The sequence below is a fragment of the Mediterranea sp. ET5 genome, from assembly GCF_023337025.1.
Taxonomy (GTDB): domain Bacteria; phylum Bacteroidota; class Bacteroidia; order Bacteroidales; family Bacteroidaceae; genus Phocaeicola_A.
Map to the genome: position 1 here is coordinate 1 of NZ_JAMBLN010000004.1, position 57671 is coordinate 57671.

41 protein-coding genes (1 of these 41 running past the window's edge) are annotated in these 57671 nt (G+C 56.9%); 15 read left to right on the forward strand and 26 right to left on the reverse strand.

Annotated elements, in window-relative coordinates:
* The 5 genes from M3087_RS03810 to M3087_RS03830 all read right to left on the reverse strand — a co-directional run.
* Positions 1–2291 (reverse strand): Eco57I restriction-modification methylase domain-containing protein (locus tag M3087_RS03810; RefSeq protein ID WP_249093860.1); only part of this gene is annotated, 2291 nt, incomplete at its 3' end.
* Between the two features lie 1564 nt (positions 2292–3855).
* Positions 3856–4650: a DNA-processing protein DprA gene (locus tag M3087_RS03815; RefSeq protein WP_249093861.1), complete on the reverse strand. Its 795-nt coding sequence runs from the start codon at positions 4648–4650 to the stop codon at positions 3856–3858.
* A 78-nt stretch (positions 4651–4728) separates the two neighbouring features.
* Positions 4729–6462, reverse strand: coding sequence for a GNAT family N-acetyltransferase (locus tag M3087_RS03820; protein WP_249093863.1), 1734 nt, complete (start codon positions 6460–6462; stop codon positions 4729–4731).
* Between the two features lie 158 nt (positions 6463–6620).
* Complete coding sequence (locus M3087_RS03825) at positions 6621–8372, reverse strand: YqiA/YcfP family alpha/beta fold hydrolase (RefSeq protein ID WP_249093865.1); 1752 nt, start codon at positions 8370–8372, stop codon at positions 6621–6623.
* A 152-nt stretch (positions 8373–8524) separates the two neighbouring features.
* Positions 8525–9346, reverse strand: a complete 822-nt coding sequence (locus M3087_RS03830) for an MBL fold metallo-hydrolase (RefSeq protein ID WP_249093867.1) — start codon at positions 9344–9346, stop codon at positions 8525–8527.
* Positions 9347–9639: 293 nt separating this feature from the next.
* Between M3087_RS03830 and M3087_RS03835 the strand changes: the two genes are divergently transcribed.
* Together M3087_RS03835 and M3087_RS03840 are read left to right on the forward strand one after the other, a co-directional pair.
* Positions 9640–11079: a pectinesterase family protein gene (locus M3087_RS03835; protein WP_317236689.1), complete on the forward strand. Its 1440-nt coding sequence runs from the start codon at positions 9640–9642 to the stop codon at positions 11077–11079.
* A 134-nt stretch (positions 11080–11213) separates the two neighbouring features.
* The gene (locus M3087_RS03840) at positions 11214–12521 is read left to right on the forward strand and encodes a glycoside hydrolase family 3 C-terminal domain-containing protein (protein ID WP_249093870.1); all 1308 of its coding nucleotides are present in this window, start codon (positions 11214–11216) and stop codon (positions 12519–12521) included.
* A gap of 80 nt (positions 12522–12601) precedes the next feature.
* Here M3087_RS03840 and M3087_RS03845 read toward each other — a convergent pair whose 3' ends face one another.
* The 3 genes from M3087_RS03845 to pelA form a co-directional block, all read right to left on the reverse strand.
* Complete coding sequence (locus tag M3087_RS03845) at positions 12602–13561, reverse strand: Ppx/GppA family phosphatase (RefSeq protein ID WP_249093873.1); 960 nt, start codon at positions 13559–13561, stop codon at positions 12602–12604.
* Positions 13558–15630 (reverse strand): RNA degradosome polyphosphate kinase, encoded by a 2073-nt coding sequence (locus tag M3087_RS03850; RefSeq protein ID WP_249093874.1) that lies wholly within the window; start codon positions 15628–15630, stop codon positions 13558–13560. The genes M3087_RS03845 and M3087_RS03850 overlap by 4 nt, the downstream gene beginning before the upstream one ends.
* Before the next feature lie 101 nt (positions 15631–15731).
* On the reverse strand, positions 15732–17870 hold the full coding sequence (pelA, locus tag M3087_RS03855) for a pectate lyase (RefSeq protein WP_249093877.1): 2139 nt from the start codon (positions 17868–17870) through the stop codon (positions 15732–15734).
* 460 nt (positions 17871–18330) lie between these two features.
* Here pelA and M3087_RS03860 point away from each other — a divergent pair, with 460 nt between their 5' ends.
* Positions 18331–18840, forward strand: a complete 510-nt coding sequence (locus M3087_RS03860; protein ID WP_106483841.1) for an RNA polymerase sigma factor — start codon at positions 18331–18333, stop codon at positions 18838–18840.
* Between the two features lie 87 nt (positions 18841–18927).
* Here the strand turns inward: M3087_RS03860 and M3087_RS03865 are convergent, their stop codons facing one another.
* From M3087_RS03865 to M3087_RS03890, 6 genes are all read right to left on the reverse strand, one after another.
* Complete coding sequence (locus M3087_RS03865; RefSeq protein WP_249093879.1) at positions 18928–20400, reverse strand: thioredoxin family protein; 1473 nt, start codon at positions 20398–20400, stop codon at positions 18928–18930.
* Positions 20401–20476: 76 nt separating this feature from the next.
* Positions 20477–21457: an FISUMP domain-containing protein gene (locus M3087_RS03870; RefSeq protein WP_022383466.1), complete on the reverse strand. Its 981-nt coding sequence runs from the start codon at positions 21455–21457 to the stop codon at positions 20477–20479.
* Between the two features lie 38 nt (positions 21458–21495).
* The gene (locus tag M3087_RS03875) at positions 21496–22539 is read right to left on the reverse strand and encodes a hypothetical protein (RefSeq protein WP_022383465.1); all 1044 of its coding nucleotides are present in this window, start codon (positions 22537–22539) and stop codon (positions 21496–21498) included.
* A 27-nt stretch (positions 22540–22566) separates the two neighbouring features.
* Positions 22567–24144, reverse strand: a complete 1578-nt coding sequence (locus tag M3087_RS03880; RefSeq protein ID WP_249093881.1) for a RagB/SusD family nutrient uptake outer membrane protein — start codon at positions 24142–24144, stop codon at positions 22567–22569.
* Between the two features lie 11 nt (positions 24145–24155).
* Positions 24156–27785, reverse strand: coding sequence for a SusC/RagA family TonB-linked outer membrane protein (locus M3087_RS03885; protein WP_249093883.1), 3630 nt, complete (start codon positions 27783–27785; stop codon positions 24156–24158).
* Positions 27786–27826: 41 nt separating this feature from the next.
* Complete coding sequence (locus M3087_RS03890; protein WP_249093885.1) at positions 27827–28996, reverse strand: FecR family protein; 1170 nt, start codon at positions 28994–28996, stop codon at positions 27827–27829.
* 248 nt (positions 28997–29244) lie between these two features.
* On the opposite strand from M3087_RS03890, the gene M3087_RS03895 reads away from it, so the two are divergent.
* Both M3087_RS03895 and M3087_RS03900 read left to right on the forward strand, forming a co-directional pair.
* Positions 29245–30651 carry a glycoside hydrolase family 28 protein gene (locus tag M3087_RS03895; protein ID WP_249093886.1) on the forward strand — a complete coding sequence of 469 codons (1407 nt, stop codon included), beginning with the start codon at positions 29245–29247 and terminating at the stop codon, positions 30649–30651.
* A 424-nt stretch (positions 30652–31075) separates the two neighbouring features.
* On the forward strand, positions 31076–31576 hold the full coding sequence (locus tag M3087_RS03900) for an HU family DNA-binding protein (protein ID WP_106483848.1): 501 nt from the start codon (positions 31076–31078) through the stop codon (positions 31574–31576).
* Between the two features lie 188 nt (positions 31577–31764).
* Here M3087_RS03900 and M3087_RS03905 read toward each other — a convergent pair whose 3' ends face one another.
* From M3087_RS03905 to nadB, 3 genes are all read right to left on the reverse strand, one after another.
* Complete coding sequence (locus tag M3087_RS03905) at positions 31765–33465, reverse strand: RagB/SusD family nutrient uptake outer membrane protein (RefSeq protein ID WP_249093887.1); 1701 nt, start codon at positions 33463–33465, stop codon at positions 31765–31767.
* Between the two features lie 20 nt (positions 33466–33485).
* Positions 33486–36728 (reverse strand): SusC/RagA family TonB-linked outer membrane protein, encoded by a 3243-nt coding sequence (locus tag M3087_RS03910; RefSeq protein WP_249093889.1) that lies wholly within the window; start codon positions 36726–36728, stop codon positions 33486–33488.
* Between the two features lie 439 nt (positions 36729–37167).
* On the reverse strand, positions 37168–38751 hold the full coding sequence (nadB, locus tag M3087_RS03915) for an L-aspartate oxidase (RefSeq protein WP_249093891.1): 1584 nt from the start codon (positions 38749–38751) through the stop codon (positions 37168–37170).
* Between the two features lie 119 nt (positions 38752–38870).
* On the opposite strand from nadB, the gene M3087_RS03920 reads away from it, so the two are divergent.
* Complete coding sequence (locus M3087_RS03920) at positions 38871–39269, forward strand: PH domain-containing protein (protein WP_249093893.1); 399 nt, start codon at positions 38871–38873, stop codon at positions 39267–39269.
* On the opposite strand, the gene M3087_RS03925 is transcribed toward M3087_RS03920, so the two are convergent.
* The 8 genes from M3087_RS03925 to M3087_RS03960 form a co-directional block, all read right to left on the reverse strand.
* Positions 39263–40219 carry a PCMD domain-containing protein gene (locus M3087_RS03925; protein ID WP_022383357.1) on the reverse strand — a complete coding sequence of 319 codons (957 nt, stop codon included), beginning with the start codon at positions 40217–40219 and terminating at the stop codon, positions 39263–39265. The genes M3087_RS03920 and M3087_RS03925 overlap by 7 nt on opposite strands.
* A 121-nt stretch (positions 40220–40340) precedes the next feature.
* The gene (locus M3087_RS03930) at positions 40341–41447 is read right to left on the reverse strand and encodes a sulfotransferase family protein (protein ID WP_022383358.1); all 1107 of its coding nucleotides are present in this window, start codon (positions 41445–41447) and stop codon (positions 40341–40343) included.
* A gap of 33 nt (positions 41448–41480) precedes the next feature.
* Positions 41481–42956 carry a sulfate adenylyltransferase subunit CysN gene (gene cysN, locus M3087_RS03935; protein ID WP_106483853.1) on the reverse strand — a complete coding sequence of 492 codons (1476 nt, stop codon included), beginning with the start codon at positions 42954–42956 and terminating at the stop codon, positions 41481–41483.
* A 68-nt stretch (positions 42957–43024) separates the two neighbouring features.
* Positions 43025–43939, reverse strand: coding sequence for a sulfate adenylyltransferase subunit CysD (cysD, locus tag M3087_RS03940; protein ID WP_022383360.1), 915 nt, complete (start codon positions 43937–43939; stop codon positions 43025–43027).
* A gap of 150 nt (positions 43940–44089) precedes the next feature.
* On the reverse strand, positions 44090–44668 hold the full coding sequence (gene cysC / locus M3087_RS03945; protein WP_249093895.1) for an adenylyl-sulfate kinase: 579 nt from the start codon (positions 44666–44668) through the stop codon (positions 44090–44092).
* 60 nt (positions 44669–44728) lie between these two features.
* Positions 44729–46288, reverse strand: coding sequence for an SLC13 family permease (locus tag M3087_RS03950; protein WP_106483854.1), 1560 nt, complete (start codon positions 46286–46288; stop codon positions 44729–44731).
* A gap of 34 nt (positions 46289–46322) precedes the next feature.
* Positions 46323–47150 (reverse strand): 3'(2'),5'-bisphosphate nucleotidase CysQ, encoded by an 828-nt coding sequence (gene cysQ / locus M3087_RS03955; RefSeq protein WP_249094016.1) that lies wholly within the window; start codon positions 47148–47150, stop codon positions 46323–46325.
* Between the two features lie 51 nt (positions 47151–47201).
* Complete coding sequence (locus tag M3087_RS03960; protein ID WP_249093897.1) at positions 47202–48416, reverse strand: BamA/TamA family outer membrane protein; 1215 nt, start codon at positions 48414–48416, stop codon at positions 47202–47204.
* A gap of 241 nt (positions 48417–48657) precedes the next feature.
* Between M3087_RS03960 and M3087_RS03965 the strand changes: the two genes are divergently transcribed.
* Both M3087_RS03965 and M3087_RS03970 read left to right on the forward strand, forming a co-directional pair.
* Entirely contained in the window at positions 48658–48903 is a 246-nt protein-coding gene (locus M3087_RS03965) for a hypothetical protein (protein ID WP_249093899.1), read from the forward strand.
* Between the two features lie 110 nt (positions 48904–49013).
* Positions 49014–49958 carry a carbohydrate kinase family protein gene (locus tag M3087_RS03970; RefSeq protein WP_249093901.1) on the forward strand — a complete coding sequence of 315 codons (945 nt, stop codon included), beginning with the start codon at positions 49014–49016 and terminating at the stop codon, positions 49956–49958.
* A gap of 149 nt (positions 49959–50107) precedes the next feature.
* Here M3087_RS03970 and M3087_RS03975 read toward each other — a convergent pair whose 3' ends face one another.
* Positions 50108–50635, reverse strand: coding sequence for an outer membrane beta-barrel protein (locus M3087_RS03975; RefSeq protein WP_022383366.1), 528 nt, complete (start codon positions 50633–50635; stop codon positions 50108–50110).
* A gap of 634 nt (positions 50636–51269) precedes the next feature.
* Here M3087_RS03975 and M3087_RS03980 point away from each other — a divergent pair.
* From M3087_RS03980 to deoC, 7 genes are all read left to right on the forward strand, one after another.
* On the forward strand, positions 51270–51734 hold the full coding sequence (locus M3087_RS03980; RefSeq protein ID WP_249093903.1) for a hypothetical protein: 465 nt from the start codon (positions 51270–51272) through the stop codon (positions 51732–51734).
* Between the two features lie 286 nt (positions 51735–52020).
* Positions 52021–53892: a tRNA uridine-5-carboxymethylaminomethyl(34) synthesis enzyme MnmG gene (gene mnmG / locus M3087_RS03985; protein WP_022383368.1), complete on the forward strand. Its 1872-nt coding sequence runs from the start codon at positions 52021–52023 to the stop codon at positions 53890–53892.
* Positions 53893–53950: 58 nt separating this feature from the next.
* Positions 53951–54475: an adenine phosphoribosyltransferase gene (locus M3087_RS03990; RefSeq protein ID WP_249093905.1), complete on the forward strand. Its 525-nt coding sequence runs from the start codon at positions 53951–53953 to the stop codon at positions 54473–54475.
* 121 nt (positions 54476–54596) lie between these two features.
* On the forward strand, positions 54597–56444 hold the full coding sequence (gene uvrC, locus M3087_RS03995) for an excinuclease ABC subunit UvrC (RefSeq protein ID WP_249093907.1): 1848 nt from the start codon (positions 54597–54599) through the stop codon (positions 56442–56444).
* A gap of 80 nt (positions 56445–56524) precedes the next feature.
* A complete protein-coding gene (dtd, locus tag M3087_RS04000; RefSeq protein WP_106483863.1) occupies positions 56525–56977 on the forward strand; it encodes a D-aminoacyl-tRNA deacylase in 453 nt (150 codons plus the stop codon).
* Positions 56978–57006: 29 nt separating this feature from the next.
* Complete coding sequence (locus M3087_RS04005; protein WP_022384924.1) at positions 57007–57327, forward strand: nucleotide pyrophosphohydrolase; 321 nt, start codon at positions 57007–57009, stop codon at positions 57325–57327.
* Between the two features lie 7 nt (positions 57328–57334).
* On the forward strand, positions 57335–57671 hold the 5' portion of the coding sequence (deoC, locus tag M3087_RS04010) for a deoxyribose-phosphate aldolase (protein ID WP_249094019.1). 716 nt of this gene lie beyond the right edge of the window; the window shows 337 of its 1053 coding nt (coding positions 1–337); the start codon lies at positions 57335–57337; its stop codon lies off the right edge, out of view.

Sequence of the window (57671 nt, forward strand, 5' to 3'; positions counted from 1 at the left end):
TAACCTTTTATAATTTCCTCAACTTCTGATGAATTTAAAATTCCACACAAATAAAACGCTTCATCTTCATTATCAAAAGCTACAAAAAGCACCTTTGAATCTGTAACAACGGTTTTATTTCCTATATATTCATTGTTCAAAGATGAGACAACGCAACAATGCATTGCAATAGATTGTTCTTTCCATAAAACCTTATAAGGTTTGAAAGTGTACTCTCCTACATTATCTAAGCGATACCATGGAAATTCATTTTCATCAAAGAGTTTTCCACTTTTAATTCTAGTACTCAATAATATGTCATGGAAATAATATAACCAATCATACGTACTAGCGTATTCAGATTTCAGTTTAGACTCGTCATAACCTCTATAAATACCATTTCCTTTATTCTCATGTGGAACAATCATAAACAACGAAGAATTTAATCCCCATTTATCAATATTCCTACCACCAACCATAGGATAAATGAACTCTTTGTCTACTAAGCCTCTATGAACTCCTTTTTCTTTTACGGCTTGCAATCTTGACCTTTCAACTATATTTTCAATATATACCTTATCACCACGCTTTCCAAGAACGTTTATAAGATAAATACCTTTAGCACCGCACGGCTCTATTCCTTTCCTACCACGATAGTTAGAAGGTCCTAAATATGAATTGAGATTATGCATTATATCAGAATCCATAGTCAGCCATGGACTTCTAATATCTTCATTAATAGGTTTAGCTGACAACTTCTTTAAATAAAGGTTCTTTTTAACAAACTCATAACCATCTGTATTCTGTATTGGATTCAGTAATTCACATTCATAGTAGGAATCCATTGGATAAGTCATAGCAATAGATTTCCTAAAATTGTATACAGATGTTTTATTGGTAGCTATACCTTTAAATGGGTTTACTTGAAGCATATCGTAAACAGATTCAATACAGAACGGTTCATTATATCCATCTCTAGTTATACAGAATTTTCTAAAGCCCTCTCCACCCTTTAAACTTTTTACAAAAGTCTGCGGTAAGACAAAACTTGCAATTCCATTATTTTTTAAATAGTGGTCAATGCACACATAGACAACAGCCATTGCAAAATCATCATGGCTTGTTATCTTGTCATATGCATTTTTCTCAAAAATTCCATATGACAACCATATATCTAAAGTCAATTTTCTATAGCTTTCAGACATAGCCTTCCATGCAATCCATGGTGGATTCCCCATTATATAATCAAAATGTCTTTTACTGAATAATGGTGCAAAAGAGTTTTTTAGTATAATAGGCCAGAATCCATCCTTAGAACAATTATGAAGAACTTGTAATTGGCAAAACAAGTTTCTAGCTATCTGCCTATTATCATTGCTGAAAACTATTCCTTCTTCATTTTTAAGCCTTGATTCAAATTCCTCAAAAGTAGAATAATCATTCAATATACAAGTTGATAAGGTTTTAAGGAATTTATCACTTTCAATTCTATTATCAAGAATAGGTAGTATAAACTTACCAATAGATGTTTCTATGCTTATTATGTTATCATTTTCTTTTTGCTTCGCATGAACAGTTGGTACCAGAATACTATCACACATATAAACAGGGATTGAAATTGGCGTTTCTAGTTGCGTAATATCCCCCAACGATAAAATATAATTTCCTTTGCTTTGAATTACTGCAATAGGATTAATGTCAAATCCGACAAAATTATCAACAATCCTACTGACAAGTTCATTATATGATAAATCTTTCGAATATTTATCTATATACTTCTTTATCAGATGAGTAAGAAAGATACAAGAGCCACATGTCGGGTCTAGAACAGATTCACTTATTCCACCCTTATAACCACTTTTTTCTATTGTAAAATCAACTAGCCATCCAACTGTGTAATATTCTCCCATCAAATGCCTTAATGCTTTTGGCATTAAGCTTTCATAGGTCTGTTTTAGAACATCTTCTACTATTTCAGGTTTAATTACACTAGCCGTTGTCTCAAAATCATCTAATTCTGTTATAATAGTATTAATCTGGTTTATATCAAAATCTTCTGTTAGTGTAAACCATTCAAAGAAATGTATTTCAAAAAAATTGTCTATATAATTACAAAAATCATTATTTCTTCCATGAAATAAAGCAAACAAGTCAGAGCAATCCTTTATGACATCAGTCTTATTTGTTGGAAGTTTAAGACTTGTAAATAGATTCTGAATTAATAATTTTATAATGATACTATAATATGTCTGGATTACAAATAATGCTTTTTTAACATCAATTTCGCCATGACTATCTTCTACGTTATACATATTTCTTATGGCTGAAACATGTTTTACGAAATCACTTTCTTGCTTCTCATAAATTATACCAAAAATTCTATCCCATTCATTGTATAATGTTTTAACTCTTATATTTTTCTCTAAAGATTGAATTAGTAGTTTATATAAATTAGGAATTATTTGTTGCGTTATCTTTGATTTGTAGTTGAAAGATGCGTACAGTTGCTGCGAACTCAATACCTTTCTATCTGTGGAACGAATATAAAGAAGTATTCTTTTAATTCCATTAGCAAAATCAAAAGGCTGGCTAACCTCAAATTCAGCATTTATCTGAGTAGGAAAGCCTTTAGGTCTGTTCTTGGTTTTTTTATCTTCAAAAATATTTATCGGTGTAGAACCTTCTCTAAAACGACAAAAAACAAAATTTTTCCCATCAAAGCCTACACCAACCTTTTTAAATAAAACACTTTTAAACTGTGAAAAATTTCCATTAGATTCCTCTAGAGAAAAATTTATAAGATAATGAAACAGTCCATGGTCCCTATCATTTCTTCCATAAACTGCCTCATTTAACCCTTCCTTGTTTTTCGCAAAAAGATTTAACTTCTTTAATTCAAAAATAATGTTGTTATAAATACTATCGGCACGACCTCCATATATTGAGGTTTTCTCATTGTTTACTTTAATATTAATGCTATAAAGTTTAGCTATTTTATCAAAAATATATTACAACCTCTTTTTATATCATCTTCCACACGAGCCGTAGAACATGTATTTTCAAACTCTATTATTAAATCTTTTAACTCCATATAGATATATTTGATGCAAAGGTAAAGATTTTGCTGAATATAATTCTATGATATTTATAATATTATCCAATACATTAAAATTCCAATAAGTCATAGCAATGCAATATTTATACTGGCAGCAAATTCTTTACGCCCGGCATGAGGATGAGCATCTATCATTCGGCATTTCACACCTCGACACATTGCTATAAAAATCCCCAATCTGCTGACACAATTTCTCAAAACAGTATTTTCAGCTAACGCGTACTTTTGAGAAATGGATCCTTCCAGCGAGTAAATGCTAAACCCGATTAACACAAATCGTCTATTTCACCCGCATATTTTGCATTTATAAACACAAAACAGCTGTTTTTCGTGCGCAAAACAATATTGTTTCGCATGTCAAACACTTGTGTTTGGCTCGTCAAACAATATTGTTTGACGGGTGAAACAATATTGTTTCATCATTCGATGTAAAGAAAAGAGATACTCAAGGAATAAATACTGACATCTGCTCTCTAAAAGAAGCGGAAGGGCAACCATTTTACAACTATCACAAGACGCACCATCTTCACCAGTACACATTCATTCCGTCAGTCATCAGACAGACAATAGCGCAATCCGAAACCACATCCATTCAAACAGCAACAAAGTGTATTTTACGAATCGCCCGAGAAGCCCCGTTTTACTCACCGTCCCGTATTTTGGTGCAAGCAAGGGCACTGTGGAGCGATTCGTTTGACACTTTGACAAAATGACAAAAGGGAATTTTCCCTATTCCACCGCAATCACCTCCAGGCATAATCTCATAACGGTATTGCAACGCCATCGTTTATCAGCTGCTCATTGCCTGAACTTTTCTGCATATCATACTGTCCAAACCGGACTGCATAAATTTGCTTCCCATATTTTTGTGCAAATCGTACTGTATGCATCGTTCCACTTTGTATGGGAAATTGTGCAACGACAATCTCCCGAGACAATGCTGCCTGTAAACGATTGCGAGCAACCAGACGTGACGAATTAGCCTTTACTCCTATGATTTGCTCAGAAACAAGAAGTCCGTCATTTTGAAGAATAAGCTCCTGAAGCGATTTGTTCTCCTTAGGATATGTCAAATCCAATCCGGTAGCAACAATAGCAACTGTATTGCCGCCAGCATCCAAACAACCTCGATGAGCCGCAGCGTCACATCCAAGTGCCAATCCGCTGACGACCGTTTTACCTTGTCTGGCATACGTCATACCCCACTTATAGGCAGCTCCGCAACCTCTTTTGTCAGCCTGTCTGGCACCAATAATGGCGACCGCCTCCCTTGTCAATAAATTCTTATTCCCAAATAAATGAATAAGCGGAGGACAATCAGCTTCTATCATTCTCAGATTTTCCGGAAAATCCGGATGATAAAAAGGTAAAGTCAATATGCCGAGCCTTTCTTGTCTTTCCAGTATACATCGGGCTGTTGTAAAGGACGCTTTAATATTCTCGTGTGTAGAATATATCCGATGAAAGGAAGCCTGAGACATTCCAAAAATCTCAACGGCTGAGTAACCTGACAACTGCAAACACAAGATTTGTTCAATACGTAAGTTCTTATCCATCTTCATTTATCTGTTAATTCAATTCATTACAAAATATCTAACCTACCTGTTAATCATAATTCCAATGACCTGTTTGGATTAAAAAAGAAGTCCTTTATACAAAGACGGCCTCTCTCCATTATTCACCAAGCAACACAATTCCGTTTCATCCCAAGTAGTATCCAAGGTAAAGAAACCAAGTCTGTCCGGTTCCCGACTGACAGTTCCATACCGAAGTTGTTGCCCCATATAAAGAAATGGGGTCATGGAGGCTTGCCATCGGATATCTATGCTACAATTGAATTGCTCCTCTATCAAAGCTATATGCTTTCTTCGATTTTCCTCATTGAGACCGTCAGTCTTTTGCAACCAGCCTATAACTGTTTCATTGGGGGACAGACTGTTTTTTATGAAGTCTTTCAGTTCCTGAAACTTGCTGACGTCAAGGCTTTCAAACGTAACAATCTGTATTCTATATTTGGCTCTGGGTATATTCAACATGGAGTCGGACGGGACCTCACCTGCGATGTTACACTCTTCAATGATAGACTTCAGTATGTCAATGGTCGAGATTTCCAGACTGTCTACCAACTGCAATACACCAGCTTTCAAGGATGTATCTTCCAAATTGTCATCAATGATACCGTTAATGGCATTTGCAGACAGATTGGCAAACTCCTTGATGTAACGAATGCGTCCGGGACGTCCCAACAGATTTTCGTCAACACTCAGTTTATTAGTAGTCAGTATATAGAGTTTACGTGTACTGTTATACACGCCATCTATCATCTTCAACAGGACCTCCTGTTCCTCATCAAAGGTCTTTTCTGCTTCATCAATGAGGATTATGCTTTCAAAACACAGCGACTGTATGAATTCCAACATTCCTTCCATCGGTTTTGAAATCACAATGACCGGCAATCCCAGGCGGTTGCAAAGCAACTTGGCGGCAATCGTTTTTCCCGTCCCTTTCAGTCCATTGAATATCACACCAAGATTCTTGCCACTCCTGGTATATAGTTCCGAAGTCCATGTCCTGATGACCCTGGCTATAATGTCTTCGCAGTCCAAATCATAGATTTTGAAGTTGAAAGTAAATGCTTCATCGATCTTCTCCAGACCAAGTCTTTTCAAACGCATGTCTTCATAGATACGGAACACCCCTCTACCGGGACAAGGGAGTAAAGTCGCGTAACCGGGAATAGGATACAGGATACCTCCTTCATTGATCCATTTCTGCCTTTCCACCTTGCGGATGTTTTCCTTGTCAATTTTCTGATCCGGATTCAGATATTCTTCCCGAGTCAGTGTGTAATATTCCAAATCCACCAGTTCGTCTTGATACGTGAGACCACACTCCTTTTCCAAACCTGCATAAGTGAATCCGTTTTTCAACGCAACCCTTCGTGAAGCATCATTACGGGGGAGGACAGCGATAGTCAGAGAGTCTGCCATCCGTTCGATAAACAGATAGCGTTTCATGACATCCACAATTTCTGTCATATAACCCTTCTGACGTGAATCACCATGAAGGAAATAACAAATCTCGTAATTACATTTTTCCCCTGACACCGTGTTTTCCTTGTGCGGTGTAACTTCAAAGACTCCGACAATGCATGTGGGGTGTTCCTTTTCCGCGATGACAAACATTTGCTGGTCTGATATCCCTCGGCGTATCTTACCCTCCGCCTCGCTAGGGGTAACCATGGGACGGAATCCTGTATTGGCAGCAATCTCCGGATCGTTCATCAGACGAAAGAGGTCCTGTACGTCATTCTCCGCTGGTGTACGGAGAATCAGTCTGTCTGTAGTAAGTTCAATCATTTGCTTCATAGTCATTCTGTTATTACAAGTATGAATTTACCGTATGCTGGAATACAGCACACTCTCATAAAAATAATTCGGGCGTCAGAGATTTATCGACCAACCTCTAACGCCCGATACTGAAATGGAGAAAAAAAATAGGATTGAGCAAGTCTGAATGCTTTACCCTAACTTGACTGAAGGACCACGCTCTTGCAAGCCTCAACGATGCCTTCCAATTCAGTCTTGATAGCATCCAGTACCTCGGCTACAGACACTTCTTCCCTTATCTTTTTCGCCTGGTAAAGGAATGCATTTTGATATTTATTGTACATACGTTCCTTCCCGCTATCACGTCTTTTTCTTGCCCGGATGCAAGCCTTCACACATATCTCCGGAAAGGTATCAGGTATTCCTTCTTCAAAATTGAAATAGTGAAGTGCTTGAATACATGCTTCCTGACGAGTCTCCTCCCAAAGGACTTCATGCCTCTTTTTTGCACTTTCACCGATCCATTCTATTCCTCGGCAATATCTGTTGCCTTGCAGTTGTACAAGCAAGACATACCGGTCGTTGATTTTTATTTTAGCCTCCAGAAGACCTAAACCGTGCGTAAATCCCCAATTGGTAAAGACGGCATCCAGGCAGCGTCCGTCCTTTGCTATGCTGTCAATGTCCATACCCGGCAAGACCTCTTTCCATGATTCCGATTTTCGCAGATGTTCGTTCAAGGACTGGCAGAGGTACGAGTACCGGAATTTATCCTGCAAGTCCCTTATCCGCAATCTTTCGCCTGTCTCCCTGGCTTCCGCCGACAATAAGAAACGGCTTTCTCCACTCGGAATCCAACAGCGGGACAAGTCATGCAGGTTCTTGACAAACGAACCATAGTCCTCAACCAATGCCCGGTCATAAGGCCGGCAGACAGACTGCTCCTTCAGTTGGAACAGGACATCATGCAGCTCCTGATAACTCTTTATCCGCCAAGTTCCTTCGACTTCGACAGCTTTTCTGTCCGGAAAGACGGTCGCCAAAGACAACAGGATGAAGTCCCGGCAGGCATCCCCGGCCTTTGCACGGTATTCGTCCAACTGCTTTTTCACCGGTAAGCTTTTGACTTTGTTCTCCAGGACAAGCACCACCTGTCCACCCGTTTCAACACAAAGGTCAAAGTGCTTGTACTCCCTCCGGATATGCCATCCGATATCCTCCCAATCAGTGCTACACCCCCAGGCTTTGCAGATTGCAACAAACAGACGAGGATACTGTTTTCCCAACCAATACAGGAAATTGCTGTGGAACAGTTCTTTTGATGACAGCGATAGTTGAAACAAGGGCGATGCCATCAACGCTTCTTCTACAGACTCCTTCCGCAATAACCTTCTGACGAGTGGAACGACTACCGTTTCAATCACTTTATAATCCAGCCGATGCTCTCCCTCAAACCATTCAGCGTGCTTGTAATGCACGCTGTATTCTTCATAACCGCAGACCAATGTATCGTTTCTGCCAAACAGTGCATAGGTATTCTCTCTATCGGAGTCCGAGATTGCGGCAAACTGATGCTCCTCCAACCGTCGATAGGCATCACAAAGTTCCGGGGTAATTTCGTAGTGTGTCTCTCCGTCCTGACGAGGATTCAGGAACTCATGTGTCCCGATTTGCCTGCGCATAAACTCGGAAACATGGAATGCCGGATTGACCAATATCTTCCGATACCCTCTCAACTGCTGGGCGAACATACCGCCCATAGAGGTCCCGATAATAAGCTCAGGGCATTCTTTCGCACATAGGTCTTTCAACAGGCCGTAAGCCTCATCCGGATTGACAGGCAAATCTGGAGCAATGACGTCACATTCCGGAAGTAGCAGACGCAGGTTCTTCGCCGTCGCAGACAAACCGGAAGAGGATAATCCGTGTACATACAGTAGCTTTGTCATATTCAGTATATAGATTGATTCATTCCTTTGTGGTGTTTTGTACCATTATACTCGTCCCTCCAGGGAAAATTGCACAAAAGACAGATTTTAACATCTTCTGTATGCAACCCGGCAACTGTGGCGACACCATCCTGCATGCAGAGGCAACCGTGTCATTCCACCGCAATCACCTCCAGGTCATCAGGGACGACGATGCGTCCGTGGAAGTTGCGTGCGGCCTCTCCGGTGTAGTCCTCACGGCGGGTAGAGAGGTGGCGGTCCTCGGTATGATAGAGCAACAAATTGCGGACGTGCAGGGAGGCGGCAAGCTCACCGGCTTCAAGTGCCGTACTGTGATGCTTCTCGTAGGGCTTGAAGATTTCACGGTCGCGGTAGAGGCAGAAGGCTTCGCACAGCAGCCAGTCGGCTCCCTCCACATAGGGACGGTTGGCAGCATTGAACGGCTCGTCACCCAGACAGGCCAGACGGATGCTGCCGGGAAGCCAGGCACAGAAACCGAACTGTTTCTCCTTGGCTGACCGGATGTCAAAACACTGCAGGTCGATGCCTGCTGCACGGAAACGGTCCCGGTCCTCCAGTTCATGGAAAAGGATGGCAGACCCGATGAATGCCTGGAGCTTGGCAGGGAGTGTCAGCCGGCAAATCTGTTCCAGCACTCCGAGTGCACGGGCGTGACTGTAGAGGGTGAACGTACCGGCATACGTGCCGCTCTTCATGCGCTGTGCCACCATGCGGACCATCCAGACGGCACCCAGGATGTGGTCCGTATGGGCATGGGTGATGAACATGTCGTGAATGTCGGACAAGGCGAGTCCGGCTTTTTCCAGCTGCGAAAGGATACCGTTGCCTCCTCCCCCGTCCACCAGCAAAAGCCCTTCGGCTGTCCGCAACACAAAACAGGTGTTATAACAACGGGTGGCTGTGGCATAGCCTGTCCCCAGCATGATGAGTTGATTGTCGGTCGGTGTACACATAGTCTGTCTGCTTTTTTGGGTACAAAGGTACACTTCCGGGCAGAACGACCCAAAAAAGTCGCCGACGGAAGCGAAATTCTTCCGCACGCGTGCCACAATCTGCCGCAAAAACGTTTCCTTTGTAGGAGCGTTACGTCCGCCTTTTATCTGGAAATTTTCTATCGTATGCTCGCCCCGTCTGCAGCACGTGGCGAAAAACAACAAACATAATAGCTATGAAAACACCTTGCATGCTGACGCTGGCGGGAGCCTTGATCCTGGGTTCCTGCAGCACGGACAAAGAGACCGGCGGGATGCTGTTCCCCGCCGACGGTGCGACCGGAGTCAACCCCGACACGCACCTGGTACTGACCTTCCACGACACTCCCGCAGTGGGCGACTCGGGAATGATACGTGTCTTCAACGCCCGTACGGGAGAACCGGTCGACAGCCTGGACCTGAGCATCCCTGCCGGACCGACGGAACCGCGCACCTACGGACCGGAGTGTGACTACACGAAGGTGCCCTACGACTACACGCGCACCACCATGCCCACCAACCGCGACACACGTCCCGGCACTCCGTCGGGGACAGCCGAACCGACGCCGCCCGACTATCAGCTGAACATCATCGGCGGATTTACCGACGCATTCCACTTCTACCCCATCATCGTACGCGACTCGGTGGCAACCATCTACCTGCACAACAACATGCTGGAGTACGGACAGACCTACCGCGTGGAGATTGACCCGGGCGTGCTGACACTCGCCGACGGCAGCTTCCAGGGCATCGACGGATGGACCTTCACCACCAAGGCGGAAGCGCCGGCACGGACCGATACGCTTGTGGTCGATGCCACGGGACGGGGAGACTTCAACACCGTGCAGGGCGCACTCGACTACCTGCCCGACTTTGCCGAACGGACGACAGTCATCCTCGTGCGTCCGGGTGACTACGAGGAACTGGTATACGTGCGCAACAAGTCGCACGTCAAAATCAAAGGGTCGGGCATGGACTGCACCCGCGTGCATTATGCCAACAACGAGGTGTTCAATCCTCACCCGCTCACCGTGAAGACCAACGAATGGCCGGGCACCTTCCCCTCACGGCGTGCAGCCTTCGCACTGGACAACTGCCGCGACATCGAGGTGGAGGACATCACCATCGCCACTGACCTGCGCGGACAGGCGGAAGGACTGCTCATCAACGGTGAGCGCATCGCCTTGCGTCGCGTGCACATCATCGGCTCGGGCGACGCCTTGCAGGCGAACGGGACCATCTATATGGAAGAATGTGAACTGGACGGCGGAGGCGACACCATCCTCGGACGGGGCAGCCTCTTCGCCTACCGCAGCAACTTCCGCAACGACGGCGGGCCCTTCACCTGGGTGCGCAACACCAAGGGACATCACGGCGACATCTTCGTGGAGTGCACGTTCTCGACGAACAACGGACGTCTGGCGGACTATGGCCGCACCAAGTCCAACCACGGCACTGCCTACCCGGATGCCGAGGTAGTACTCATCGACTGCCGGGTGAAGAACATCCGTCCGGAGGGCTGGTCGTCCATCGGTGAACCGACGGCACGCATGCTGGAGTACAACACACGCGACCTGGAGACCGGACGTCCGGTGGATACCTCACGCCGCCACCGCTACTCGCGTCAGCTGGATGCCGTGAAGGATGCCGAGCTCATCAAGAACTACCGCACACCCGCCTACGTGCTGGACGGATGGACGCCGACAGGGAATTGACCGGGGCAGGAACACTGCCACATCGCCGGGTAATTGCCGGTTGCCCGTTGGCAATTGTCAATTTATTTACGTACTTTGCAGCACCGTTTAACCGGAGGCGGCGTGACGCCGTCTCCACTTTTCCTTTTTAGTCTATGAAACACAAACTGATCACCCTCGGCTTCCTGTCGTTGCTGGCAGGACTCGCCCCCGTGCAGGCACAGGAGTCTGCACCCTTCCGTTCACCCTTCCCTTCCGCCCTCAACGTGGCACATACCTGGAACCGGAGCCTGACCAAGAAGGCGGGACTGGTCGTCGGCAAGCAACTGGCTGCCGAAGGGGTCCGCGAAGTGGCACTGCCCGACCTGACCCTCGTGGGACCCTCGTCGGACACACCCCTGCTCAACACCTACGGCGAAAGTCCCTATCTCACTGCCGAAACAGGCGTGGAGATGACCAAGGGGCTACAGACCGACGGACAACTGAAGGCGTTCATCCGCATCGAAGAGAAAGAGAAGAAAGCATCCTACGTGCGCCCCTGGCAACGGGTGCTCGACGAAGCACATGCCGCCGGCATCGCCACACCGGCACAGATAGCGGCTTCGGACACGGACGGCAAAGACCTGGGACCCTGCTCCGACGAATTCCGCAAGACCGCCTTGCAGGTGGCGCATGAATCGCTCACGCTGCTGAAAAATGCAGGAAGCATCCTGCCGCTCGACACGGCATGGGTGAAGTGTGTGGGGGTCACGGGCGACGACGGACTGGTGGCGGACATGATGCCCGTCCTGCAACAGGGACTGCCCTGTGCCGTCAGTACGGACACGCGGACGGCAGACCTGATTATTGTCTTTGAGGACGACGACATCGACAGCGGGCGCATGGGCAGTCTGCTGCTGACGGGGAAACCTGTCGTCGTGGTGCTGCTCAACAGCCGTCCGATTGCCTTGGGCAAGGCGCTCGACGCCAGTGCCATCCTCGAAGCCTGGCATCCGGGACGCGAAGGCATGCAGGCCATCGCCGACGTACTCACGGGAGCTTACAACCCGGGTGGCAAGCTGACGGTCGCCTTCCCCGACTTCGCCTTCGGACACGGACTGAGCTATGCCGACTTCCGCTACACCGGACTGCGCATCGAGCCTGCCTCCATCGGTCCGGACGGCAGTGTGACCGTCCGCTTCAACGTGACCAATACCGGTACACGTCCCGGAGCCGAGGTCGTGCAGGTCTACCTGGAGGATGAGGAGAGTTCCGTCCCGCTGCAATGTCCCAAGCTGGAGGCGTGCAAACGCACGAACGTCAATCCCGGACAGACCAAGGAAGTGAAGTTCACCATCCGTCAGCGGAACATGGTGCTGCTCGACCACTCGGGGCAGTGGACGGTCGAACCGGGCTTCTTCACCGTCCGCGTGGGTGGAGGCAGTGACGACATCCGTCTGCAGGGACGCTTCGAAGTGAAATGACAGACTGACGGGCGGGCCGGAGAAGGAAGATGCTTCCACCGGTCCGCCCGTCAGCTCAATGGAGAAAGGGAGCGGGAGCTCTACGGACGCGCCTGCATCAGCGCACGCTCACGCTCCAGCTTGTGGTTCTCGTAGATTTCGTCGATGATGCCGTCCGACAGTCCGATGACGGGGACATAGATGTACGCCGCCGAGACGATGCCGGCAATGAGCAGGAAGATGTTGCCCGCCGGCACGATGACATCGGCGCGGTCGGGCTTGAGAGCGTACTTCGCCATGCGTTCCTCCACCGGGAGGGCACGGAGCGCCTCGTGGAGTGCCTGAAGCGTGGCGACCGACATGCGTTGCACGCGCTTGTCCTTCTTCTCTGCCAGCCGGTAGAGCTTGTTGATGTTTCCGCCCGAGCCGACAATGTTGATATTGCTGTACGACTGTGCCAGGGCGGCGAGGTCGGTCTTCAGGCGGGTCCATTCGCTCTCCGCCACCGCCTCATTGAGGATGCGTACGGTACCGATGTTGTAGGAACGGCTGCACACCAGCTGGCCCTCGGAGAGGAGGTTGATCTCGGTGCTGCCGCCGCCTACGTCTACATACATATAGTTGCCCTTGCGGTCGCCCATGTAGGTCAGGTGGTTGTTGTAGATGATGCGTGCTTCCTCCTGTCCGTCGATGATTTCCACGCGAATGCCCGTCTTCCTGGCTATGCGCCGGATGATGGACGAGCCGTTTCTGGCGTCACGCATGGCGGATGTCGCGCAGGCACGGTATTCCTCCACATCATAGACTTTCATCAGTTGACGGAACGCCTTCATCACGCGCACCATGTCCTTCTCCTTCCGCTCGGAAATGACTCCGCGGGCAAACACGTCGAAGCCCAGGCGGAGCGGTACGCGCACCATAAGTTCCTTGCTCATCTCGGGGGCATCTCCCCCCTCCTCCACATGCTTGATGAGCAGTCGCACGGCATTCGAACCGATGTCGATTGCCGCGTAGTTGGTCCCGCAGGCGGGGACTGTCTCAGAGGTTATCGTATGCTTCATTCTTCTGTTGCTTGTTCTTCGTTCAGGTAATATTCATACAAGGCTTCCTGCGAGCGGAAGGGTTGTCCGCCCTCGTCAGGCTGCTTGAACAGGTTCTTCCCTTCGCCGTCGACGATGCGCGCCTGGAGCGTGTCGCGCAACCCGAAGTCGACGATGCGTTTCATCTCTTCCTTCACCTCCGGGTCATAGACGGGCGTGACCACCTCCACACGGTTGTCAAGGTTGCGCGGCATCCAGTCAGCGGACCCGATAAACACCCGTTCCTCGCCCCCGGCAGCAAACACGAAGATGCGCGAATGCTCCAGATAGCGGTCAATGATGCCCGCGATGCGGATATGGTCGCTTACCCCGGGAATGCCCGGCACAAGAGAACAGTTGCCACGCACGAGCAGGTCGATGTCAACCCCTGCGCACGACGCCTCGTAGAGCTTCTCCACCATGACGGGGTCGGTAATGTGGTTAATCTTTATCTTTATGTAGGCGGGCTTGCCGCTCTTCCGGTTCTTGATTTCGTTGTTTATGAGCGCGACGAAGCGGTTCTTCATCTCGTTGGGCGACACGAGCAGTTCCTTGAAACGTACGGGCGTGTAGGGACGCTCGATGAAGCCGAAGACACTGTCGACGTCCTTCACCAGGCGGCGCGATGCCGTCATGAGCATGCAGTCGGTGTATGTACGTGCGTTGCCTTCATGGAAATTGCCCGTACTGATGCAGGCGATGTCCGCCCCGCGCTTCATCCCGATGTGGACAATCTTCGAGTGCACCTTCAGTCCTTCCACGCCGAAGATGACCTTGATGCCCGCCTCCTGCATGCGCTTCGACCAGTTGATGTTCGAAGCCTCGTCGAAACGTGCCAGCAACTCGATGACCACGGTCACCTTCTTGCCGTTACGGGCTGCCCCGATGAGGGCGCGCACCACCTTCGACTCTCGTGCCAGACGATAAAGCGTAATCTTGATGCTCTCCACCTCCTTGCTCACGGCCGCCTCCTGAAGGATGCGGATGAAGGAGTCGAAGTTGTGATAGGGGACGTGGATGAAGCGGTCCTTCTGCCGGATGCGGTCGAGCAGGCTCGCAGGACCGTCCAGCTCCCGTTTCAGGATGGGGGTCCATGTGGGATAGCGCAGGTCGGCACGGCCGCAGTCGGGGAAACGCATGAAGTCCTTGTGGTTCTGGTAGCGTCCGCTTGCCAGCACGGTGTCCAGGCTGTCCAGGTCGAGCTTGCGGAGGACGCGCTTGAGCAGGTCCTTCGGGATGCGTGCGTCGTAGAGGACGCGGAGGGGCTCGCCGCGCTTGCGGCTCTTCACGCCCTTTGAAATCTTCTGGAGGATGCCCGTGCGCAGGTCGTTGTCTATCTCCATCTCGGCATCGCGGGTGAACTTGAACGTGTACGCCTCGAAGGAGGTGAAGCCCAGTCCCTCAAAGACGAGCGGCAGGCAGCAGCGCACCACATCGTCGAGATACATCAGGTAGCTGCGCCCCTCATGGTCGGGCAGGCGGACGAAGCGCCCGCAGGGACCCACGGGGACCTCCAGGAAGGCATAGTCGGCGACGGGCTTCGGCTCCGTGCGCGAGACCTTCACGGCGAGATAGATATTCTCGTCGTTCTCATAGTCGAGCCACTTGATGGCGGAGAACCACACGGGCACGATGAAGCCACTGAGCCGTTCGCGGAAATAGCTGCGGATGAAGTCCAGCTGCCCGGGCGTCACCTCGGTATCGTCGACGAGACAGATGTTCTCGCGCTTCAGCTCCTCGGTGACCTGCTCCACCGCCTGGGCGTAGGCCTTGGCATAATGGGCGTTGAGCTTGCCTATCTGCTTGATAATCTTCTTTGCATGTTCGCTCTCACGGACGGCTGCACGGTCGCCGCACTCGGCGATGCGGCTCTGGCTCGCCATGCGTACTCGGAAGAACTCGTCGAGGTTGTTCGAGTAGATGCCCAGGAACGAGAGCCGCTCCAACAGTGGGACATGGGGGCGGGTGGCTTCCTGCAAGATTCGTTCGTTGAAATACATCCAGCTGATGTCTCTCTCCAGGTAGGGAGAGTCTTTCTTCTTCTGTGCCATAAGTGATTGGTTTGTGTGGAGCAAAGAAACGAAACTTATGTTACAATACGATTGCAGAAAGGAGAATATTTGACAGAAAATGGGCTGCGACGTACGTACCGTCAGTAGATGGAGTACGCGAGCACGTCCCACAACTCACGGATGCGGCGTTCGGGGTCCCAGCGTCCGCCAAAGGTCCATTGTGCCGTGATGCCATAGAAGGCAGGGGCGCCCGGTGCCTTGTCGAGGTTGTCGTCGAGCCAGCCACTCTGCCCGCCCTCACGGGTACAGTTGGCATAGTAGGTGCGCTGTCCCCAGGGGCAGGGGTCGAGCACCTTGTCGGTATAGGCATAGCCGATGTTGCTGTCCAGCACGTTCTTCGTCAGGCGGCAGTTGACGAGGACGAACTGCGCGTCGTGGTGATAGCGTCCCAGCGGCGTGGGCGAGAGGGCGTCGAAGGTGGAGTTCGTGATGACCAGCTTCTTGCTGCGGTCGCCGCGTCCGTCGTGCCAAATCATGGCGCGGCTGTCGCCCACAAACCGGCAGCGCGTGGCGTAGCACCAGCCGCGCGGACAGAGGAAGTCGACCCCGGGGCAGCGCAGGTAGAGGTCGGCGTGGTAGTACATCCCCTCGCCTCCCCGTGCCCAGAGCGAGAGGGCGTCATTGCCGTCCGCCCAGACATTGCAGTTGATGACGATGGTGCGCGTGGCGCGTCCGAAGATGGCCATCTGATGGGTCGTGGTGCGCTCCACGGTCGTCCCGTAGTTGTTGTAGACCGTCAGTCCGCTGATGACACAGTCGTCCGCCCCCTCCTGAAGGACGATAACCCCGTTGCCGACGGGCTTCCCGTGATACTCGGTGACGGTGCGCGTCTTCGCCGTCTCGGCAAGGATGATGCGGGTGCTGTCGCGGTCCTCGCCGACGAGGACGATGTTCGGACGGTCGATGATGACCTTCTGCCGGTACGTCCCCTTCGTCAGCAGTATCTTGTAGGGGCGGTCGGGATGTGCCGGTGCCTGCTCAATGGCTGCCTGGATGCTCTCTCCCGGACGGACGACGGCATCAAACGCCCGGATGTCCGGCTCGGGACGACGGTACAGCTCGATGGTGCCGTTCACGTTCGCTCCCGGGGTGGTCAGACTGACGGGCACCTTGTGTGCCGGGTCGTGGCGGTCTGCCCAGGCATCGTAGAGCGGATAGAGCTCCGACGGACGGTCGTTGTACCAGCTGTAGCCGTTGCGCCGCTCCTCGCCCAGCTCTTCGAGGTGGCGGCGGGGGATGCCGTCGCGGTCGCACACGAAGGGTTCGCAGCGTTCGAGGTCATAGAAGCGTGCCCAGAGCGGACCGGCGGTGCTGTCGGCCAGCAGACGGGTGCCTCCCCAGCGGGTCCCGTCCCAGCGGCGCTCGATGCGCAGCCCCGTCAGCTTGTAGGTGTCGAACCACTGCATGGCGGCATGGACGGCACGCTTCACCCGTTCGTCGGGGTCGGGCAGGGACATGAGCAGACGGACGATGGCGGCACTCTCCTGCGAGCAGTAGGAGGGCAGCTCAAAGGCGCGTGCGGAGGTGGGTAGCAGGGTCTTCTCGTCGTGCTGCTGGCACCAGACGGTGAGACGTCCGTCAGCGGTCCGAATCTGTGTGTCCAGGATGCAGCCGATGCCGCGGTGGAACGACGAGTCGATGCGCGCCCGCAGGGACCCGTCGACGAGGTCGCCGTCATAGGGCGCGTCGGCACGGAGGATGTGTTGCCAGAGTGTGAGCAGGTTGACGATGGCATCGTCGTTGTAGGTGATGTGGAACTGGTAGCCGCGCGTCAGGGGCCAGAACTGCGGCCATCCGCCGCCGGGATACTGTCCGGCGAGCAGGTAGCCGACGCCCCGTCGGAACGCGTCGCGCCAACGGGTGTCGCCCGTCTGCCGGTAAAGCCGGGCAAGGAAGTCCATCTGGGTCGTCGTGGCGTTGTTGTCGATGGTGGAGTCGTCGCGCCGACTGCGGTCAGCCTCCACCCGGGCGCGCTCTTCGTCGGTCAGGCGGCGTGCCATGTCGATGTTCTTGGGCCAGCCGCCCGTGACACGTTGGAAGAGCAGGACCTGCTCGCCGATGAGGCGGGCGGTGTCGGTCTGGAAGAAAGCCGCGTCGGTGCGGCGGAGCAGATTGGGAGTCCGTTTGCGTTGTGCGGTTGCCGGGAGAAGCAAGCAGCCCATCAGGGAGAAGGCGACAAGGAAACGGATGCCTCGCCGCAAGTCAGGATGTATTTTCATAGCCATGAGCGATTATAGGTTTCTACTGCATACAGAGCTTGCGTCTGTTACCGGTGTAAAGGTACTGTTTTTCGGCGGACGGACGGATGGACCGGGAGTGTTTTTTCACCCGACGCCGTCCTTATGCCCCCGCGCGCCATTCTGCGGGGCGTGTCCGTCGGCGGGACACCCCCGATGCCGGGACAGGGATTGCGAATTTTGTTTACAACGCCCTACCGACAGGTCGCTACCGTCGTACGGACGTGTCCGTAGCGTGGTGCGGACGCGTCCGTACGAGCGTGGCGACGCGTCCGTACGACGGTACGGACCCATTCACAGCATAGTGCTGACGGACAAGCATTTACGTTTTTCAATAAAAATAGACAAATGTCTATTTGTCGCGACGTTTTTGGGAAGAATGGAATAAATTCGTACTTTTGGGAACTCAATTGTAAACATTTGTATCATTTCCGTTTACCCCATGTTATCTCCCGCTGACAGAGAAAAAGCCGTCGAACTCTTCAACCGGCACTTCAACCACCTGGTGCTGTTTGTCAATCAATATACACACTCCATCCCCACTGCCGAGGACCTCGTGCAGGACATGTTCGTACGGCTGCTGGAGAAGGGGCAGTTGCTCGACAGTCCGCCTGCCTACCTCTTTGTCTGCGCCCGCAACGCCGCACGCAACTACCTGCGTGACCGGCACGAACATGTGGAGCTGGCCGAGGCGCAGGCTGCCGCGTCCGCAGACCCCGGTATCGAGGAGACCCTGACCTACTTCGAACGCCTGCAGGAGATACACGATGCCGTCAGCGAGCTGCCGCCGCGCTGCAACGAGGTCCTCCGCAAAATCTACTACGAGAACAAGCACTACGACGAGGTGGCGGCGGAGATGGGGCTCTCTGTCAACACCGTCAAGACGCACGTCTACCTCGCCATCAAGGCACTGAAGAAGAACTTCACGCTCTACCTCCTGCTCTTCGTCTAGGCGGACGTCCGTCCGTGGAGCGGAAACAGAAACATCGCCTTGCAGGGTCCCTCCGGGGGACACACGCTGCAAGGCGATGTTTTCAGTTTACTTCTCTGCCGTCACCTGTTCCGCCATCCGGATGAGCTCCTGTGGCGAGCGGGCGCCGGTGAGGGTATGGAGCAGGTTGCCGTCGGCATCGAGGACGAGCAGCGTGGGGTAGACCTTCACGCCGTACTTCTTTGCCAGCTCGATGCCCTCGCCCTTCTCCATGTCACACTTGAAGGAGACGAAGCGGGGGTTGAACGCATCGCCCACATCCTTGCGCGGGAAGACCACGCTCGCCATCATGCGGCACGGTCCGCACCAGGACGTGAAGCAATCCATGAACACCAGTTTCCCCTCGCGCTTGGCGCGTGCCAGAACTTCGCTGAAGGGTCCGTGGTCAAAGTCGATGCCCTCCCCCTTCTCCAGCAGGGTAGCAAACGAGGCGAGGCTCTTGCCCGCTGACGTATTGCCTTCGCGCACCGCTGCCTCCTTCAGGTAGGCGACCAGTGACGCCTTGTCCTCCGCGTTCATGTCGGAGAAGTCGAGGCTCAGCTCCAGGTTGGCGCGGTAAATGAGCAGGCGGTGTCCGTAGGTCTGCAGGTAGTTCAGCAAGCCCCGGTAGTCCTTTGCCCCGCGCAGCTTGGCAATGTCGTAGAACGTCCGGCTGACACAGGTGTCGGACAGTTGCGCCTCGTCCATCACCCGACGGAGGGAGTCGAGTCCCGCCTCGTCGAAGGTGACACTGCCCATGGCGTACTGCATGACCTCGCGGCAGACGAGCGACTCCAGGAAGTTGTCGATGATGCGGGCACCGATGCTGTCGGCAAAGAGCTGCTTGTGGGCGACGAGGTAACGGTAGTTGTCACAGTTGCGGTCGGGGATGGCAAGGCGTGCCAGCATCCAGTTGTCCTTCTTCGCCAGGTCGGCGGGCCGGAGCAGCTTCAGGTACTCCTGACCGACGACCGTGAAGAGCGAATCCTCGTCCGCCAGGCGGAGTGCCTTCACGTAGTGGTAGAGGCTGCTGCGCGAGTGGTCGCCGGCGGCATAGCGGCGTGCCGTCCCGCTCAACGAAGTGCTGTCGGACAGTGCCATCTCCACCTGGTTGCGGAAGTCGGGGAGTTTCGAGCCGCCGACGATGCGGTGGATGACGTTGCCGTCGGCATCGAGCACGAGGTAGTGGGCATAGGTCCGTACCCGGTACTTGAGGGCGAGTTCGTTGCCCTTGGCCGTGGTCATGTCCATCCAGAGATTGACGAAAGTCTTGTTCATGAAGTCGCAGAACGCCTGGTCGCTAAAGACATACTTGTTCATGCCGTGGCAGGGCACTGCCCAGTCGACAAAGCAGTTGAAGAAGACCGGCTTGTTCTGCTCGCGCGCCAGGCGGAGCGCCTCGTCGAAGTCGTAAACATAGTTCATCTTCACATCGGCTTTCACCTGGTCGCCATAGACGCTCTTGCCCGTCTGTGCGTGTCCGGCAGCCATCCCCAGGCAGAGCAGGAGCAGGCATCCGGCGATTCGTTTCAATGTTTTCATACGAAGGTTTCCTTTCTTTAAAAGATTTGTTAAGCAGTTTTTATGTCGGAATAAGCATCGGTGTGCGGCAGGAGACTCAGCGGGCATCCTTCACGCAGCGCACACTGTACAGCACGGGGCGGAAGACATTGTCCAGCCGTGTCGTTCCGCGCCAGATGCCTGACGAGTAGATGGCCACCATGCGGATGACTCCCTCTGAGACCAGGGCGGCACTCGAGCCGTTCAGGCCCTCGACCATGCGCTCCTCGTCGCACCAGAAATATCCGCACCGTGACTCGTTGATGTAGTCCATCGTGTTCGCCGACGACGCGTAGGCGTCGCATCCGGCAAAGAGGGCTTCGAAGCCGCTCTCCCCGCCCGCCTTGAGATAGTCTCCGGCGGACGTCCCGCGCCATGCGTTCATCTTCTCGCGCTCGCCTTCCGCCATGCCCAGCACGGCCTCCAGCTTCAGCCAGTCTTCGTCGGTCGGCAGACGCCAGCCTTCAGGCACGGCAGCCCGTGCGCCGTCGAGGGAGTAGAGGAAGCCGTAGCGTTCGGAGTAGCCTCCGTTCTCCTCCTCGGCAGCCAGCATCGCCTGCCGGGGACGCTCCTGTGCCAGCTTCACTTCCAGCTCGGCATAGAACTCGGCACTCGCGTTCCGGATACCGTTCACGGCGATGCTCTCGGGGAGACCGATTTCAATGTAGCCGATGTACATGTCGATGGTCGACCGGGCGGACTCGTCGAGCCGGTCGGTCCACTCGGCGAGCAGCTTCCGCGCCACTTCGCCCCAGATGTTGCCGGGCAGACCGACGGAAGCCCCGTCATAGATGTCCTGCCCGTAGGTGTAGCATCCGTCCTCGGCACCCATGGGGAGGAAGTAGGCAAGGTTCTCTGCCATCCATATCTGGTCGCCGATGCGGACGCACTTGTAGACATGTCCGTCGCGGGTGTCGGTGAAGTCGTCGGCAGCCCCGACCTGCGACAGGTCGATGGGGTCCGCCGTTACTGTGTCCTCGCTGCAGGCCGCGCACACGACAAGGAGCAACAGGCCTGCCAGTTTATGTAGTTTCATCATAATCCTAATCCTTTACTTGTTTGGTTACACATCAGCCATCAGATGGCGACACCCAGCTCGCCCTCGATGTAGTCGACCAGCATGTTGTACTTCTCCATCACCAGTTCGCTGCCCCCGTAACGGTTGACGAACTCCTCCTTGCCGATGGCGAGCAAGGTGTCAATGTAGTAGCCCAGGTCGGTGGAGACATCCTCGGGCGACTGTGTCTTCGACGAACGCGAGTAGCCGCTGATGAAGCCGAAGCGTCCGATGTCGGCAATCAGCTCGGCACGCACCTCCTCGTAGGCTTCCATCGTGGCGAAGATGCCTATGGACATGATGCGGTCGATGGTCGTCTGGGTGAAGCAGTTGTTCACGTCGAGCTGGTAGTATCCGTCGTAGGCGGTGAGCCAGCGGCAGGTGCAGCCCAGTCCGTCGTTCGCGCCGTTGGTCACCCACGGACGTCCGTAGTAGTTCTCGGTACTGGAGACGGAGCCGAAGCGTGCCACGAGGTTGGCATCCTGCTGCACACGGCTCTTCACCATGCTGCGCAGGATGGTCGTGCTGAGCGAGTCCATCTGTTCGGCAGCATAGTCCTCGACTCCTGCCACGACCAGCGTACGGAAGTTCGTCAGGTAGTCGGGCCTTTCGTAGGTCTCCTGCGAGAGGTTCCACACGGTCACCTGACTGGTGAGGAACATGCAGAAGGGACGCATCGCGCCGGTCGCCTTGCTCAGGAACTGGTCGACGAAGTCCAGGGCACGGTTCTGCTCCTCGGGGGTCGTCAGGTAGTCGAACTCGTACTTGATGGAGCCGTAGGACTGGGAGGAGAACTCCCAGTTAAGGTCAATTGTCTCGTAACGGTAAATGGGGTCGCCCGCAAAGTCATCGCCCACATAGGAGCTGGACACCGTGTCGTTGAAGAAGACCGACACGCCGTAGTCACGGAACAACTCGTAGCGACGGTGCTGGATGGGGTCGTCGCTGTCCTCGATGGCGTAAGGAGAGGAGAAGTCGATGCGGTTCTCCAGCTTCTCGCTGTCATCGCAGGCGGCTGTCAGCAGCGTGGCGGCAGCCAGTAATATAAGGGTCAAGTGTTTCATAAGTCTCACGCTAATGTTTGTTGGGGGTTATTCGGTAGGGGTGGACGAGCCGTCGAGTGGCGGACGGTCCTCCCGCGGGTTGTTCTCCATCGGCACCTTGTCAAACTCCAGGACGCTCGTCGGCAGGGAGAAGGTGTAGGCAGGGTCGTCGGGCAACAGGCGGAAGTACTCCGTATAGAGGTAGGGCGTGTTGTCGCCGATGGCATTGAACACGTGGAGAATCGACCGTTTGTAGGGATACTTCTCACACACGGCGTAGCGGCGCAGGTCGAACCACCGGTGTCCCTCGAAGCAAAGCTCCTTGCGGCGCTCGGTGCGTATCTCGTTCACCAGCTCCTCGCCCGAGCAGGAGACGTCGGCATAGCCGTCGATGCGGTTGGCACGGAGTGCGTTGAGTGCCTCCAGCGCCTCGGCATCCTTGCCGCTCATGGCGCAGGCTTCCGCCTTGTTGAGGTACGCTTCCGCCATACGGAGGGTAAACACGTCCGACACGCGCGAACGCAGGGTGCCGCGCTGGTACTTGTAAGCCAGCGAAATGCTGTCGTTCGACGAGATGCCGAAGAAGCAGTCGCCCCGGCGGTCGTTCTCATCATAGAGGTCGCGCAGCTCGCGGGTGACGCAGAAGTCTCCCGCCATCCCGGTGAATATGCCCGTCGGGGCGAGGTTGTTGGAGCCTTGCGAGAATATCAGTTCGGGGTTCGTGTTGGTCAGGAAGGGCGCCGTGCTGCTCAGTGCCGACAGCGGCGCGAGGCGGACATAGTCGCTCTCCATCACAGCCTCAGCCTTCAGCTCTGCCTGGGCGTAGTCCTGCATGTATAGGTAGACGCGGCTCAGCAACAGCTCGACGGCGTCCAACGACGCACGGTAGAGGCGGTGGTCGGCCTTCTGCGGGCTCTGGGTCAGGTAGTCCTCGGCAATCAGCAGGTCGGCGACAATCTGGTCATAGACCTCCTTCACCGTGGCGCGCTGGAACTGGGTGGGCTTGTCCTTGTCGTGCTCCACGTATGGGGTGAGCTTCAGGGGCACGCAGAGTTTCTGAGCGGCAGTAGCAGGCGCATAGGCGTCGCCGTAGAGATTGGCGAGGACGAAGTAGAACCATCCGCGCAGGAAGTGTGCCTCGCCCTGTACCCGCAGGTATGCCGCCTGGTCGTCCTCCGTCTCATGGGGGAGCTGGGTGATTTCGTCGAGGATGACGTTCACGTAGTTGATGCGTGCATAGAGGTCGCGCCACGTAGCCACATCGGATGCCACGCTCGTACTGTTATAGTTCGTGCCGACGTCCAGCTGCCAGGCAAAGTAACCGTAGATGGAGGAGAGGCAGTTGCGCCATCCGTTGACATTGGACGTGTTGTCTCCGTTGGGATCGCCCAGGCCGGTGTTCACGTCATCGTCGAGGATGTTGAAGAAGCCGCAGGAACGCATGCCCGACGGTCCGACACCGATTTCCTGGCTCGGTATGTACACACTGCCCAGGAGCACCTCGTCGAGGTCGGTCACCGTGCTGGGTATGACCATGTCTTGTGAGTAGGCTTCGAGGAAGTCGCTGCACGAGGTGCTGCCCAGTGCCAGCAGCACACCCGGTATGAATTGGTATAGTTTCTTCATTGTCGAATCGTTTAAAATGAAACATTCAGTCCAAAGGTGTAAGCGGGACGGACGGAAAGGTTGACGCCCTCAAAGCTCGTTTGCGTGGGGTCCTGTCCATCGAGCTTGCTCGACGCGATGGTGAACACGTTCGTCACGTTGAAGCTTAGACGGAGCGACTTCAGGAACGTGCCCGCCAGCTGCTGGAGCGTGAAGTTGTACGAGAGCGTCAGGTTGCTCAGACGCAGGTAGTCTCCCGGCACGACACGCAGGTTGGAGTAGTCGTACATGTCCCACAGGCTGTAGGCGAACGTCGGCACCTTGCTCTGCGAAGCCGACACGCCGCTTGACCAGTGTGAGGAATAAGCGGTATAGGACGGGTCACCCGGACTGATGAGGGCGGGGATGTCGGTGTACTTCTCATCGCCCGGCTTCTGCCAGCGGTTGATGAACTCCTTGCGCACGTTCTTGTCGGACGACACGCCGCGGATGACCGGACTGTAGAGCTTGAACAGACGCAGCTTCGAGCCGATGCGGTAGTTGAAGTTCGTGTTCAGCGAGAGTTGCTTCCACGTCAGGGTGGCATAGAGCGAGCCGGTGAAGTCCGGGTCACGGTTGCCACTCTCCACCATCACCATGGGCACAACCTCGGCGAGCATCTTGCCGGCGAGCAGGTGCTGGCGGTCTTCGTAGTCGTCGAACATGGGCACACCGTTATTGGGGTTCAGCCCGAGGTACTCGTAGGAGTAGAAGGTACCGATGGGTCTGCCGTCCATGATGGCCGTACCGTTGAGATAGTTCTCCAGGGTGTACGTCTCGCTGGTGTTGGTTTGCACCGTGTTGCTGGCATAGGAGTAGTTCGTCGAGAGATAGAGCTTCCAGTCTCGTGTGCGTATGGGATAACCCGAGAGGGAGAAGGAGAAGCCCTTGTTCTTGATGTCGCCGTTGTTCATCCGGTAGCTTGACACACCGTTGACGAGCGCCACGTTGACGCTGGCGAAGGCATCGGTGGTATACTTGTACCAAAAGTCGGAAGAAAGGAGCAGACGCCCGTCAAAGAGGTTCAAGTCCACGCCCACATTGTACTGGTCGGTCTGCTCCCAGCGCAGGTTCGGGTTAGGGAGGCTGGCTACGGTCGAGACGTTCTCGCCGTAGAACGTGTCCATCATGCCTTGCTGGATGAGTAGGTTGGGCGTCTCGCCATCGAGCATGTTACCGGTCTTTCCGTAGGAGAGACGCATGCTCAGTTCGCCCAGCCGGTCGGCCTTGGGGAAGAGCGTCTCCTTGATGTTCCACCGTCCCGACACGGACCACACGGGAAGGAACTTCTCGTTGCTCCGGCTACCGAACTTGTTCGAGGCGTCGAAACGTCCGCTCAGGCTGACCGTGAAATAGTCGGCATACGAATAGGCGGCGGTGAGGTAACCGCTCAACTGGTTGGTCTTTCCGGCAGTGAGCGAGCGGTGACCGGCGGCCAGCCAGTTCTTGTAGTAGGGGAAGTCATCGAGCGACTCGCTGTCCATCGTGACATACTTCATGCCGCGGTCCTTGTAGTAACCGCGGGTCTGGTCGGAGATACCGTCGGTACGGACCATGTTGACCTCGTAACCCGCCGTGGAGGTCAGGAGGTGCTGGCTGTCGCTACCGAACGACCAGTGGAGGTTCGCCTGCAGACGGCCCGTGAAGCTCTCGTTGATGGTGTTCGTCGTATTGTAGACGCCGCCGTAAGGCAGCTCGCAGACGCCGGTCTCGCCTGGGATGGGTATCTCGTCCGCCTCCCCGTTCTTCAGGATGGCGACATAGTTGGTCTTCTCGCCGAACCAAGTGGTCTGGAGGGTCGAGCTGCGCGAGTAGGAGGCGGCGGCAGTCAGGTCGATGAGGTCCTTCACCTTGTACGTCAGGTCGGCACTTGCCATGAAGGTGTTGCCCGAGTAGTCGTCCGAGGTGTTGTTCATCTCGTTGATGATGTTGTAGTTGTACTGGTTATAAGTCTTCTGCGAATCGCCCACTGAGTAACCGTGCGTCTGGTAGTAGTAGAGCGAGCCGTCGTCGTTGTATGCCGGCAGGGCTCGGGTGGTGTTGTAGGCGTAGTCCAGCACGGAGACAGCCGACGGAAGGTGGTTCTTCTTCTGGATGTTACCGTTGAGGCGAATGTTCGCCATCAGGTTGTGAGTGATGTTCGTCATGACGTTCATCGAGGCCGTATAGCGGTCGACAAACTCCGTCTTGATGACACCGGTCTCGCTCGTGTAGCCCAACGACGCATAGTAGCGCGTCGACTCGCTACCGCCCGAGATACTCAGGGTGTGTTGCTGCGTCCAGGCGTCCTGGGTGAGCAGCTTGAACCAGTCCGTGTTCGTCGTCTCATAGCGGGAGCACTCGGCGAGGAACTCATCGTAGGAAATCTGCCCCGTCTGGTAGCGGTAGTAGGCACCTTCGTATCCCACCATCGGCATGCCCGAGGGGAAGACGTAGTGCAGGTCTGTCAGGTCCTTGCCGAACTGCATGCGCTCCTGCGAGTTCATCAGGTTGATGTTGCTGTCCGAGTAGCGCGGACGACGGGTCAGCTTGGTGTTGTTGGCATAAGTGATTGTGGGCGGTCCGGGGCGACCCTTCTTCGTGGTGACGACGATGACGCCGTTCGACGCACGCGTACCATAGAGCGCCGTGGCGGACGCATCCTTCAGGACGTCGATACGCTCGATGTCCTGCGGGTTGATGCCCGCGATGGCATTGCCCACATAGTTGATGTAGTCCGGGTCATTGAGCTGTTCGGTGCTCACGTCGACCGGGTCCTGAAGGACAAATCCGTCGAGCACCCACAACGGCTCGCGGTTGCCCACAAGGGTCGATGTTCCACGCACACGCAGACGGGCGGTCGCTCCCACCTCACCCGAGTTCTGGGTGAACATGAGGTCGGGGATACGCCCTTCCAATGCCTGGTCAATGGTGGTCATGTTCGGCTCCAGGATGTCGTCCATCATCACCGAGGTGACGGAGCCCGTCAGGTTACCGCGGCTCTGGTCGTAATAACCTATCTTCACGATCTCGTTCAGCTTCTGGGTGTCCTCCTGAAGCACGATGCGCAGGGGCTTCCCCGTGTCGTCGACCGTCTGCTCCTCGAATCCGATGAAGCGTACCGTCAGGCTGATCTTCCCGCTGCCCGACACGCGCAAGTTAAACCGGCCATCGATGTCAGTGATGCCACGTGCCGCCTCCTTCTTGCTGCCTACCCGGACGAGGATGCTCACGCCCGCAAGCGGCTCTCCGGACGCATCAACCACCGTACCCGTCACGCGGCGTTCCTGCTGCGGGAGGGACTGGATGACGACGGTCTGTCCGTGGACGGTAAACGTGAACCCATACGGCTCCAGACACTTCCGCAACGCCTCTTCCAGCGAGACGTCGCGCACGGTGAGCGACACACCGTCGATGTCCGAAATCTCGTCGACATTGTACGAGATGCCGTAATCGCTCTGCTGCATGATTGCCGCGATGGCTTCCTGCAGGGAGACCTTCTTCAGACGGACCGTCACCTTACGGTCGAGCGTCCCGCCGTAGACAGCCGGACAGAGACAGAGGAACAACAACCCCACACCGAGGGGGCGCCACAGGCGGAGCCTCCCCGCCTCTCTCCGGAGAACCAATGATTGTTTTTTCATAAGCTAACTGTTTTTAAGTTCTCAACTCTATATGAATGGATTTATTCATGCAAACGGATGTAGATGTCGCGCCCGTCGACGCGATAGTCTATCTTCTGCGTGTAACGCAGCAGGTCGAGCACCTCCTCCACGTGTTCGCAGCGGTGCGTGCGAGCATAGAAGCGGAAGGTCGACGCCTTGTAATTATCAAAGTAGATGTTCACGTCGTACTTGCGCTCCAGATCGGCGGCTATGAACATCAGCATCTCATTCTTGAAGAAGAAGCGGTAGTCCTGCCAACAGGTCACCTCCGCGGCATCCACCCCGCGTTCGTGCTCCCTGAACCCGGCATAGTCATACGCCACATAGTCACCCGGCACAAGGCGGTGCACCCGTCCGTCGCGCCCCACGACATCGAGCCGTCCCTCTTCGAGCATCACCCGTGCCCGGGCGTCGCGGGCGTATGCCTTGACATTGAACTTCGTGCCGTAGACACGCGTCTCCACGTTGGATGCCTTCACGATGAACGGACGGACGGAGTCGGTCTGCACGTCGAAGTAAGCCTCCCCGTCGAGCCAGACCGTGCGCGAGGTGCTGTCGGGGTGGAAAGCGATGGGATAGCGCAGGCGTGAAGCCGCGTTGAGCTTCACCCGCGTGCCGTCCGTCAGCTCCACTTCACACATGCGTCCGCGGGGCACCACCACCTCGTGATAGAGCAGGCTGTCAGCAATGACCGTATCCTCCAGGACCGACTCTCCTGCCGTGTAGGCTATCCTGTCATCCTCCATGCGGATGCGTACGCCCAGAATCTCCAGATGCTCCGTACGTCCGCCGAGCTTGTATTCCAGCGAGGGGGTCACCGTGAGCGATGCAGGAGCATAGTCGGCAGCTATGTATCCGCTGACGAGGCCGCTCCCCCGCCCCATCCACCACCAGGCGCAGCCCAGCACGAGCAGCACCGAGGCAGCGGCAGCCCACACACGCCGACGCACGTTCGTCCGTCGGCCGCCCTTCTCCGCCGCCCGAAGGAAGCGGTTCAGATTCGCCTCGCGCCTCTCTTCGAGGTAACGCAGACGGATGAGGTCACGTTGCAGTTCGTCAGAGTCCGCCCACCGGCGCAACAGACGTTCGTGCCCGTCGCGCTCCAGCCACTGGCGGAAGGCGGCACGCTCGGCTTCGCTCCATTGCGCTTCGTCCGGTGAGAAAAAGGGTTTGTCGGTACGTTGTTCCATGAGGATTCGTCTTTGGCTTTATTCAGGTTTCTTTACCGTACAACACAAAAAAGGACAGGATTCATGAATCGTAGAGGTGAATTATAACATTTTTTCACATTCAAGCACCCGTTTATCGACAAGGGCGGTCCCTGTCACCCCGACATTCCCCTACAAGGCAGCCGCCTTAATAATAATAGGTGTAGACTTGCACAACCCGATTTTCTTGCTGAACTTAGCCGACAGAAACACACAAACACGAGTAACTTATGGAACTGAAAACACTCCTCTGCTGCATCCTCCTCACCGTGGGATGCACCCTCCCGGGGTATGCACAAGACCAACCCTGGACACGCTATGCCGACGTGGAAGCCGGCATCGAACAACCCTCCTTCCCTGAACGCAACTTCCTCATCACGGACTTCGGAGCACGGCCGGACGACTCGCTCGCACTCTGCCACGAAGCCATCGACCGCGCCATCCTCGCCTGCTCGCTCGCCGGAGGAGGACACGTCGTCGTACCCCAGGGAACGTTCTACACGGGACCCATCACCCTCAAGAGCAACGTCGACCTGCACCTGGAGAAGGGAGCCTGCCTGAAGTTCTCGACCGACAAGGCGCTCTACACTCCCACTGTCCTCACGCGCTGGGAGGGCGTGGACTGCTACAACCTGCGTCCGCTCATCTATGCCCGCGGGGAGACCAACCTCGCCATCACCGGACAGGGCACCATCGACGGGCAGGCAGACAACGACAGCTGGTGGCACATGTGTGGCAACGCTGAACGCTTCGGCTGGCGCGAAGGGATGATCAGCGCCGCCCGGGGCGGACGCGAACGCCTGCTGGGCTTCGGCGAGACACAGACGCCCGTTGCCCTGCGGCAGATGACGCTGGAGGACGGGCTGCGTCCGCAACTCATCAACCTCTGCCACTGCACGCGTGTGCTCATCGAGGGCGTCAGCCTGCGCAACTCGCCCTTCTGGGTCATCCACCCGCTCTTCTGCGAGGACCTCACCGTGCGCGGCGTCGACATCTTCAGCCACGGACCGAACAGCGACGGCTGCGACCCCGAGTCATGCAACGACGTGCTCATCGAGGACTGCCGTTTCGACACGGGCGACGACTGCATCGCCATCAAGAGCGGGCGCAACATGGACGGACGGTGCTGGGACACGCCCAGCAGCAACATCATCGTCCGCCGCTGTGAGATGAAGGACGGCCACGGGGGCGTGGTCATCGGAAGCGAGATTTCCGGCGGATGTCGCAACGTCTATGTCGAGGATTGCCGCATGGACAGCCCGAACCTGGACCGCGTCATCCGCATCAAGACGAACAACTGCCGCGGCGGTGTCGTCGACGGGGTCTACGTACGCCGGGTGGACGTCGGGCAGTGTCGCGAGGCGGTGCTGAAAATCAACCTGCTCTACGAGAGCGGCGAGGACTGCGACCGCAGCTATCCGCCCTACGTGCGCAACGTCATGCTCGACCACGTGACGAGCGGCAAGAGCCAGTACGGGGTACTCATCACGGGCTATGACGACCGTATGAACATCGAGAACGTGAGCGTGACCAACAGCTCGTTCGACGGGGTGGAACGGGAGCCGCTGAGCATCCAGGGAGCAAAGGGGCTGCACTTCGACAACTTCCGCATCAACGGGAAGTCGGTCGACAACTGACGACGCTCCCGCACTGCCGGACGTGCCTCTGTCTTTTTTCCAAGGACACGGAAGATGCAACAGAAGGCATTGCGAATTTTGTTTACAACGCCCTACCGACAGGTCGCTAACGTCGTACGGACGTGTCCGTAGCGTGGTGCGGACGCGTCCGTACGAGCGTGGCGACGCGTCCGTACGACGGCACAAATCCGTCCGCAGTAATCAGCTGATTTGCAACCAGTTGATAAAATACATAAATCTTTACAATTCAACATGCGTGTGAACGCAAGTGTGAACGCAAACGGGCATTTTTGCTTGCACAGGGAGTGAAGGCGGTCTATCTTTGCAATGTGATTCAACGACGGAGGCACGGCCCCGGGGAGCTGAAGCAACGGGAATCGCACAACAATCAACCAAAGTCTAACTAATTTAAATCTTAAACACCATGACAGTACTTTACAAAGCCATCCAATCGAACATCGAGAGCAAGAACAAGAAGCGCCTTTACCATCCGCGTGTGGTCACCGTCGGTCGCGTGAAGACCGAAGGGCTGGCAAAAGAGGTTGCCGAGTTGTCGGCACTCAGCCCCGGCGACGTGATGAGCACCATCGCCAACCTCGTCACCGTCATCACGCGCCACCTGCGCGACTCGCACAGCGTGACCCTCGACGGGCTGGGCACGTTCTACCTGACGCTGACTTCCGTCGGCAAGGGCGTGGAGAAGGAGGAAGACGTGTCGCCGGAACAGGCGCAGCTGATGCTCCGCTTCATGCCTGCCCGCAAGCGGAATCCGAACGGCACCACCGCCACCCGCGCCATGCTGACGGAGTACACCTTCCGCCGCGCCGACAGCCTGCTGACGGAGGACGGCAAGGGCGGCATCGTGCCCGACCCGGAGTCTCCTGCCGACAGCGGTGAGGGAGGCGACACGGACGAAGGAGTTTGAGCCATCCGCCCGGCGGTCTGACCGGGTGACACCTCGGGGAGCGTTCCTGCACAAGGGACGCTCCCTTTTTGTTTACCGTGTCCGGCGGACCGAAAAAAAGCCGGCGCGGCCCCAACGCCATGGGACCTGCCGGCTTCAGAAGCGGATCTTCAGGAATGTTTCAATGCATACGTATGAGTGTCCGATTTTTACCACTTGTGCTCGGGCGAAGTCGCGGTCGGAGCAACCGGAATGGGGTTCGGCTCGATGTTGCTGTAGTTCGTCTGCGTCTGCGGGAAGCAGAGCGTCATCCAGTCAGGGTAGTTCGTGCCCTCGACCTTGTTGTAGACGTCGGCGTTCCAGCGGTACAGCTCGATGTGGTTGGAGCCGGCATAGCTGCGGATGACCTGCTTGTCGAGCCGCTTGATGTCGTAGAAAGCGAAGCCCTCGCCCCACAGCTCGACGCGACGCTGCCACCAGACTTCGTTCTGGAACGGCTTGGCATACGTGCTGCCGTAGGTCTCGGCGCTGTGCTTGCCGTAGACGTACTGCGGGTCGCGCGTCTTGGCGAAGGCGGTGAGCAGCGCGATGCCGCGCGCCTCGTCCTGCATGCCGGCAGCCTCAGCCTCGATGAGCTTCATCTCCTCCACGCGCATCAGGGGGACGGCGACGGTGAACGCCTTGTACTGGTTGGCGTGCTCGCCGCCCTTCGGACGGAACTTCAGCTCCAGACCGCCCACCGTGCCCGACGTGGTGGCTTCGGCAGTCGTCAGGATGCCTTCGGGGTCGTCGGTGTAGGCTTCCAGCTTCCTGAGGGCGCCCAGGGTGTCGCCGGCTGCCTTCTCAAAGCTCTCGGCGATGGCGAAGTCGATGAAGCCCTTCTTGCGGAAGTCGGTGGCAGGGATGGTCTCGAAGAGGTGACGGTCGATGCGCTTGGGCTGGCCGTAGTTGGCGGCATAGCCGCACTCTGACGGCGACACCTCGATAATCATCTGCGAGCCCCACGAGCCGTCGGCGTCGTTCTGGAGGATGTTGTCGTCGTTGTCCTTGAACGTGAGGGCGAACATCCATGCGCCGTTGGGTGTGTTGAAGCCGTCGGTGTGCGAGTTGAACACGTCCTCCGTCATCACGGTGTAGCCCTGCTGCGCCTTCCTGGCATAGTCCTCGGCCTCCTTCCACTTCTCCATCGTCAGGTAGGCACGCGCCTTCAGTCCGTAGACCACGGAGAGGTCGGGTGTGTAGACGTTGGGACGCTTGTAGTCGGCGAGGTACTGCTCCGCCTTGTCAAGGTCTTCCAGGATTTTCCCCCACATCTGCTCGTTGGTCAGACGGGGCGTCGTCGGCAGCTCGGACAGCTGGGTGTCGTTGCTGACCCAGGGGACGGTCTGCGCATTCTGGTCCTTGGCGTAGGACTTGGGCGCATACATCCGGGCGAGGTCCATGTAGAACATGGCGCGCATGGCGTGGGCGATGCCGGCTCCGGAGCGGCGTTCAGCGGACGGCTCGTCGCCTGCCATCTCCAGCACGATGTTGCACGACTTGACCCACATGAAGTAGTAGGTCCAGGGCACCTGTGCCAGGGCGTACGACGGGCCCAGGCTGGTGCCGCATCCGTATTGGGTCACATACCAGTCCTGCTCTTCGAGGGTGATGTCCTGCCCCATGACGTCGCGCGAGAGGAAGAAGGAGGGATAACCGTAGTCGATGGGCCACTGGGCTGCCGGCCTGTAGGCAAAGGAGCCTGCCAGCGAATTGGTGATGGCGGCCACGAAGTTGTCATAGGAGCCTTCCGCCTCGTTCGCCTGGTCGAAGCTCGCCTGTCCGCCCTGGGGAACGATTTCCTTGATACATCCTGACAGGAGTACCGCTGCGGCGGCAGTGATGGAGAATATCTTTGCTATCTGTTTCATGCTTTGTACGTGTTTGAAGGTTAGAACGACAGTTGGATGCCACCCATGATGGTGCGCATGGGGGAATAGACGGTGAGTGCCTCGGTCTCGTCGTAGGCATAGCGCGGGTCAAGCCCCTTGCGTGCCGACCAGAAGTAGAGGTTCTCGCCCGTAGCGTAGATGCGGAGCTTGTTCAGTCCCAGGCGGGCAACAACGCGTTGCGGCAGGGTGTAGCCCACGGAGAACGACTGGAAGTTGAGGTAGCGTGCGCTGGTCAGCCAGCGGTCGGAGTCTCCTGCCGTGTACTTGTCTCCGTAGTAGAGGCGCGGCAGTCCGGTCGTCTTGTTCTCGGGTGTCCAGGAGCGGAGCACGTCCTTGTGGAAGGCACGCCCGGCATCGCTCGCGGACGCGGTGTTCGACATCAGTTCCTGGTAAGCCGAGTCATAAATCTTGCCGCCGAGCTGGTAGTCGAACGAGAGCGAGAGGTCGAAGCCGTAGGCGGTGAGCTGTGTGCCGAATCCGCCGTAAGCGACCGGCATGCTGCGTCCCTGCGCATAGCGGGTGGCACTGTTGATGTCGGTGGTCGTCTCGTCCCGGTTGGTTCCCGGACGGTTGGTCACACCGGCGCCCAGCTGGGAGTCGACGTAGTAGAGCGCCTCGCCCTTCTCGTTCACTCCGGCATACTCGGGAAGGAACTTGTTGTAGATGGGACCGCCCTCGACATACCACAAGCCCTGTTCGATGAAGCCGCCGGTCAGCGCGGTCTTCGAGGCGGGGAGGCGGAGAATCTTGTCCTTGTTGTGTGCGATATTGAACGACAGGCTCCAGTCGACGTCCTTCGTGCGGACGGGAGAGCCGACAAGGCTCAGCTCGACACCTGAGTTACGGATGTCACCGGCGTTGCCGTAGTAGCCGCGCGACCCAGCCGCCTCGGGGACGGAGAGCCAGAAGAGCAGGTCGGTCGTGGTCTTGTTGTAGTAGTCGAGGCTGCCGCTCAGGCGTCCGCTGAAGAGGGAGAACTCCATACCGATGTTGAGGTTCGTGGCGGTCTCCCAGGTAATCTCCGGATTACCGATGCGCCAGAACGTGGCTGACATCTGTGAGTCGGAGGCGGCAACGAGGTTGTACATGTCGGTGAAGGCAAACTCTCTCATCGCCATCGTCCGTTCACCGATGTTGTCGTTGCCCTGCTGGCCGATGGAGAACTTCAGCTTCAGCTCGTCTACCCAGGGGGCGTGAAAGAATGCCTCCTTGTTAATCAGCCAGGCTGCACCCACCGACCAGAAGTCGCCCCAGCGCCGGTCCTTGGCAAAGCGTGAGGACGCATCGCGGCGGTAAGATGCCGAGGCGAAATAACGGTCGTCGTAGTTGTACTGTACGCTTCCGAAGTAGCCCTCGACGTTGTACTCTTCCGTGTAGGAGGAGGCGTCCGCCTTCTTGGCTGCGGCATCGAGCTCGGGGATTGCCTCGGAGAAGAGTCCCATGCCGTAGGCGGAGAGCCAGGTGGTCTTGCGGTCGTAGTATTCGTGACCGAGCAGGGCGTTCACGTTGTGCTTGCCGAAGCGGTCGAAGTAGGTGAGCGTCTGCACATGGTTCTGCTCGATGATTTCCTTTGCCTTCTTCTCGATTTGTCCGTTGACCGAGACCTTGGGACCGTAGAGTCCGCTCTGCAGCTCCGAGTCCTTCCGGTTGCTCCAGTCGAGGGTGCTGGTCGCGTTGAACTTCAGGAAGTCGGTCAGGGTGACGTCCGCCATGAAGGTGCCGTTCAGCTTGTTGAGCCGTCTCTTGTAGTCGTTGTAACGGTTTGCGCCCAGGGGGTTTCCCGGCGAGAGGAAGGGACGCGACAGTCCCGGATAGTTGGTGGCTGCCACGCCGTAGTCATACTGCGGGTTGCCGTGGCTGTCGGTGCGCACCTGCGGATTGCCGTCCGCGTCAAGCACCCGGACGTAGATGGGGTAGATGGGCGCGATGAGCGATGTGTAGTACATCAGGTTGGTGTTGTTCCACGCGGTGGCGCTGAGGTTCGGGTTCGACCGAGTGGTCGAGTTGGTATAGCCCACGTTGGCAGTGAGCTTGAGCCAAGACTTTGCCTGGTAGTCTGCCTTGAAGCGGGCGGCAAGACGCTTGTAGCCTGAAAATTCGATCATGCCGTCCTCGTCGAGGTAGTTCATGTTGGCATAGAAGGAGCCTTTGTCCATCGCTCCCGATGCGCTGACGTTGTACTCCTGACGGAAGGCGGTGTGGTAGGCAGCGTCGCGCCAGTTGTCGTTCGTCAGGTAGTAGGTCTCTCCGTTCGCCTGGTAGGAACGACCCAGCGTGGCGTGCGGGTTCAGCTTGCCGTCGGCGCCGATGAGCAGCTCTCCGTCGGGCACGGTGTAGATGTTGTAGCCCAAGTGGTTGAGCACGTACTTGTTCGCCTTCTGGTTTGCCTCTGCCGGAGTAGACCCGCGGTCGGTGAAGTAGCCGTAGTACTGTCCGTAGAAGGTCTCGTAGTAGAGCCCCGGGTCGGCGATGGTCTCATAGTCCTGCACCGAGCGGGTGTTGGCACCCCACTTCATGTCGACATTGATTTGGGCGACCTTGTTCTTGCCGGTCTTTGTCGTGACGATGATGACACCGGAGGCACCGCGCGCACCGTAGAGGGCAGCGGAAGCGGCGTCCTTGAGGACGGTCACCGACTCGATGTCCTCCTGCGGGATGTTGTTCAGCGAGGCGCTGTAGGGCGCTCCGTCGACGATGATGAGGGGCTTGGTCTCCGAGTAGAGCGAGGAGACACCGCGGATCTGGAGCTTGGTGTCTTCCGACCCGCCCGGCGTGCCCATGCCGCCGCGCAGCTGGAGTCCCGGCGTACTGCCCACGAGGGCATTGGTCACGTCGGTCGTCACGTGCTTCGACAGTTCTTCCGAACCGAGCACGGCTGCCGACCCGGTGAACGACGACTTCTTCTGTGTACCGAAAGCGACGACCATCACTTCATCAAGCTGCTTGGTGTCTGCCTTCAGTTCCACACGGATGAGTCCCTGACGGATGGCGACCTCTTGCGTCTGCATGCCGATGAAGGACACTAATAAGGTTTTAGCTGAATGGGGCACGTTTGCCACTGTGAACTTGCCATCGATATTGGTGACGGCACCCAGTCGTGTGCCTTTGACCAATACGGACGCTCCCACTACCGGCTGACCATCGTCTGCGGAAACCACTGTTCCCGTCACTGTGGTCTGAGCCAAAGCTACGCCTACGCTGAGGAACACGCAGACGAGCCACAGAAAGAATCTTCTCTTCATATAATCTCTCCTTTGCTTTGGTGAAACTGTAATATTATAAGGTCTCTCTATATGCATCTCTACGTAAGAGATACACTAATGGTTGCAAAAGTATGCAATAATATCAGAAAAGCAAGTAATAAACCTAAAGAATTTAGAGCGCGGTCCTGAAATTTATGAAGTATCAATCCCCTTTCGTTCTACGATTCGAAACCTAAACCACTGTTATTGTTATCAAATTCATCTCTTACGTAGAGATGGACACCCGCTGCATGAGCTTTCTTCCTTATATACAAGTTCCTTTGTACCAAACAGATTAACATCTTTGTGCGTCCGTTGCAGAGACATGCCCGGACGTCATATTGCATAAATATGCAGTTTCAGACGGACGCGCGACGTCCGGATACATAAAAGGGCGGCCGCGTGGGTCGCCCTTATACTATTCCGTAGAAGGCTATGCTCAATGCTCCGTGCTGGCAGGATGCGGATAGTCGAGCGTGTAGTGCAGTCCCCGGCTTTCCTTCCTCTCCATCGCCTGACGGGTGATGAGGTAGCCCACATTGATCATGTTGCGCAGTTCACACAGCTCGCGCGATGCCTTGCTGTGCTTGAAGAGACGTTCGGTCTCCTCATAGAGGATGTCGAGGCGGTTCCATGCCCGTGTCAGGCGGACGTTGCTGCGCACGATGCCTACGTATGCCTCCATAATCTGGTTCACCTCTTTGGCGCTCTGCGTGATGAGGACTCGTTCCTCGGTCGAGATAGTGCCCTCATCGTTCCACTCGGGCACGTCCTCGTTGAAGTCGTAACGGTCGACGACTTCGAGCGAATGGCGGGCAGCCGCGTCGGCATAGACCACCGCCTCGATGAGTGAGTTCGACGCCAGGCGGTTGCCTCCGTGCAGCCCCGTGCATGAGCATTCGCCCAGGGCGTACAGGCGACGGATGCTCGACTGTCCGTCAAGGTCGACCACGATGCCTCCGCAGAGGTAGTGCGCCGCCGGAGCCACGGGGATGTAGTCGCGCGTAATGTCGATGCCCAGGCTCAGACACTTCTGATAGATGTTGGGGAAGTGCCGCTTGGTCTCTTCGGGGTCTTTGTGCGTCACGTCGAGGAAGACGTGGTCCTCGCCTCGCTGCTTCATCTCGTTGTCGATGGCACGTGCCACGATGTCGCGCGGGGCGAGCGAGAGGCGTTCGTCGTACTTCTGCATGAACTCCTTCCCGTCCAGCGTGCGGAGTACGCCGCCGTAGCCGCGCATTGCCTCGGTAATGAGGAAGCAGGGACGGTCGCCCGGATGGAAGAGCGCGGTGGGGTGGAACTGGATGAATTCCATATTCTTCACAGCTCCCTTGGCACGGTAGACCATGGCGATGCCGTCGCCCGTCGCCACGAGCGGGTTCGTGGTGTTACGGTAGACCGCCTCGCAGCCTCCCGTCGCCATGACGGTGATGCGCGACAGGAAGGTATCGACACACCCCGTGTCCTCATTGAGCACATAGGCGCCGAAGCAACGTATGCCCGGCGTATAGCGCGTGACGATGATGCCCAGGTGATGTTGCGTAATGATTTCCACCGCGAAGTGGTGGTTGAAGATGTGTATGTTCGGCTGACGCTTGATGGCTTCGATCAGGCTGGTCTGTATCTCAGCGCCAGTGTTGTCCTTGTGGTGGAGGATGCGGAACTCCGAGTGTCCGCCTTCGCGATGCAGGTCAAAGCCACCGTCCTCGTTCCGGTCGAAGTCGACGCCCCAGCGGATAAGCTCCTTGATTTGCGACGGGGCGCGGCGCACCACCATCTCTACGGCAGCGCGGTCGTTGATCCAGTCGCCCGCCACCAGGGTATCGTGTATATGCTTTTCAAAGTTGTCCACTTGGAGGTTGGTGACAGAGGCAATCCCCCCTTGTGCAAAATACGTATTGGCCTCTTCCAACTCCGTCTTGCAGATAATGGCGACGGACTTGCCCTGTTCGGCCACTTTGAGGGCAAAGCTCATGCCTGCGATGCCCGAACCGATGACTAGGTAATCGTATTGATGAATCATGGCAGTTTGTTGCATTTATTGGGTGCAAAGCTACAAAAAAGCACATTTACCCGGTGCTGGGCTTCTTGTTTTTCTTCACTATTTTGTAACTTGCGCGTCCTAATCCAACCGTTACCACCATGGACAAGATATTTCACGCCCGCATCCACTTCTCGATGTACCTCTTCCTGGTGCTGCTTACCGCAGGCACCTGTCTCTCGTTCTGGCACCACATGGGCGTCTGTGCCGCCATCACTCTGGTCCTGCTCGTAGTCGTCGTGGAGCGCATCATCCACACCACGTACACCCTGACGGGCGACGGACGGCTCATCGTGAGTTACGGACGCTTCTCCCGTCCGCGTGTCATTCCGCTGAAGAGCCTGCGGCGCATCGAGCGTTGCCGACGCATGCGCATCGCCGGCAAGAGCCTGTACTCCTACCTGCTGCTGGTCTACGGCGAGGAGAAGCATGTGGCAGTGATGCCGGTGAAGGAGGAAGAGTTCATCGCGGAAGTGACGCGCCGGAGAAAGGCTCAGTAGACCAGCTTCACGTTGTCCACCCACAGGGAGTTCCCGGGCGAACCGATGTACGCACCGCCGTGGCTCGAAGCGAACTGGAGTACAAGGTGAGTGGGCGTCTCGTCGGGGGCAGCCCATCCCACTTCCTGGATACGGACGCTCTTCCCGTGGCTATTGACCGTGTTGTACTCGTAGGCGTTGAGCTTCATCCATTCGGCACGGTAGGCGGGGTTGTGCGTGATGTCGCCGTAGAGGATGTTGTAGGTGGCGGCGTTGTGCCAGTCGGTGCTTTGGCTGTACTGGATGGCAAAGGTGCCCACACGCTTGGCGTAGACATTACCCTCGGCGTCCTCCCAGCGTTTCTGGAGCAGGCAGACGACGGCGGCATGGTCCTTGCCGGCAACCTTGCCCGTGCGGCTGAATCCCGTGGCACGGATGCGCTGCGGTGCGTCCGCAATGCGCACCTTGTAGTCGAACCGGAGCGCTGTGGGCCGCTTGCTAAAGGGGATACCCATGAGGAGCAGCCCGTTGGGGTTCTTGGTACTCTTGATGGGTTCGTGGACCTCGCCCAGGAAGAGCGAGCCGGCAGCCAGGACGGTAATGTCCACCAGACCGAACACCTTCACACTCTCCATGTGGGTATCCAGACGGGCACAGTAACCGTTACCACGTGCCTCGGGGAAGACCGATGAGTTGGTCTTGACGATGCCGACGACCTTGGCCATGACGTTCGATGTCGCCCAAGGGGAACCGCCGGTCGGCTTGTAGGGCACTTCGCCCTTGATGGTGCTCGTAGGTCCTACGGCATAGATATTCTTCAACTCGCCACCGATGATGGCGGACTCTTTGATTTCGCGCTTGACCCATTGGTCCATGTTGCCGAAGGGAAGCGGCTCTTCCCGTTGCTGTGCCCGGACGAGTGTCGAACTGCCCAGGAGGGCAACCAGCGCAAGAGTTGGGATGATTCGCATGTGCATTCTTTCGTTTGTCTAGTTGTAGGGACGCACGGTCCGTGCGTCCGGTCTGTCAATCAGTAAACAGGTCTGCTCCTCAGGTCCTCCCGTCGGGGAAGGGCCCGGGAGAAGCCGTGGGTTATAGCTCGTACTTCCAGTCCTCCAGGGCGAAGCCCCAATGTTCCTGTACGAGGCGGACGGTCCGTTCGTCGTACGCATACTTGTTCTTCTTGTAGCCTTTCTTCTTGCCTACGTAGCGGGCGATGTCGTCGCGTGCCTCCTCCCATCCGGGGAGCGACAGGCGGCGGTAGATGTCTTCGGTCATACCGTAGGCATCGGTCTCGTAATCCTCGAAGCGGACCTCCACGAGGTTGCCTGCGGGGATGCACGCCTTGTCTGCCTCATACTTGTGATAGAGCTTGGCGTAAATGTCGAGGATGTTTGCCTCCAGCTCGGCAGGAGTGATGTCCTGCAACTTCAGCGGCTGGATGGTGTTGGTGAAGAAGCTTCGCGTCGATTCGAACACGGTGTAGGGGTTGCGCATGAGGTAGATGAACTTGGCATTGGGGAACATCTTCACCAGCTCGCGAACACGTCCCGTATGGGGCGGGTTCTTGCTGAGGAACTGCGACCCGCCGGTGTTCCACAGAGAAATCTTGATGAGCTTCGTGAAGGTTTCCTCGAATACGCGCAGTTCCTCGGGCGTGACCTTGTCGAAGAGGAGGTAGCGGTCGGCATACTCCTCCATGTGACGGGGCAGGAACCAGAAGTTATAATAGGTGTAGGGCATCATGTTCGCCAGGGCGAACTCCTCCTCCTGCGGCAGGTCGACGGCAAGCTCCATGTTGTCCGTCGGACGCTTGTCGGGCATGAGCCAGCTCATGTTCTTCTTGAAGAAAGGCTGCCCCCACATCATCAGGTGCGGGAAGACGGTCTGATAGGTCGTGTTGTAGCCAAAGTGCTTGTCGCAGGAGAAGACGTTGTGCATGAAGGTCGTCCCACTGCGCCAGTGACCGAGGATAAATACCGGGTCATGCTCCAGCGGGCGGTCCGCCAACAGCTTCGCGTAGCGCCGGTCCTGGATGGATGCGAGTGGCGAAAGCAACCGGCACACGGCTTTCGTCAGTCTGTACTTGCCCCGGTATGCAGGGTCTATGGTGCGTCCGCGGGTGATGTCGCCGAAGGTCTTCCAGTCGGCGCCCACGAGCGTATTGATAGGTAGTTTGTTAAATTCCAGTAAGCCCATAGTGAATGAACGATGAAAGGTGAAACATGAAGGTTAGCTCCGCACAACCTTGATGCCGATGCCCTGCCGCTCCAGCTCCTTGACAGCGCGGGCGATGGCTTCGTCATGTTCGGGACCGATGCCGAGACGGGTCAGGTCGAGCACGGGCAGCTCCTCGGTGGTATGCATGTCCTTGTCCTCGACGCGGTCGATAATCATGCCCACGGCACTGGTGTTGTTCGTGATGGGGTCGATGAGGATGAACGAACCGGTCGCCTTGTTCTTCACGTAAGGGTCGAAGAACAGCTCCTTCGACGTGGTGAGCACGACGCGGGCAATCTGGTTCAGCTCCATCGGCAGCGTGTCGGCGGTCAGCCGTCCGTTTTCCAGTGAGAGCTGCTCCATCGTGTTCACGTCGACCTTGTACTTGATGCTGTCGACGCGGCAGCGGCTGGTGTTCGTCGTCTGCTTGAGGAAGAACGACTTGTCGGTGTCCATGCGTTCCTCATCCATCCAGACGAGCATCGCCTCGAAGTTGCGTCCCACGAGAGGGAGGTTGTCGGGGTGAACAAGCATCTCGCCGCGCGACACGTCGATTTCGTCTTCGAGCGTCAGCGTGACACACTGTGGCGGGAAGGCGTAATCCAGCTCGCCGTCATAGGTCACGATGCTCTTCACGCGCGACGTCTTGCCTGAAGGCAATGCCACCACGGGGTCGCCCTTGCGCACCACGCCCGATGCCACCTTGGCACAGAAGCCGCGGAAGTCGAGGTTCGGACGGAGCACGTACTGCACGGGGTAACGGAAGTCCGTCAGGTTATGGTCGTTGGCAATGTGCACCGTTTCGAGGAACTCCAGCAGCGACGGTCCTTCGTACCAGGGCGTACGGTCGGAGTGCTCCACGACGTTGTCGCCGTCGAGTGCCGAGAGGGGGATGCACTGCACGTCGGGAATGCCCAGCGGGTCGATGAAGTCATGATAGTCCGCCACGATGCGGTCGAACACCTCCTTTGAGAAGCCGACCAGATCCATCTTGTTCACCGCCAGTACGACATGCTTGATGCCGAGCAGCGAGACCAGGTAGGAGTGGCGACGCGTCTGCGTGATGACTCCCGTGCGTGCGTCGACGAGGATGACGGCAAGGTTGGCCGTCGAGCCGCCGGTAATCATGTTGCGCGTGTACTGTTCGTGCCCCGGCGTGTCGGCAATGATGAATTTCCGCTTGTTGGTCGAGAAGTAGCGGTATGCCACGTCGATGGTGATGCCCTGCTCGCGCTCTGCCTTCAGTCCGTCGAGCAGCAGGGCGTAGTCTATGTGGTCGCCGGCATTGCCCATGCGCTTGCTGTCCCGCTCCAGCGCGTCGAGCTGGTCTTCGTAGATTTTCTTGCTGTCAAACAGCAGCCGGCCTATCAGGGTCGACTTGCCGTCATCGACCGAGCCTGCGGTGAGAAAACGGAGAAGGTCCTTCTCCTCGTCCCGCCGAAGGAACTCTTCAATTGACAATTTATTGTTGTTCTGTTCTGTATCCATAGCTTTGATGTTGTTTTAGACGGATGCCCGTGGAAAGCCATGCAGGCGGATGCCCGGGCACCCCGCTGTCAGAAGTATCCCTCGCGTTTCTTTTCCTCCATGCTCGCCTCCTGGTCGAAGTCGATGACACGAGTGGTGCGTTCGCTCTTGGTAGTGGTCATCATCTCCTCCACGATTTTCTCGATGGTGTCCGCCTCGCTCTCGATGGCGCCGGTGAGCGGCCAGCAACCGAGGGTGCGGAAACGTATCTTCTTGTACTCGATCTTGTCGCGGTACTTCTCCGGCAGCCGGTCGTCATCGGGCATGATGAGCTGCCCGTCGATGTTCACCACCGGACGCACCTTGGCGAAGTAGAGGGGCACAATGGGAATCTGCTCCAGGCGGATGTACTGCCAGATGTCCAGCTCGGTCCAGTTGCTCAGGGGGAACACACGGATGCTCTCTCCCTTGCGGATGCGGGCGTTGTAGATGTCCCACAACTCGGGACGCTGGTTCTTCGGGTCCCACTGGTGGAACTGGTTGCGGAAGGAGAAGATGCGCTCCTTGGCACGCGACTTCTCCTCGTCGCGGCGTGCACCGCCGAAAGCGGCGTCGAACTTGTACTTATCGAGGGCATGGAGCAGCGCCTGGGTCTTCATCAGGTCGGTGTGTACCTTGCTGCCGTGGGTGAACGGGCCCACCCCGGCGCGGAAGGCTTCCATGTTGCTCTCCACGATGAGGTTCCAGCCATACTTCCGCGCATACTCATCGCGGAACTGTATCATCTCCTTGAACTTCCACTTCGAGTCGATGTGCATCAACGGGAAGGGGACTTTGCCCGGCGCAAAGGCTTTCTCCGCCAGGCGCACCATGACAGACGAATCCTTGCCAATGCTGTAGAGCATCACGGGATTCTCGAACTCTGCCGCCACCTCACGGATGATGTGGATGGACTCGGCTTCGAGTTCCTTCAGGTGACTGAGTTTGTAGGTCTCTTTTTCCATAGAATCAAACTTCTTTGCCTCGGACCGGCAGTCGTCGGCAATTGATATTTTTAGCGGACGGATGCTTCCTGCGCGCCTTCTTCCGCCGTCCGGGTGCACAGGGCACGGCGCCGGCAGCGGTGTGGGGAGGACAGGCGGAAGCCCCCGTCGTCAGACATTGATCAGTTTCAGGATGCGGTTCACCGACTCTTCGACGGTGAGCTGCGAGGTGTCGAGGCTCAGCGCCGGATGCTCGGGGACCTCGAAGGGAGCGGAGATGCCCGTGAAGTCGCGGATTTCGCCGCGGCGTGCCTTGGCGTAGAGTCCCTTCACGTCGCGCCGTTCGCACTCCTCCAGCGGGGTGCTGACGTAGACCTCATAAAAGTCCTGCTCGCCGATGATGCGCGCTGCCATGCGGCGCAGCTCGTTCGTCGGGCTGATGAAAGCTGCCAGGGTGATGATGCCGGTGTCAACAAAGAGCTTGCCGACCTCGGCGATGCGGCGGATGTTCTCGACCCGGTCTTCAGGCGAGAAGCCGAGGTTGCTGTTGATGCCCGAGCGGATGTTGTCGCCGTCGAGGATGCGGCAGAGCAGACGGCGGCGCTGCAGCTCACGTTCCAGGGCGATAGCGATGGTGCTCTTGCCCGAACCGCTCAGTCCGGTGAACCAGATCATCATGCCCCGCTGCCCGAGCAGCTGTTCCTTGTCGGCGCGGGTGAGCATACGGTCGAATATGGGGTAAATGTTCATGTCGGTTTATCTGTTTTTGAGTTTCTAGTCTGTTCAGTCCATGTCCCGGCGGACGGAGGCTCAGAAGGGCCATATCAGCGGGATGAGCCCCACGGAGACGACCATCACGATGAAGTCCAGCGGCAGGCCTATCTTCACGAAGTCGGTGAACTTGTAGTTACCGGCGCCCTGCACGATGAGGTTCGTCTGATAGCCGATGGGGGTGGCGAATCCTGCCGAGGCGGCAATGCAGATGGCAATGAAGAACGGCATCGGGTCCGCCCCGAACTTCGTCGCGGTCTCCAGTGCCAGCGGAAACGCCAGCGCGGCAGCGGCATTGTTGGTCACCAGCTCGGTGATGAGCAGCGTCACCAGATAGAGCAACGCCAGCGCACCCCAGGCACCCAGCGACCCGGCTACGTCCTGGATGAAGGTGGCGATGAGTGCCGCCAGTCCCGATTCTTCCATCGCCGAGCTGATGGCAAAGGCGCAGGCGATGGTGATGAGGATGTCCCAGCTGATGTACTTGGTGTACTTCTTCGGCGGGAATATCTTCAGCCACGCCATCGCCACAGCCGTGACGGAGGCGAAAAAGAACATGTCCATCTTCACACCCGGGAAGTGTTCCTGCATGTAGGGCAGCTCGCCCACGGTCGCCCCCACAATCATGAGGATGAGCAGCGTGAAGGCGGTCCACTTCTTCCACGCCGGGACCGGTGTGGAGGGGATTTCCTGTCCGTTGGTCATCATCAGAAAGACCGACGAGTCGCCCCACGTCCGTGTGAAGGCACTGTCCGCCAGCAGAACCAGCGTATCGCCCTCCTGGAGACGGACCTCTCCCAGGTTCTCGGTGAGCACCTGGCCATTCTGCCGGATCTCCTTCACCTCGGCACCGTAGCGGCGCTTGAAGTCGAAGTTCTTCAGCTTCCGCTTCAGCCCCGGAAAGCGCGACGCCAGCACGACCTCGACCACGTGCTGCCCGTTGTCCTCGGCGACCTCAGCCTCCTCGTCCTCGAAGTTGTCGGGACGGTCGGCGGGCAACAGCCGTTTCGACACGAACAGAATGTAGAGCAGTCCCACTACCGTGATGGGGATGCCTATGTAGGCAAGGTCGAACATCTTCAGCCCCTCGAAGCCACGGTCGAGCATCATGCCGTGCACGACCAGGTTGGTCGATGTCCCGATGAGGGTGCAGAGACCACCCAGGATGGTGGCGTACGACAGCGGGATGAGGAACTTCGTGCACGACAGTCCCACACGCTTCGCCCAATGCTTCAGGATGGGCGCGAAGATGACCACCACGGGGGTGTTGTTCAGGAACGCCGAAAAGGCGCTCACCACGGGCAGGATGCGCAGCTGTGCCCGGGCAACCGACGTTCCCCGGGAGGGGAGCAGCTTCTTCACCACCGCGCTCAGCGCACCGCTCTGTCGGATGCCTTCGCTCACGAGGAAGAGCAGCGCCACGGTAATCATGCCGCGGTTGCTGAATCCTGCCACCATCTGGCTGGGCGAGATGATGCCTGCCGCCATGAATACCACGACGACGCTCAGCAGCACGATTCCGGGACGCATCTTGTCCAGTATCAGTGCCACGAGCATGCAGACCAGCCCCAGCAATACGAATAGAATCTCGAAATTCATAGCTTATCTTGTCTGAATAATCCGGACTCCCCGGTCAACGTGTCGTCCGGCTGTTCCGGGAAACGATGAACCAGGGGTTGAGCAGGTCCTCCTTGTTATAACGCACGGGCTCCTTCGTCTCCCACTGCCAGACCTCTCCTCCGGCGGCACGGACGATGGCATGCCCCGCCGCCGTGTCCCACTCCATGGTGGGTGCGAAGCGCGGATAGACGTCCGCCTTGCCCTCGGCGACCAGGCAGAGCTTGAGCGAGCTGCCGATGCTGACCAGCTCCAGGTCGGGACGGGTGCTGCGCAGGGAGTCGATGTAGGCGGTCGTCTCGGCATTCGCGTGCGACGACGATGCCACCACGACGTAGCGCGGGTGCAACTCCGAATAGGGCAGCCGCAGCGAACGCCCGCGCAGGGTGTCGAGGTCGCGGATGCCTTCGAGCGAGGCGATGTCGGGCATCTTGTACGCTCCGTTCGCCTGGTCGGCGAAGTAGAGTTCACGGCGCGTAGGGACGTAGATGACTCCCGCGACAGGCACCCCGTCGGTCACCAGCGCGATGTTCACGGTGAACTCGCCGTTACGCTTGATGAACTCCTTCGTGCCGTCCAGCGGGTCCACGATCCACAGGGTGTGCCAGGCGCTCCGCTCGCTGTAGGGGATGTCGCGCCCCTCTTCACTCAGGACGGGATAAGGGGTGGATGCCAGTGCCGCCGCGATGACGTCGTGCGAGCGTCGGTCGGCGATGGTCAACGGGGAATTGTCCGCCTTACGTTCCACGTGGAAATCGGCGTTCGGGTCTTCATAGATGGCGAGAATCTCCCTTCCCGCCTTCAAGGCTGCCTCAATGGCTGTATAAAGTAGTTCCATACTCAGTTGTCTTTCGTTGTATCGTTGTCGGGCGTCCGTCCGCCGGTGTCGGCAGGCTCAGAACGCCTCGGTCATGTTCAGGTAAAACAGGTTCTGGCGGTTGACCATGTCGCGCCCGAAGTCCAGGCGCAGGTTCATTCGCGGCTGAATCTCGATGCGCAGACCCACACCGAGGTTGGGCAGCACGCCTTCGACCCTCGTCGGGCGCGGGCCCATGAAGCCTGCCCCACCCCACACGGCGTAGCCCACGTGGTGGAGCATGCGTTTCACCCAGGTCGTCCGGTCGGTGTTAATCATCTGACGCCATTCGGCAAGTGCCAGATGAGCGCTCTTGTCGCGGAACTGTCCCATGTAGTATCCTCGCAGGTCGAAGGGAGTGCCCGTGAGGGCGTACTTCAGCAGCGGGACGGTGCCGAAGACATTGTTTGACTGCACGGTCCACGTCAGCACCCGGCGCTCGCCCATCGGGCGGTACTGCCGGTAGTCGAGCTTCAGCTGATAGAAGTTGTTGTCACTTCCGAAGGCGCGGGTGTACGCCATGCCGCGCACGTCGAGATACAGCCCCCTGTAGGCATTCGAGGGCACGTCCCGCGTGTCATAGGACACCACGAAGCCCAGACCGGAGCTGAGCTTGTGGTAGCTGCCCGGCTTGCCCCCGTCCGCCACGTAGGAGGCGTCGGCGACTATCCCGGCGGCTGCGCTGCTGATGTCGTCGTAGTTGACATCGAACTGCGGACCGACGAAGAAGTCGCTCTCTCCCACCCGGAAGAGGAACTGCGGGTTGAGCTGGAAGCCGCTGTAGGAGTATTCGGTGGTAGCCTCGCCGCGCTCCGTCCGCTTGTTCGTCACGTATCCCACGCCGTAGTAGTTCTCCACCGTGTTCTTCCAGCTGAAGGTGCCGAAGATGCGGAAGCGATCTCCGCGGAAGAAGAGCTGCGGACGGACCATGAGGTTCACCCCGCTCCCCTTGAACATGTATGCCATCGTCAGGGGGACGACCGACCGTTGCAGGAGCGTGTCGGCAGGGTCCGTGCGGAAGGTCATCAGTGCCGTGGCGCCAAGCACCACCCCGAAGTCCGGCGTGTAGCCGGGACCGCCCATGATGTTGTAGTGCAGGTTGCGCTTTGCCACACGCTGACGCCTCAGGGCGCGTGCCTCCTTGCGCGAAAGTCCCTCACCGGCGCTGTCGGCAGGCAGGGGGGCGTCCGTCTGTGCAAACGTCGGCAACAGGCAGCCCAGGCAGAAACAGATACTCAGCAGTCGCTTGTTCATAAGCTCGTCATTGTGTGTGTGTTTGAAGGGCAAAAGTAGTTGCTTTCTGTTAAAGAAACTAATAACGAATGGTTATATAGCTTTAAAATATCAAAACTGAAAGCTTTGGTTGAGTTTTCAGCACCCAATTTCCGCATCCGCGAGTGTGCGCCAATCCGCTTTTATGTGTATTTTTGCGAACGGACGGAACCGTCCGTATACCCCGCCGGAAGGGGCTCAAAAGGCGCCTTTGTAACCATCTGTGTATCAAGGTTTCCGTGAGCACCTGTCGGTACGTTCGTACGGACGCGTCGCCACGAGCGTACGGACGCGTCCGTACGACGGTGCGGACACGTCCGTACGAAGCTTCCCACCTGCGGAAGGAGAAAAACGGACGCGCCGGGACGCGGAAAAGGACAAAGTTTGTAGTGTTTTTTCTCAAACGGAAGTCGGACGCCACCCCCGCTCCTCCCGCCGGCTGAAGCAGACACAACGCCTCTTCGGCTGAACAACCGGGACACAGCCTGCACAACGGCAGGTTGCGGACGACGGAAAGCCGGACGCGCGGCGTGCACTATATAATAAGGTGAGAATTCATCATCAAGACATATCAGGACTATGAAACGAAAAGTGATTGGAATCGGAGAAACGATTCTCGACATATTGTTCCGCGACGGACAGCCCACGGCGGCGGTGCCGGGCGGCTCGGTGTTCAACGGCATCATCTCGCTGGGGCGCATGGGGGTCCCCGTGGACTTCATCAGCGAGACGGGCAACGACCGTGTGGGGCGCACGATTCTCGACTTCATGCGTGCCAACGGCGTGGAGACGTCGCACGTCAACGTGTTCCCCGAGGGCAAGTCGCCCCTGTCGCTCGCCTTCCTCGACGAGCACAACGACGCGGACTACCTCTTCTACAAGGACTATCCGTCACAGCGGCTCGACGTCGTCTTTCCGGAGATAGCCCCGGATGACATCGTGATGTTCGGCTCCTACTTCGCGCTCAACCCCGTGCTGCGTCCGAAGGTGCTGGAGTTCCTGACCTACGCCCGGGAGCACGGCGCACTGCTCTACTACGACGTCAACTTCCGCTCGACCCACGCCTCCGACGCCATCAAGCTGACGTCGACCATCCTGGAGAACTTCGAGCTGGCAGACATCGTCCGTGGGTCGACAGACGACTTCCGCCACATGTTCGGCATCACGGACGCGGACCGCATCTACACGGACAAGGTGAAGTTCTACTGCCCGCGGCTCATCTGTACCTCCGGTCCGGAAGCCGTGACACTGCACAGCGAGCAGGTCAGCAAGACCTACCCCGTGCCTCCCGTCGAGACGGTGAGCACCGTGGGCGCAGGCGACAACTTCAATGCCGGCATCGTCTACGGCCTGTTGAGCGAGGGCATCCGGCGCGATGACCTGCCCCGCCTGACCGAGGCAGACTGGGATGCCGTCATCCGCAGCGGCATGGACTTCTCTGCCGAGGCGTGCCGCAACCTGGGCAACTCCGTCTCCCTGGATTTTGCGGAGAAACGGAAAAGAGGGGCTTCCTTTGGCAATTGAGGATTGACAACAAACAATTACCGCCTTGCAGGACATGGGTTCCACAAGGCGGTAACTATAGAGGCGACCGGTCTGGTCGCCCCTGCATTCCCACCTTCCCGGGCTTTGGTCAACACCGGACGAGAATTGTCAAATACGGATTGGCACGTTTATTTCTTGCCCCCTCCGAAGACATAGCCTACGGACAGGCCGAAGTTGTTGTACCCCTCCATGCAGGCACGCGAGTACGCCGTCACCCGCCAGTGGCGGATCAGCTCGACGCCTGCCCGCGCCGTGAAGAGGAAGCGTGTACCCTCGTCGCCGTAGGACCCCTGCATCTCCTTGCAGCCGGCTACGCCGAGTCCCATCCCCACAAAGGGAGAGACAGACTTGCCGCGCATGAAATTGTAGTCGCCCAAGAGCGAGAACGAGGTTATCCGGCAGGCGAGGTCGCCCTCAGCCGGATGGCGCACGGTGCTGCCCATATAGAACTCAGCACCGAAGTCGATGGGGAGGAAGCTCACGTTGTAACGTCCTTCGAGGGCGAAGGCAGGACCCAGACGCCGGTGTCCGGCGTAACTCTCCAGTCCGTAGGTGGTACCCACAGAGAGTTCCACCTCAAAAGGCTTGACTTTTTGTCCCCAAGCCTCAGTCATCAGTCCCAACAGGGCGATGACGATAAACAAAGATTTCTTCATACGATTATAGATTGATAGGTTAAACCCGAAGCGGTCCGTCGGACGTCCCGAACCCTCTTTCGCTTCGAGGGCCTGTGCTCCGGGTCGAAGTCAGTCATTCACACGCGGACAAAGATACACATCCGTCCAAGGAATCCCATCCACCGGTCCAATCGTTAGGAAAGATTAGCAAACCCGTCCGCCCCCTTAACAAACCCCGTCGATTTTTTAGAAGCTAAAGGCGCTGAGAATTCAAAAATCGCGCCCCGATGGACGGATGGTCGGAAAAAAACGCATTCTCAGGCGATTCGCGAAATACACTTTGTCAGCATACAGGCGCATCCGTAGCACATCTGTAACCCATATACAGTTCTATTTTGTCACAATCGGACCGTGAAATGGCTGAATCGGCTTACATTTTAATAGTTGTCAGTCGGACGCCTCCGGCACGGTTCCAGCGAAACGGGGCGGCTGACGGACGGAAAGTCCCTGCCATCCCCACATGACAACCGGAAGCCGGAGCACCCGTCAAGTGTTAAACCACGCAAAACCGCCTGCCTGCCCCCACATTTATCTCCCCGGGACCGACAGTCCTGAAACTTAAAAAATTATCTTTGTGGCAGACTGCTTCTTTAACCACCAAACACCACCACTCATGAACGTACACTTCAAGCGTGGGTTCGTAGCCATGTTGCTATGGAACCTGTTTCTCCTGCTCCTTGTCGGCATCAACAGTCTCTGCACCGGCAAAGGAATCAGCTTCCACCTGTTTGGCGACGAAATCGGAAACGCCGCGTATTTCTTCCTCGCCCTCTGGTCGCTCGCATGGTTCTTCGTCGGGCACCACGGCAGCAGGGAGTACACGGCGCAGAAAGCCGTCTTTGCCGCACAATACCCCGACGTGGATGAACGCCTGCTGACACCCGCCTTCCGGAAGGCGTACTTCGCCCGGTACTTCAAGTACATCTACCGCGTACTCGCCGTGATGACCTTCTTCTACGGCGCCGCCTACTGGGAGCACTTCACGACACGCACCGGGGTCTACATCACCTGCTTCATGCTGGTGTCCCTCGTCTGCTACCACTACCATCGGAAGTGGCAGGTCGAGGAGATGAACTGAACGTTGCGGGAGAGAAAGAACTGAACACGGTCTGTATGCCGACGGGGCATGCAGACCGTGTCTGTTTCCGGAGGGGCGCCTCCTTATTTATCTATAAAACCGTGGGAGCAACAAAACGGAAAAAGGAAAATTTCCCTAACTTTGCAGGCTGTGGATGAAGAAAGTCTCTTGATACTCCAACAGCAACCAAACGAAACAAACCCACGAGGGGCGTGACCGCATACTGCCGACGGCACTGACCCGCAGACCCGACGGCACACCCCTTCCCTAACCATTTTTGAACAGTATGGAATTAAACTACGACGTGGTCGTCATCGGCGCAGGACACGCCGGATGTGAGGCGGCAACCGCTGCTGCCAACCTCGGTGCGCGTGTCTGCATGGTGACGATGGACATGAACAAGGTAGCCCAGATGAGTTGCAACCCCGCCGTGGGTGGCATCGCCAAAGGACAAATCGTCCGCGAAGTCGACGCCCTGGGCGGATACATGGGACTGGTGACCGACCGCACCGCCATCCAGTTCCGCATGTTGAACCGGTCGAAAGGCCCTGCCATGTGGAGTCCCCGCGCACAGTGCGACCGGGGGAAATACATCTGGGCATGGCGCGAGGTGCTCGACCGTGTGGACAACGTGCACATCTGGCAGGACACCGTCACCGAACTGCTGGTGGACAACGGCGAAGTGACCGGCGTACGCACCCAGCTCGACGTGACCATCCGTGCCAAGGCTGTCGTGCTCACGGCGGGCACGTTCCTCAACGGGCTGATGCACTTCGGACGGGTGAAGCTGCCCGGCGGACGTGTCTCGGAACCCGCCTCGCTCCTGCTCACCGAGTCCATCGCCCGGCACGGCATCCGCTACGCCCGCATGAAGACCGGTACGCCGGTGCGCATCGACGGACGCAGCGTGGACTTCAGCCTCATGGACACCCAGGACGGCGAGAACGACTTCCACAGCTTCTCCTTCATCAGCGAACCGCGCAAACTCAGACAACTGCAGTGCTGGACGTGCTACACCAACCCCGCGGTGCACGACGTGCTGCGCAACGGACTCCCCGACTCCCCGCTCTACAACGGACAAATCCAGAGCATCGGCCCGCGCTACTGCCCGAGCATTGAGACAAAGATTGTGACCTTTCCCGACAAGGAGCAGCACCAGCTCTTCCTCGAGCCCGAGGGCGAGAACACCGAAGAGCTTTACCTCAACGGCTTCTCCTCGTCCCTCCCCATCGACATCCAGGTGGAAGCGCTCAAACACATCCCCGCCTTCCGCAACCTGGTCATCTACCGCCCCGGCTACGCCATCGAGTACGACTTCTTCGACCCCACCCAGCTCAAGCATACGCTGGAGTCGAAGGTCGTGAAGAACCTCTTCTTCGCCGGTCAGGTGAATGGCACCACGGGCTATGAGGAAGCCGCCGGTCAAGGACTCGTCGCCGGCATCAACGCCGCCATCAACTGCGGCGGAGGCGAGCCGTTCGTGCTCCACCGTGACGAGGCATACATCGGCGTGCTCATCGACGACCTGGTGACGAAGGGAGTCGACGAGCCCTACCGGATGTTCACATCGCGTGCAGAGTACCGCATCCTGCTCCGCCAGGACGACGCCGACATGCGTCTCACGGAGCGTGCCTACCAGCTGGGGCTCGCCACCCGCGAACGCTACGACCGCCTCTGCCGGAAGCGTGAGGACATCGGGCGCATCCTGAAGTTCACCGAGACCTACTCCATCAAGGCGGACCTCATCAACCCCGCCTTGGAGAGCTTGGGAACGACGCCCCTGCGCCACGGTTGCAAGCTGGTCGACCTCATCAACCGACCCCAGATTACGCTGGAGAACATCTCCGCCCACATCCCTGCCTTCAAGCGTTGCCTCGACAGTGTGACAGAGCGGCGCGACGAGACCATCGAAGCCGCAGAGGTGCGCATCAAGTACCAGGGCTACATCGACAGGGAGCGGATGATTGCCGAGAAGATGCAACGACTGGAGAGCATCAAAATCCGCGGCAAGTTCGACTACGCCTCGCTCCAGTCCCTCTCCACGGAGGCACGTCAGAAGCTCCAGCGCATCGACCCCGAGACCCTTGCCCAGGCAGGACGTATCCCCGGCATCTCACCCAGCGACATCAACGTCCTGCTCGTCCTGATGGGACGGTGAGAGTCGCCGCGTTCCACGTGAAACAATCAGTATAACTAAATTCAACAATAAGCTTATTATGAGCAAAGAAACACTAAAGAACAGTTTAAGAACTGTAAGAGACTTTCCCATACCCGGCATTCTGTTCTGGGACGTGACCACCCTCTTCAAGGACGCTGCCTGTCTGCGTGAGCTGGAGGACATCCTGTATGAGATGTACAAGGACAAGGGCATTACCAAGATTGTGGGTATCGAATCGCGCGGATTCATCATGGGAGCCGCCCTCGCCGTCCAGCTGGGAGCCGGATTCGTCATGGCGCGCAAGCCTGGCAAACTGCCTGCCGAGGTTCTCGAGGAACACTACGACAAGGAGTACGGCAAGGACACCATCCAAATCCATAAGGACGCCATCACCGAGGACGACGTGGTCCTCCTCCACGACGACCTGCTCGCCACGGGAGGAACCATGTGCGCCACGCACCGCCTCGTGGAACGCTTCCACCCGAAGCAGATTTACGTCAACTTCGTCATCGAGCTGACGTCCCTCCACGGACGCGACAACTTCCCCGAGGGCGTCAACCTCGAAACCGTCCTGCAAGTGTAAGGACTGGGACGGCAGGTGCCGGGTGTCCATCCGGTCCCGGCACACCGCCCTTCCGGTCTCCCGGACGGGAAAGCATTCCTCCTCCACATCCATTCACAACGAACCAGACAAGCACGCATTCATGGCTGAACACAGCAACTTCAACAACTACCTGCGGGGCATCGTGCAGAACCTGCCCGACAGTCCGGGCATCTACCAGTACCTGAACAAAGAGGGAGTCATCATCTACGTAGGAAAGGCGAAGAACCTCAAGCGACGGGTCTACTCCTACTTCAGCAAAGAGCACGAACCGGGCAAGACGCGCGTACTCGTCAGCAAGATTGCCGACATCCGCTACATCGTCGTCAAGACGGAGGAAGATGCGCTCCTGCTCGAGAACAACCTTATCAAGAAGTACAAGCCCCGCTACAACGTCCTGCTCAAGGACGACAAGACCTATCCGTCCATTTGCGTCACGAACGAATACTTTCCCCGCGTCATCCGGACACGGAAGATTGTGCGCAACGGCTCCACGTACTTCGGTCCCTACAGCCACATACCCACCATGAACGCGCTGCTGGAGCTCATCAAGCGGCTCTATCCGCTACGCACGTGCCACCTCGCACTGACCCCCGAGAATGTCGCAGCGGGAAAGTTCCAGGTGTGCCTCGAATACCACATCAAGAACTGCAAAGCGCCGTGCATCGGTCTGCAGTCACACGAGGAATACATGGCGAACATCGCGCAGGTGAAGGAGATTCTCAAGGGAAACACCCGAGAGATAGCCGCCGCGCTCATGGACGAGATGCAGGCACTCGCCGCCGAATTGCGTTTTGAGGACGCGCAACGGGTGAAGGAGAAGTACGAGCTTATCGAGGCGTACCGCTCCCGCAGCGAGGTGGTGAGCGCGGTGCTGCACAACATCGACGTCTTCTCCATCGCCGAAGACGGGGACTCCGCCTACATCAACTACCTGCACATCACGAACGGCTGCGTCAACCAGGCGTTCACCTTCGAGTACAAACGGCGCATGGACGAAACGAAGGAAGACCTGCTCGCCATGGGCATCGTCGAGATGCGCGAGCGTTACAAGAGCCGTTCGCGCGAAATCATCGTGCCGTTTGAGCTGGACCTGGAGCTCGCCGGGGTCACGTTCACCATCCCGCAACGGGGCGACAAGAAGACACTGCTGGACCTCTCGCTGCTCAATGTGAAACAGTACAAGGTCGACCGTCTCAAGCAGGCGGAGAAGCTGAACCCGGAGCAGAAGAGCGTCCGCCTCATGCGCGAAATTCAGGAACAGCTGCACCTGCCGAAGCTGCCGATGCTAATCGAGAGTTTCGACAACTCGAACATCAGCGGAACCGACGCCGTGGCTGCCTGCGTGGTGTTCAAGAAAGCCAAGCCGTCGAAAGCGGACTACCGCAAGTACAACATCAAGACCGTCGTCGGACCAGACGACTATGCGTCGATGCAGGAAGTGGTCCGCCGACGCTACAGCCGCGCCGTGGAGGAAGGAACGCCCCTGCCCGACCTCATCATCACCGATGGCGGAAAGGGACAGATGGAGGTCATCCGCCAGGTCATCGAGGACGAATTGCACCTTTCCATCCCCATCGCCGGACTCGCCAAGGACAACCGCCACCGCACGTCGGAACTGCTCTACGGCTTCCCGCCCGTCACCATCGGCGTGAAACAAAGCACTCCGCTCTTCCATCTGCTCGAACGCATCCAGGACGAGGTGCACCGCTTCGCCATCACCTTCCACCGCGACAAGCGCAGCAAGCGTCAGGTGGCATCCGCCCTCGACACGGTCAAGGGCATCGGGGAAAAGCGGAAGACTGCCCTGCTGAAAGCCTTCAAGAGCGTCGCACGCATCCGGAAGGCGTCGGTGGAGGAACTGGCAGCCGTCGTCGGCGAAAAGGCCGCACAGAGCCTGAAACAGGCCCTGACGGAGGACGCGACGGGACAGTCCGAAGCAACCGATTGACCACAGCCGACGCATCATTCCGCCGCCTTTTGATACGCCGTATGGCAAACTATCCGTATCTTTGTGACAAAAACAGACTTATGCGAATCGTTATACAACGCGTACGCCATGCCTCGGTCACCATCGACGGCGTACTGAAATCATCCATCGGGGGCGGCATGCTCGTCCTCGTGGGCATCGAGGAAGCCGACACACAGGAGGACATCGACTGGCTCTGCAAGAAGACGGTCAACCTGCGCATCTTCGACGATGCTGACGGCGTGATGAACCGCAGCATCCTGGATGCCGGAGGGGATATCCTCGTGGTAAGCCAGTTCACCCTCCACGCATCGACCCGGAAGGGCAACCGCCCCTCCTACATCCGTGCTGCCAGACCGGAAGTGTCCATCCCGCTCTATGAAGCTTTCTGCCGGACGCTCTCTGCCGACCTGGGCAAGGCGGTGCAGACGGGGACTTTCGGTGCGGACATGAAGGTGGAACTGCTCAACGACGGTCCCGTGACCATACTCATCGACTCAAAGAACAAGGAGTGAACGGAACTCCCACCCAATCCATACAGACTATGACAATCGAAGAAGCTCAACAGACAGTAGACCGCTGGATACACACCTACGGGGTGCGTTACTTCAGCGAGCTTACCAACATGGCAGTGCTCACCGAGGAAGTGGGCGAACTTGCCCGGGTCATGGCACGCCGCTACGGCGACCAGTCGTTCAAGCCGGGCGAGAAAGACAACCTTGCCGACGAGATGGCGGACGTGCTGTGGGTGCTGCTCTGCCTCGCCAACCAGACGGGCACAGACCTCACCGAGGCTTTCCGCCGCAACCTGGAGAAGAAGACGGCACGGGACAAGGAACGACACAAGAATAACCCTAAACTATAAGAGCATGATGAAAGAGAACCACGAACATGAATGTCATTGCGGGCAGCATCATCACGACGATGAGGGCTGCCACTGCGAACAAGAGTACGGGCACGACTGCTGCCACGATGACGAATGTGACTGCGAGGCTTGCGAAGACACGCCGGCAGACGACGAAGACCGCGAACACCTCCATCAGCCCAGCAAGTACGACGCTGCCCTGGCGAAGTATGAGACGCATCTCGACGATGATGCCGTAACGCAGGCCGTTGACGCCATCATCGAGAGCAAGGTAGCGGGCAACGACAACGAGGACGTGAAGAAACTGCTCTTCTCGTGCCTTGACCTCACCTCGCTCCGTACGG

Coding starts and splice junctions, on each gene's coding strand:
- M3087_RS03930 (WP_022383358.1), bottom strand. CDS start 41,447: ATGGGCTTACTGGAATTTAACAAACTACCTATCAATACGCTCGTGGGC.
- M3087_RS03950 (WP_106483854.1), bottom strand. CDS start 46,288: ATGAATTTCGAGATTCTATTCGTATTGCTGGGGCTGGTCTGCATGCTC.
- M3087_RS04005 (WP_022384924.1), top strand. CDS start 57,007: ATGACAATCGAAGAAGCTCAACAGACAGTAGACCGCTGGATACACACC.
- M3087_RS03890 (WP_249093885.1), bottom strand. CDS start 28,996: ATGGAACAACGTACCGACAAACCCTTTTTCTCACCGGACGAAGCGCAA.
- dtd (WP_106483863.1), top strand. CDS start 56,525: ATGCGAATCGTTATACAACGCGTACGCCATGCCTCGGTCACCATCGAC.
- M3087_RS03990 (WP_249093905.1), top strand. CDS start 53,951: ATGAGCAAAGAAACACTAAAGAACAGTTTAAGAACTGTAAGAGACTTT.
- M3087_RS03920 (WP_249093893.1), top strand. CDS start 38,871: ATGGACAAGATATTTCACGCCCGCATCCACTTCTCGATGTACCTCTTC.
- M3087_RS03865 (WP_249093879.1), bottom strand. CDS start 20,400: ATGAAAACATTGAAACGAATCGCCGGATGCCTGCTCCTGCTCTGCCTG.
- M3087_RS03820 (WP_249093863.1), bottom strand. CDS start 6,462: ATGAAGCAAATGATTGAACTTACTACAGACAGACTGATTCTCCGTACA.
- pelA (WP_249093877.1), bottom strand. CDS start 17,870: ATGAAAATACATCCTGACTTGCGGCGAGGCATCCGTTTCCTTGTCGCC.
- cysC (WP_249093895.1), bottom strand. CDS start 44,668: ATGAACATTTACCCCATATTCGACCGTATGCTCACCCGCGCCGACAAG.
- M3087_RS03860 (WP_106483841.1), top strand. CDS start 18,331: ATGTTATCTCCCGCTGACAGAGAAAAAGCCGTCGAACTCTTCAACCGG.
- M3087_RS03980 (WP_249093903.1), top strand. CDS start 51,270: ATGAACGTACACTTCAAGCGTGGGTTCGTAGCCATGTTGCTATGGAAC.
- M3087_RS03850 (WP_249093874.1), bottom strand. CDS start 15,630: ATGGCACAGAAGAAGAAAGACTCTCCCTACCTGGAGAGAGACATCAGC.
- M3087_RS03880 (WP_249093881.1), bottom strand. CDS start 24,144: ATGAAGAAACTATACCAATTCATACCGGGTGTGCTGCTGGCACTGGGC.
- uvrC (WP_249093907.1), top strand. CDS start 54,597: ATGGCTGAACACAGCAACTTCAACAACTACCTGCGGGGCATCGTGCAG.
- M3087_RS03840 (WP_249093870.1), top strand. CDS start 11,214: ATGAAACACAAACTGATCACCCTCGGCTTCCTGTCGTTGCTGGCAGGA.
- M3087_RS03975 (WP_022383366.1), bottom strand. CDS start 50,635: ATGAAGAAATCTTTGTTTATCGTCATCGCCCTGTTGGGACTGATGACT.
- mnmG (WP_022383368.1), top strand. CDS start 52,021: ATGGAATTAAACTACGACGTGGTCGTCATCGGCGCAGGACACGCCGGA.
- M3087_RS03910 (WP_249093889.1), bottom strand. CDS start 36,728: ATGAAGAGAAGATTCTTTCTGTGGCTCGTCTGCGTGTTCCTCAGCGTA.
- M3087_RS03815 (WP_249093861.1), bottom strand. CDS start 4,650: ATGGATAAGAACTTACGTATTGAACAAATCTTGTGTTTGCAGTTGTCA.
- M3087_RS03845 (WP_249093873.1), bottom strand. CDS start 13,561: ATGAAGCATACGATAACCTCTGAGACAGTCCCCGCCTGCGGGACCAAC.
- cysN (WP_106483853.1), bottom strand. CDS start 42,956: ATGGATACAGAACAGAACAACAATAAATTGTCAATTGAAGAGTTCCTT.
- M3087_RS03900 (WP_106483848.1), top strand. CDS start 31,076: ATGACAGTACTTTACAAAGCCATCCAATCGAACATCGAGAGCAAGAAC.
- M3087_RS03825 (WP_249093865.1), bottom strand. CDS start 8,372: ATGACAAAGCTACTGTATGTACACGGATTATCCTCTTCCGGTTTGTCT.
- M3087_RS03960 (WP_249093897.1), bottom strand. CDS start 48,416: ATGAACAAGCGACTGCTGAGTATCTGTTTCTGCCTGGGCTGCCTGTTG.
- M3087_RS03895 (WP_249093886.1), top strand. CDS start 29,245: ATGGAACTGAAAACACTCCTCTGCTGCATCCTCCTCACCGTGGGATGC.
- M3087_RS03875 (WP_022383465.1), bottom strand. CDS start 22,539: ATGAAACACTTGACCCTTATATTACTGGCTGCCGCCACGCTGCTGACA.
- M3087_RS03925 (WP_022383357.1), bottom strand. CDS start 40,219: ATGCGAATCATCCCAACTCTTGCGCTGGTTGCCCTCCTGGGCAGTTCG.
- M3087_RS03970 (WP_249093901.1), top strand. CDS start 49,014: ATGAAACGAAAAGTGATTGGAATCGGAGAAACGATTCTCGACATATTG.
- M3087_RS03830 (WP_249093867.1), bottom strand. CDS start 9,346: ATGTGTACACCGACCGACAATCAACTCATCATGCTGGGGACAGGCTAT.
- M3087_RS03870 (WP_022383466.1), bottom strand. CDS start 21,457: ATGATGAAACTACATAAACTGGCAGGCCTGTTGCTCCTTGTCGTGTGC.
- M3087_RS03885 (WP_249093883.1), bottom strand. CDS start 27,785: ATGAAAAAACAATCATTGGTTCTCCGGAGAGAGGCGGGGAGGCTCCGC.
- M3087_RS03905 (WP_249093887.1), bottom strand. CDS start 33,465: ATGAAACAGATAGCAAAGATATTCTCCATCACTGCCGCCGCAGCGGTA.
- cysD (WP_022383360.1), bottom strand. CDS start 43,939: ATGGAAAAAGAGACCTACAAACTCAGTCACCTGAAGGAACTCGAAGCC.
- M3087_RS03835 (WP_317236689.1), top strand. CDS start 9,640: ATGCTGTTCCCCGCCGACGGTGCGACCGGAGTCAACCCCGACACGCAC.
- nadB (WP_249093891.1), bottom strand. CDS start 38,751: ATGATTCATCAATACGATTACCTAGTCATCGGTTCGGGCATCGCAGGC.